Origin of the sequence: Sulfitobacter sp. 1A13368 (assembly GCF_043557275.1) — a bacterium.
In the GTDB taxonomy this organism is placed as follows: domain Bacteria; phylum Pseudomonadota; class Alphaproteobacteria; order Rhodobacterales; family Rhodobacteraceae; genus Sulfitobacter; species Sulfitobacter faviae.
This window is the reverse complement of the sequence record NZ_JBIFFR010000005.1, coordinates 223,051-277,054: the sequence shown is the minus strand read 5'-3', so window position 1 is coordinate 277,054 and position 54,004 is coordinate 223,051. Positions and strand designations below refer to the sequence as shown.

General features: G+C 63.5%; 57 protein-coding genes, 1 tRNA gene and 1 other RNA gene (2 of these 59 running past the window's edge). 27 read left to right on the top strand and 32 right to left on the bottom strand.

Annotated elements, in window-relative coordinates; all coding sequences use genetic code 11:
- The 4 genes from trmD to rpmE form a co-directional block, all read left to right on the top strand.
- Window positions 1-569, top strand: partial view of a tRNA (guanosine(37)-N1)-methyltransferase TrmD gene (trmD, locus tag ACGYK4_RS12545; RefSeq protein ID WP_394429375.1) — the 3' portion only. It extends 220 nt beyond the left edge of the window; 569 of the gene's 789 nt are visible here — the last part of the coding sequence; its start codon lies off the left edge, out of view; the stop codon is at window positions 567-569.
- Between the two features lie 69 nt (window positions 570-638).
- A complete protein-coding gene (locus ACGYK4_RS12540) occupies window positions 639-800 on the top strand; it encodes a DUF1328 family protein (protein ID WP_394386066.1) in 162 nt (53 codons plus the stop codon).
- Window positions 801-1,072: 272 nt separating this feature from the next.
- Window positions 1,073-1,456 carry a 50S ribosomal protein L19 gene (gene rplS / locus ACGYK4_RS12535; protein ID WP_067262249.1) on the top strand — a complete coding sequence of 128 codons (384 nt, stop codon included), beginning with the start codon at window positions 1,073-1,075 and terminating at the stop codon, window positions 1,454-1,456.
- Window positions 1,457-1,467: 11 nt separating this feature from the next.
- The gene (gene rpmE, locus ACGYK4_RS12530) at window positions 1,468-1,689 is read left to right on the top strand and encodes a 50S ribosomal protein L31 (protein WP_067262252.1); all 222 of its coding nucleotides are present in this window, start codon (window positions 1,468-1,470) and stop codon (window positions 1,687-1,689) included.
- Between the two features lie 185 nt (window positions 1,690-1,874).
- On the opposite strand, the gene ACGYK4_RS12525 is transcribed toward rpmE, so the two are convergent.
- On the bottom strand, window positions 1,875-2,549 hold the full coding sequence (locus tag ACGYK4_RS12525) for a hypothetical protein (RefSeq protein ID WP_394386068.1): 675 nt from the start codon (window positions 2,547-2,549) through the stop codon (window positions 1,875-1,877).
- A gap of 233 nt (window positions 2,550-2,782) precedes the next feature.
- On the opposite strand from ACGYK4_RS12525, the gene ACGYK4_RS12520 reads away from it, so the two are divergent.
- Complete coding sequence (locus ACGYK4_RS12520) at window positions 2,783-3,592, top strand: division plane positioning ATPase MipZ (RefSeq protein ID WP_394386070.1); 810 nt, start codon at window positions 2,783-2,785, stop codon at window positions 3,590-3,592.
- 2 nt (window positions 3,593-3,594) lie between these two features.
- On the opposite strand, the gene ACGYK4_RS12515 is transcribed toward ACGYK4_RS12520, so the two are convergent.
- Both ACGYK4_RS12515 and ACGYK4_RS12510 read right to left on the bottom strand, forming a co-directional pair.
- Window positions 3,595-4,479 carry a DMT family transporter gene (locus tag ACGYK4_RS12515; RefSeq protein WP_394456802.1) on the bottom strand — a complete coding sequence of 295 codons (885 nt, stop codon included), beginning with the start codon at window positions 4,477-4,479 and terminating at the stop codon, window positions 3,595-3,597.
- Window positions 4,480-4,505: 26 nt separating this feature from the next.
- A complete protein-coding gene (locus ACGYK4_RS12510; protein WP_394412303.1) occupies window positions 4,506-4,955 on the bottom strand; it encodes a MarR family winged helix-turn-helix transcriptional regulator in 450 nt (149 codons plus the stop codon).
- A 66-nt stretch (window positions 4,956-5,021) separates the two neighbouring features.
- Here ACGYK4_RS12510 and hmgA point away from each other — a divergent pair, with 66 nt between their 5' ends.
- From hmgA to ACGYK4_RS12475, 7 genes are all read left to right on the top strand, one after another.
- A complete protein-coding gene (gene hmgA / locus ACGYK4_RS12505) occupies window positions 5,022-6,383 on the top strand; it encodes a homogentisate 1,2-dioxygenase (protein ID WP_394456800.1) in 1,362 nt (453 codons plus the stop codon).
- Window positions 6,384-6,406: 23 nt separating this feature from the next.
- On the top strand, window positions 6,407-7,660 hold the full coding sequence (gene fahA / locus ACGYK4_RS12500) for a fumarylacetoacetase (protein ID WP_394456798.1): 1,254 nt from the start codon (window positions 6,407-6,409) through the stop codon (window positions 7,658-7,660).
- 46 nt (window positions 7,661-7,706) lie between these two features.
- A complete protein-coding gene (locus tag ACGYK4_RS12495) occupies window positions 7,707-8,657 on the top strand; it encodes an MBL fold metallo-hydrolase (RefSeq protein ID WP_394456796.1) in 951 nt (316 codons plus the stop codon).
- The gene (locus ACGYK4_RS12490) at window positions 8,657-8,911 is read left to right on the top strand and encodes a hypothetical protein (protein WP_394456794.1); all 255 of its coding nucleotides are present in this window, start codon (window positions 8,657-8,659) and stop codon (window positions 8,909-8,911) included. The genes ACGYK4_RS12495 and ACGYK4_RS12490 overlap by 1 nt, the downstream gene beginning before the upstream one ends.
- Window positions 8,912-8,921: 10 nt before the next feature.
- Entirely contained in the window at window positions 8,922-10,529 is a 1,608-nt protein-coding gene (locus ACGYK4_RS12485) for an FAD-dependent oxidoreductase (protein ID WP_394456792.1), read from the top strand.
- Window positions 10,526-10,714: a DUF2783 domain-containing protein gene (locus tag ACGYK4_RS12480; RefSeq protein WP_322328893.1), complete on the top strand. Its 189-nt coding sequence runs from the start codon at window positions 10,526-10,528 to the stop codon at window positions 10,712-10,714. The genes ACGYK4_RS12485 and ACGYK4_RS12480 overlap by 4 nt, the downstream gene beginning before the upstream one ends.
- A gap of 235 nt (window positions 10,715-10,949) precedes the next feature.
- Entirely contained in the window at window positions 10,950-12,629 is a 1,680-nt protein-coding gene (locus tag ACGYK4_RS12475; RefSeq protein WP_394429393.1) for an ABC transporter substrate-binding protein, read from the top strand.
- A gap of 68 nt (window positions 12,630-12,697) precedes the next feature.
- On the opposite strand, the gene ACGYK4_RS12470 is transcribed toward ACGYK4_RS12475, so the two are convergent.
- The 7 genes from ACGYK4_RS12470 to clpS form a co-directional block, all read right to left on the bottom strand.
- Window positions 12,698-13,633, bottom strand: a complete 936-nt coding sequence (locus tag ACGYK4_RS12470) for an acetamidase/formamidase family protein (RefSeq protein ID WP_394429395.1) — start codon at window positions 13,631-13,633, stop codon at window positions 12,698-12,700.
- Window positions 13,630-14,598: a Gfo/Idh/MocA family protein gene (locus tag ACGYK4_RS12465; protein ID WP_394429397.1), complete on the bottom strand. Its 969-nt coding sequence runs from the start codon at window positions 14,596-14,598 to the stop codon at window positions 13,630-13,632. The genes ACGYK4_RS12470 and ACGYK4_RS12465 overlap by 4 nt, the downstream gene beginning before the upstream one ends.
- Window positions 14,599-14,673: 75 nt before the next feature.
- Complete coding sequence (locus ACGYK4_RS12460; RefSeq protein ID WP_067268618.1) at window positions 14,674-15,105, bottom strand: thioesterase family protein; 432 nt, start codon at window positions 15,103-15,105, stop codon at window positions 14,674-14,676.
- A 139-nt stretch (window positions 15,106-15,244) separates the two neighbouring features.
- Window positions 15,245-15,321 (bottom strand) — tRNA-Met (locus ACGYK4_RS12455).
- 90 nt (window positions 15,322-15,411) lie between these two features.
- The gene (locus ACGYK4_RS12450) at window positions 15,412-16,212 is read right to left on the bottom strand and encodes an SDR family NAD(P)-dependent oxidoreductase (RefSeq protein ID WP_394429399.1); all 801 of its coding nucleotides are present in this window, start codon (window positions 16,210-16,212) and stop codon (window positions 15,412-15,414) included.
- 19 nt (window positions 16,213-16,231) lie between these two features.
- Complete coding sequence (locus tag ACGYK4_RS12445) at window positions 16,232-17,224, bottom strand: class I SAM-dependent methyltransferase (protein ID WP_394429401.1); 993 nt, start codon at window positions 17,222-17,224, stop codon at window positions 16,232-16,234.
- Window positions 17,225-17,227: 3 nt separating this feature from the next.
- Window positions 17,228-17,551 (bottom strand): ATP-dependent Clp protease adapter ClpS, encoded by a 324-nt coding sequence (gene clpS / locus ACGYK4_RS12440; protein WP_067268646.1) that lies wholly within the window; start codon window positions 17,549-17,551, stop codon window positions 17,228-17,230.
- A 156-nt stretch (window positions 17,552-17,707) separates the two neighbouring features.
- Between clpS and ACGYK4_RS12435 the strand changes: the two genes are divergently transcribed.
- Both ACGYK4_RS12435 and ACGYK4_RS12430 read left to right on the top strand, forming a co-directional pair.
- Window positions 17,708-18,415 carry an HAD family hydrolase gene (locus ACGYK4_RS12435; protein ID WP_394429403.1) on the top strand — a complete coding sequence of 236 codons (708 nt, stop codon included), beginning with the start codon at window positions 17,708-17,710 and terminating at the stop codon, window positions 18,413-18,415.
- A 263-nt stretch (window positions 18,416-18,678) separates the two neighbouring features.
- Window positions 18,679-20,142 carry a D-alanyl-D-alanine carboxypeptidase family protein gene (locus ACGYK4_RS12430; protein ID WP_271692424.1) on the top strand — a complete coding sequence of 488 codons (1,464 nt, stop codon included), beginning with the start codon at window positions 18,679-18,681 and terminating at the stop codon, window positions 20,140-20,142.
- A gap of 126 nt (window positions 20,143-20,268) precedes the next feature.
- Here ACGYK4_RS12430 and ACGYK4_RS12425 read toward each other — a convergent pair whose 3' ends face one another.
- The 4 genes from ACGYK4_RS12425 to ACGYK4_RS12410 are packed head-to-tail and all read right to left on the bottom strand — an operon-like array spanning window position 20,269 to window position 25,981.
- Entirely contained in the window at window positions 20,269-21,849 is a 1,581-nt protein-coding gene (locus ACGYK4_RS12425) for an ABC transporter ATP-binding protein (RefSeq protein WP_394456789.1), read from the bottom strand.
- A complete protein-coding gene (locus ACGYK4_RS12420) occupies window positions 21,846-22,952 on the bottom strand; it encodes an ABC transporter permease (RefSeq protein WP_394456787.1) in 1,107 nt (368 codons plus the stop codon). The genes ACGYK4_RS12425 and ACGYK4_RS12420 overlap by 4 nt, the downstream gene beginning before the upstream one ends.
- Complete coding sequence (locus ACGYK4_RS12415) at window positions 22,952-24,043, bottom strand: microcin C ABC transporter permease YejB (RefSeq protein WP_067268603.1); 1,092 nt, start codon at window positions 24,041-24,043, stop codon at window positions 22,952-22,954. Before ACGYK4_RS12415 ends, ACGYK4_RS12420 begins: the two co-directional genes overlap by 1 nt.
- 9 nt (window positions 24,044-24,052) lie before the next feature.
- Complete coding sequence (locus ACGYK4_RS12410; RefSeq protein ID WP_394456785.1) at window positions 24,053-25,981, bottom strand: extracellular solute-binding protein; 1,929 nt, start codon at window positions 25,979-25,981, stop codon at window positions 24,053-24,055.
- Between the two features lie 265 nt (window positions 25,982-26,246).
- Here ACGYK4_RS12410 and ACGYK4_RS12405 point away from each other — a divergent pair, with 265 nt between their 5' ends.
- Window positions 26,247-27,497 (top strand): GAF domain-containing protein, encoded by a 1,251-nt coding sequence (locus tag ACGYK4_RS12405; RefSeq protein WP_394429413.1) that lies wholly within the window; start codon window positions 26,247-26,249, stop codon window positions 27,495-27,497.
- A gap of 44 nt (window positions 27,498-27,541) precedes the next feature.
- Here ACGYK4_RS12405 and ACGYK4_RS12400 read toward each other — a convergent pair whose 3' ends face one another.
- A complete protein-coding gene (locus ACGYK4_RS12400; protein WP_394429415.1) occupies window positions 27,542-28,363 on the bottom strand; it encodes an alpha/beta fold hydrolase in 822 nt (273 codons plus the stop codon).
- 124 nt (window positions 28,364-28,487) lie between these two features.
- Entirely contained in the window at window positions 28,488-28,988 is a 501-nt protein-coding gene (locus ACGYK4_RS12395) for a cytochrome c family protein (protein ID WP_271688362.1), read from the bottom strand.
- 154 nt (window positions 28,989-29,142) lie between these two features.
- Between ACGYK4_RS12395 and ACGYK4_RS12390 the strand changes: the two genes are divergently transcribed.
- Window positions 29,143-30,000 carry a prephenate dehydratase gene (locus ACGYK4_RS12390; RefSeq protein WP_209216552.1) on the top strand — a complete coding sequence of 286 codons (858 nt, stop codon included), beginning with the start codon at window positions 29,143-29,145 and terminating at the stop codon, window positions 29,998-30,000.
- 16 nt (window positions 30,001-30,016) lie between these two features.
- Here the strand turns inward: ACGYK4_RS12390 and ACGYK4_RS12385 are convergent, their stop codons facing one another.
- Window positions 30,017-30,490, bottom strand: coding sequence for an SRPBCC family protein (locus ACGYK4_RS12385; protein ID WP_271688363.1), 474 nt, complete (start codon window positions 30,488-30,490; stop codon window positions 30,017-30,019).
- Window positions 30,491-30,562: 72 nt separating this feature from the next.
- Complete coding sequence (gene nudC, locus ACGYK4_RS12380; RefSeq protein WP_394429417.1) at window positions 30,563-31,531, bottom strand: NAD(+) diphosphatase; 969 nt, start codon at window positions 31,529-31,531, stop codon at window positions 30,563-30,565.
- Between the two features lie 165 nt (window positions 31,532-31,696).
- Between nudC and ACGYK4_RS12375 the strand changes: the two genes are divergently transcribed.
- Together ACGYK4_RS12375 and ffs are read left to right on the top strand one after the other, a co-directional pair.
- Window positions 31,697-33,541 carry a 5'-nucleotidase C-terminal domain-containing protein gene (locus ACGYK4_RS12375; protein WP_394456783.1) on the top strand — a complete coding sequence of 615 codons (1,845 nt, stop codon included), beginning with the start codon at window positions 31,697-31,699 and terminating at the stop codon, window positions 33,539-33,541.
- 37 nt (window positions 33,542-33,578) lie between these two features.
- An RNA gene (gene ffs / locus ACGYK4_RS12370) (signal recognition particle sRNA small type) lies at window positions 33,579-33,676 on the top strand.
- Between the two features lie 130 nt (window positions 33,677-33,806).
- Here ffs and ACGYK4_RS12365 read toward each other — a convergent pair.
- On the bottom strand, window positions 33,807-34,640 hold the full coding sequence (locus tag ACGYK4_RS12365) for a neutral zinc metallopeptidase (protein ID WP_394429421.1): 834 nt from the start codon (window positions 34,638-34,640) through the stop codon (window positions 33,807-33,809).
- Window positions 34,641-34,703: 63 nt separating this feature from the next.
- Between ACGYK4_RS12365 and ACGYK4_RS12360 the strand changes: the two genes are divergently transcribed.
- From ACGYK4_RS12360 to recR, 4 genes are all read left to right on the top strand, one after another.
- Entirely contained in the window at window positions 34,704-35,066 is a 363-nt protein-coding gene (locus ACGYK4_RS12360) for a YidH family protein (protein WP_394456781.1), read from the top strand.
- Between the two features lie 77 nt (window positions 35,067-35,143).
- Window positions 35,144-36,904, top strand: coding sequence for a DNA polymerase III subunit gamma/tau (locus ACGYK4_RS12355; RefSeq protein ID WP_394456779.1), 1,761 nt, complete (start codon window positions 35,144-35,146; stop codon window positions 36,902-36,904).
- Between the two features lie 51 nt (window positions 36,905-36,955).
- On the top strand, window positions 36,956-37,300 hold the full coding sequence (locus ACGYK4_RS12350; RefSeq protein WP_007118099.1) for a YbaB/EbfC family nucleoid-associated protein: 345 nt from the start codon (window positions 36,956-36,958) through the stop codon (window positions 37,298-37,300).
- A 54-nt stretch (window positions 37,301-37,354) separates the two neighbouring features.
- A complete protein-coding gene (gene recR / locus ACGYK4_RS12345; protein ID WP_394456777.1) occupies window positions 37,355-37,948 on the top strand; it encodes a recombination mediator RecR in 594 nt (197 codons plus the stop codon).
- 75 nt (window positions 37,949-38,023) lie between these two features.
- Here the strand turns inward: recR and ACGYK4_RS12340 are convergent, their stop codons facing one another.
- The 3 genes from ACGYK4_RS12340 to ACGYK4_RS12330 all read right to left on the bottom strand — a co-directional run bounded on the left by ACGYK4_RS12340 (window position 38,024) and on the right by ACGYK4_RS12330 (window position 41,409).
- Window positions 38,024-39,202, bottom strand: coding sequence for a type III PLP-dependent enzyme (locus ACGYK4_RS12340; RefSeq protein ID WP_394456775.1), 1,179 nt, complete (start codon window positions 39,200-39,202; stop codon window positions 38,024-38,026).
- Window positions 39,203-39,388: 186 nt separating this feature from the next.
- Window positions 39,389-40,510, bottom strand: coding sequence for an endonuclease/exonuclease/phosphatase family protein (locus tag ACGYK4_RS12335; RefSeq protein ID WP_394456773.1), 1,122 nt, complete (start codon window positions 40,508-40,510; stop codon window positions 39,389-39,391).
- A 119-nt stretch (window positions 40,511-40,629) separates the two neighbouring features.
- Window positions 40,630-41,409 carry a DUF1013 domain-containing protein gene (locus ACGYK4_RS12330; protein WP_067268570.1) on the bottom strand — a complete coding sequence of 260 codons (780 nt, stop codon included), beginning with the start codon at window positions 41,407-41,409 and terminating at the stop codon, window positions 40,630-40,632.
- Window positions 41,410-41,532: 123 nt separating this feature from the next.
- Here ACGYK4_RS12330 and ACGYK4_RS12325 point away from each other — a divergent pair, with 123 nt between their 5' ends.
- Window positions 41,533-42,177 carry a ribonuclease T gene (locus ACGYK4_RS12325; RefSeq protein WP_394411218.1) on the top strand — a complete coding sequence of 215 codons (645 nt, stop codon included), beginning with the start codon at window positions 41,533-41,535 and terminating at the stop codon, window positions 42,175-42,177.
- Window positions 42,178-42,339: 162 nt separating this feature from the next.
- Here ACGYK4_RS12325 and ACGYK4_RS12320 read toward each other — a convergent pair whose 3' ends face one another.
- Complete coding sequence (locus ACGYK4_RS12320; protein ID WP_394456771.1) at window positions 42,340-43,350, bottom strand: NAD(P)H-quinone oxidoreductase; 1,011 nt, start codon at window positions 43,348-43,350, stop codon at window positions 42,340-42,342.
- 97 nt (window positions 43,351-43,447) lie between these two features.
- Between ACGYK4_RS12320 and ACGYK4_RS12315 the strand changes: the two genes are divergently transcribed.
- Both ACGYK4_RS12315 and ACGYK4_RS12310 read left to right on the top strand, forming a co-directional pair.
- A complete protein-coding gene (locus tag ACGYK4_RS12315) occupies window positions 43,448-44,677 on the top strand; it encodes a fatty acid--CoA ligase family protein (RefSeq protein WP_394456770.1) in 1,230 nt (409 codons plus the stop codon).
- On the top strand, window positions 44,674-45,780 hold the full coding sequence (locus tag ACGYK4_RS12310; protein ID WP_394456768.1) for an acetyl-CoA C-acyltransferase: 1,107 nt from the start codon (window positions 44,674-44,676) through the stop codon (window positions 45,778-45,780). The genes ACGYK4_RS12315 and ACGYK4_RS12310 overlap by 4 nt, the downstream gene beginning before the upstream one ends.
- Window positions 45,781-45,810: 30 nt before the next feature.
- Here the strand turns inward: ACGYK4_RS12310 and ACGYK4_RS12305 are convergent, their stop codons facing one another.
- The 4 genes from ACGYK4_RS12305 to ACGYK4_RS12290 all read right to left on the bottom strand — a co-directional run bounded on the left by ACGYK4_RS12305 (window position 45,811) and on the right by ACGYK4_RS12290 (window position 48,488).
- Entirely contained in the window at window positions 45,811-46,356 is a 546-nt protein-coding gene (locus tag ACGYK4_RS12305) for a biotin transporter BioY (RefSeq protein WP_209216564.1), read from the bottom strand.
- 61 nt (window positions 46,357-46,417) lie between these two features.
- Complete coding sequence (locus ACGYK4_RS12300; RefSeq protein ID WP_394456767.1) at window positions 46,418-47,014, bottom strand: energy-coupling factor transporter transmembrane protein EcfT; 597 nt, start codon at window positions 47,012-47,014, stop codon at window positions 46,418-46,420.
- On the bottom strand, window positions 46,989-47,723 hold the full coding sequence (locus ACGYK4_RS12295) for an energy-coupling factor ABC transporter ATP-binding protein (protein WP_394456765.1): 735 nt from the start codon (window positions 47,721-47,723) through the stop codon (window positions 46,989-46,991). Before ACGYK4_RS12295 ends, ACGYK4_RS12300 begins: the two co-directional genes overlap by 26 nt.
- 72 nt (window positions 47,724-47,795) lie before the next feature.
- Entirely contained in the window at window positions 47,796-48,488 is a 693-nt protein-coding gene (locus tag ACGYK4_RS12290; RefSeq protein WP_394456763.1) for a COQ9 family protein, read from the bottom strand.
- A 110-nt stretch (window positions 48,489-48,598) separates the two neighbouring features.
- Between ACGYK4_RS12290 and rpsU the strand changes: the two genes are divergently transcribed.
- Complete coding sequence (gene rpsU, locus ACGYK4_RS12285) at window positions 48,599-48,805, top strand: 30S ribosomal protein S21 (RefSeq protein ID WP_007118112.1); 207 nt, start codon at window positions 48,599-48,601, stop codon at window positions 48,803-48,805.
- Between the two features lie 256 nt (window positions 48,806-49,061).
- Here rpsU and ACGYK4_RS12280 read toward each other — a convergent pair whose 3' ends face one another.
- Window positions 49,062-49,520, bottom strand: a complete 459-nt coding sequence (locus ACGYK4_RS12280; protein WP_120351940.1) for an Lrp/AsnC family transcriptional regulator — start codon at window positions 49,518-49,520, stop codon at window positions 49,062-49,064.
- Between the two features lie 138 nt (window positions 49,521-49,658).
- Between ACGYK4_RS12280 and ald the strand changes: the two genes are divergently transcribed.
- On the top strand, window positions 49,659-50,777 hold the full coding sequence (gene ald / locus ACGYK4_RS12275) for an alanine dehydrogenase (RefSeq protein WP_067268554.1): 1,119 nt from the start codon (window positions 49,659-49,661) through the stop codon (window positions 50,775-50,777).
- A 62-nt stretch (window positions 50,778-50,839) separates the two neighbouring features.
- Here ald and mscL read toward each other — a convergent pair whose 3' ends face one another.
- The 4 genes from mscL to pheT form a co-directional block, all read right to left on the bottom strand.
- The gene (gene mscL / locus ACGYK4_RS12270) at window positions 50,840-51,271 is read right to left on the bottom strand and encodes a large conductance mechanosensitive channel protein MscL (RefSeq protein WP_209216569.1); all 432 of its coding nucleotides are present in this window, start codon (window positions 51,269-51,271) and stop codon (window positions 50,840-50,842) included.
- A gap of 122 nt (window positions 51,272-51,393) precedes the next feature.
- Complete coding sequence (locus tag ACGYK4_RS12265) at window positions 51,394-52,389, bottom strand: histidine kinase dimerization/phosphoacceptor domain -containing protein (protein ID WP_394456832.1); 996 nt, start codon at window positions 52,387-52,389, stop codon at window positions 51,394-51,396.
- 313 nt (window positions 52,390-52,702) lie between these two features.
- The gene (locus ACGYK4_RS12260) at window positions 52,703-53,146 is read right to left on the bottom strand and encodes a YtoQ family protein (RefSeq protein WP_209216571.1); all 444 of its coding nucleotides are present in this window, start codon (window positions 53,144-53,146) and stop codon (window positions 52,703-52,705) included.
- 20 nt (window positions 53,147-53,166) lie between these two features.
- On the bottom strand, window positions 53,167-54,004 hold the final stretch of the coding sequence (pheT, locus tag ACGYK4_RS12255) for a phenylalanine--tRNA ligase subunit beta (protein WP_394456760.1). Its footprint extends 1,559 nt past the window's final position; 838 of the gene's 2,397 nt are visible here — the last part of the coding sequence; its start codon lies beyond the right edge, outside the window — the gene reads right to left on this strand; the stop codon is at window positions 53,167-53,169.

The following is a 54,004-nucleotide window of genomic DNA, read 5'->3' as shown; positions in this document are numbered from 1 at the left end:
TCGGCAAGCACCGCAATGTCGATGACACCCCCGCAGGCGGCGGGGCGGGCATGGTCATGCGCGCCGATGTGGTCGGCCCGGCGCTGGCGCGCGCGCAAAGCCACGCCCATGGGCGCTGGCCGATCCTCTACATGTCACCGCGCGGGCGGCGGTTCGATCAGGCCATGGCGCGCGATCTGGCAAGCTGCGCGGGCGTGACAATGCTCTGCGGGCGATTCGAGGGGGTCGACGAGCGGGTGATCGAGCATTTCGGCATCACCGAGGTTAGTCTGGGCGATTTTGTCATGACGGGGGGCGAGTTGGCCGCCCAAGCGATGATCGACGCCACCGTGCGCCTCTTGCCTGGCGTGCTGGGCAATGCCGAGAGCATCGAAGAGGAAAGCCACGCCTCGGGCCTGCTGGAACATCCGCAATATACCCGCCCCGCCGAATGGGAAGGGCGCGAGATTCCGCCCGTTTTGATGTCGGGCAACCACCGCGAGATTGCGAAATGGCGGCAGGCGCAGGCCGAAGAGCTGACCCGCAAACGCCGCCCCGACATGTGGGCCGCGTTCGAGAGTAAGGACTAAGCCGGCGCCCCGATACGGAACCCGCCCCTGCGCGGCGCGTTGATCTCCCATATCGGAGGGAGAATCCAAATGCTTGAATTTATTCTTATTCTGTTGATCGTCGCCGCCGTTGCAGCGCTCTTGGGCTTTGGCCGCGTATCGGGTGCCGCGATGACCGGGGCGAAAGTGCTGATCGGCATCGTTCTGGTGCTGTTTCTGCTCGTTGTCTTGGGCGTGATCGCGCTGGCCTGACGCGACAGCGCGCAGAGGTCTGAAACACAGAGGATCAAGGTGGCCACAGCCCCCTTGATCCTATCGCTTTTGCCCCCTATACCCCGCGCATCCGGAATCGCTTTGGCGGCTCCGGTACTTTGCGTTTTACGCAGAAAACTAAGTAATGACGACGATACCTCCGGCGGGGGGCCTTGATCAGAAACGATCGCGGCGCTGCCCGATAGAACCCGAAGCTCTGGGTCGCGACATAATTTCGTGGAATACCGCGAACATCATAGGAGAATGGTCAGATGAACCTGATCGCAGAGATCGAGGCGGAACAAGTCGCCGAACTGGGGAAAGAGATCCCCGACTTCCGTGCCGGTGATACCGTTCGTGTTGGCTTTAAAGTCACCGAAGGCACCCGCACCCGTGTGCAGAACTACGAAGGCGTCTGCATTTCGCGCAAGAACGGTCACGGCATCGCCGGGTCCTTCACCGTGCGCAAGATTTCCTTTGGCGAAGGCGTGGAGCGTGTGTTCCCGCTGCATTCGACCAACATCGACAGCATCACCGTCGTGCGCCGTGGTCGCGTGCGTCGTGCCAAGCTGTACTACCTGCGCAGCCGTCGCGGCAAATCCGCACGGATCGCCGAAAACGTCCACTACAAGCCGCTTTCCGGCGCGAACGCATAAAGGACTGGTCGATGAAAACCGATACACATCCCGAATACCACATCATCAACGTCAAGATGACCGACGGCACCGTTGTGGAAATGAAATCAACATGGGGCAAAGAAGGCGACCAGCTGTCGCTCGACATCGACCCCTCCGTGCACCCTGCCTGGACCGGCGGCACTGGCCGCATCATGGACACCGGCGGCCGCGTGTCGAAGTTCAAGAACAAATACGCAGGTCTGGGCTTCTAAGCCTTACCGACAGTGCGAAACAAAGGCGCGGCCCCTCGGGGGTCGCGCCTTTTGCGTTTGGGGGATGGGCAGTGGATGGAGCCGGGGCCGGGTGTGTGCGGCAAGCGGTGTGGAGGTATTTTTGAAAGGATGAAGTTAAGGGGCATGCGTGCCGGTGGGTGCCGGCGCGCATGGGGGAAGCCGGGTTAGAGGCGGCGCTCTTGTAGGGCGGCTTGGGCGCCGTAGCCGTGCAGGTGAGAAAGCACCGCGCCATAGGCGATCAGCAGATAGGCGAGCAGTTCTGTGCCCTCTTGGACGGTGGTTTTGATTTGCGGGTCATAGGCGGCACCCATGACGGCCTCCCACAGGGCACCGGTGCCGAAAACCCGCGAAAAGAAGAGCAGCAGCACCACGCCGATATAAACGAAGGTGGCGGAGCGGGTTTGTAGGTGGTGCAGCATGGGCAGCAGCGTGGTGCCGCGATTGCGCCATGCGATGAAGCTGCCCACCGCCAGTGTGACGAGGGCGGGGTAGATCCAGAACCCGTGTTGGATACGGTCGAGCGCGGCGTCATATTCGCGCAGGAACATGCAGGCGAAGAGCGTGGCCGCCAGTGTCAGATATCCCCGCATGCCCACATGTTGATAAGCGCCCATCATGAAAATCCCAGCCGCGATGGCCAGCAGCGTGTTGTGCATATGTTCGGTCAGCGAATCTTCGGTGACGCCATCGCCCAGAACGGCCGTATCGAGGTAGACCGTCACCGGCACCAGCGCCACCAGCAGGCAAACCAGCGCGAATTCCGCGATCACCATGCCCAGAGACGGCAACACGCCGCGGGCTGTTGTCTGTTTCGATGTGGTGGGGTGGTGATCTGGCATGGGGAGGCCTTGCTTGAGCGGTTCGTTGGGGTGCGCGGCGCGCGGTAAGGCGCGGTGTTACACGGCGCCTTAACCGGTGAAAATAGCGCAAATGTGCGCGATGTCCAAACGCGGCAGGGCTGCCACGGTCGGGCTGAACAAGCGGCCTCGCCACTTTCCAAAGGCGTGAACCCTACATATAGTGCGGCTCAACAATATCCTGTCTTGAAGGGCAGGCGCGAAGGGACAGCAGTATGGCGCATATTATCGTCGTCGGTAACGAAAAAGGCGGCGCGGGCAAATCGACCGTTTCCATGCATGTGGCGACGGCCTTGGCGCGGCTTGGCCATAAGGTCAGCGGGCTGGACCTCGACCTGCGGCAACGGACCTTTGGGCGCTATATCGAGAACCGCCGTGAATTCATGCGCGAGTCCGGCCTTACGCTGGCCAGTCCGACGCTTTGCGAATTGCCGGATGTAGAGGCCAGCAGCCTGCGCCCCGGCGAGAACATGTATGACCATCGTCTGAGCGCGGCGGTGGCGGCGCTGGAGCCAGACAATGATTTCATTCTGATCGACTGCCCCGGCTCGCACACGCGCCTCAGTCAGGTGGCCCATTCGCTGGCGGACACATTGATCACGCCGCTGAACGACAGTTTCATCGACTTTGATCTTTTGGCCCATATCGACGCCAATGGCGAAAAGATCACCGGCCCCTCCGTCTATTCCGAGATGGTTTGGAACGCGCGGCAGCTCAGGGCGCAGGCCGGGTTGTCGGCGATCGACTGGATCGTGGTCCGCAACCGTTTGGGGGCGCAGCGCATGGTCAACAAGGAGAAGATGGAGCGCGCGATCAACAACCTCAGCAAGCGGATCGGCTTTCGCACCGCGCCGGGGTTCAATGAGCGGGTGATCTTTCGGGAGCTTTTCCCGCGCGGTCTGACCTTGCTGGACCTCAAGGATATCGGGGTGAAACAGCTCAATATCTCGAACATCGCCGCGCGGCAGGAGTTGCGTGAGCTGATCAAGGCGTTGGAGTTGCCGGGCGTCAGCCCCGACTTTTGATCCTAGTGGCGCGGCAGCGGGGGCACGACCCGGCGGCGGCGCGACAGGGCGATGACGTTCGACAGGAACAGCGCGCCCACCACGATCCCCCCGCCGATCAACGCATAGATCCCGGGGTCTTCGCCCAGCACCGCCCAGACCAGCAGCGGCGCCAACACGGATTCCAACAAAACGAGCAGGCCCACTTCGGCGCTTGAGATATAGCGCGGGCCAAGCGCGATGAGCCCGGCGCTGGCGGCCATGAACGCCGCGTAGAGCAGCATTTGCGGCAGTTCTGCGGTGGGCATGTGCAGCGGCTGCGCCACGGGCAGCAGCACCGCCCCGGCCAGCAGATAGGCAAGTGCCACCGCCGGCACCATCGACACCGCGCGCGCGTGGCGCGCCGCTGTCAGCGCTCCGGCGAAGATGGCCGAGATCGACAAGGCCAGCAGATCGCCCGCGCGCGAGGCATTCTCGGTCTCGCCCGAGCCGAAGGCGATCACGGCCAGCCCGGCAAGCACCGCCGCGATGGTAAAGAACATGCGTCGGCTGATCGGCTCGCCCAGAAAGACCCGGCTATAGATCGCGGCAAAGACCGGCAGCGAGGCGAGGATGAAGACCACATTCGCGACCGAGGTCAGGCGCACGGCCAGCACGAAGCCGACCCCGGCGCAGGCCACGCCGCCGATGTAGATCGCGCTCGCCCATCCGGCGCGGCTGAGGGCGCGGAAGGGGGCGGTGCCTTGGGCCAGCAGCAGGCCCGCGCCGATCGCCATGCCCACGAGGGTCACCTTCCAAAAGGCAAGCGTCAGCATCGGCGCGTCGATGACGCGCACGAAAAGCGCTTCGGGAACGATGCACATCACCCCAAGAAAGGTGAGCAGGAGGCCTTTGGTCTGATCGGTCATGCGCCATCGGTGGCGGTTTCCACGGGTTAAGTAAAGCCCCCCTGTCCCACATCCGACAGCTTGAGCAGCGCCCGCCGCAGCACCGCCGCCTCGGCAGGGTCGAGCGCATCCATCAGCGCGGCATTGTAGCGCTGCGCCACGGCGCGCAGATCGTCATAGGCCGCTTGGCCCTGCCGGGTCAGCGACAGATGCTCTACCCGCCGATCCTCTGGGTCGCGGCTGCGGGTGACGAAGCGGCGCTCGGTCAGGCGGTGCACGGCGCGGCTGATCTTGGTCTTATGCATCCGCGCGCGCTGGCCGATTTCGCTTGCCGTGAGTTGCCCATAGAGGCCAAGGTGGAACAAGACCCGCCATTCGGTGCGCAGCATGCCATAGCGGCTTTTGTAGATCTGCTGAAACTCAAGCGATGACGCCTCCGCCGCTTGGTTCAGCAGGTAGGGCAGGAAATGCTGAAGCTGAAAGTCACCGTCCGCCATGCTGCGCCGCTTGTTAGTTACAAATCCAACTATTACGCTTGTAACAGATTCTGCAAGGGGGCACAGATGACCAGCCAGTCCAAGCCATCGACGATGACAACCGCGGCCACCACATCGGGCACGCATCCGGGCTATATGCCGGGATTCGGCAATGATTTCGAAACCGAAGCCCTGCCCGGTGCCCTGCCGCAGGGCATGAACTCCCCGCAGAAATGCAACTACGGGCTTTATGGCGAGCAGCTTTCCGGCACCGCCTTTACCGCGCCCTCTCATCAGAACGAGCGAACGTGGTGCTACCGCATCCGGCCCTCGGTCAAACATTCGTCGCGCTACACGCGGATCGACCTGCCCTATTGGAAGTCCGCGCCGCATCAGCCGCAGGATGTAACCAGCCTTGGCCAATACCGCTGGGATCCGGTGCCGCATTCCGACACGCCGCTGACTTGGCTGACCGGCATGCGCACGATGACCACGGCAGGCGACGTGAACACCCAAGTCGGCATGGCGAGCCATATCTATCTGGTGACCGAAAGCATGGTGGACAGCTATTTCTACTCTGCCGACAGCGAGCTTTTGATCGTCCCGCAGGAGGGCAGCTTGCGCTTTTGCACCGAGTTGGGTGTCATGGACGTCGCCCCGCAGGAGATCGCCATCATTCCGCGCGGGCTGGTCTACCGGGTGGAGGTGCTGGACGGCCCCGCGCGCGGCTTTGTCTGCGAGAACTACGGCCAGAAGTTCCACCTGCCCGCGCGCGGCCCGATCGGCGCCAACTGCATGGCGAACCCGCGTGATTTCAAAACCCCCGTGGCGGCTTTCGAGGACCGCGAGGTGCCCTCCACCGTCACCATCAAATGGTGCGGCCAGTTCCATGAGACCAAGATCGGGCATTCGCCGCTCGACGTGGTGGCATGGCACGGCAACTACGCACCGGTGAAATACGACCTGAACACCTATTGCCCGGTGGGCGCGGTCTTGTTCGACCACCCCGACCCGTCAATCTTCACCGTGCTGACCGCGCCCTCGGGCGTGGAGGGCACCGCCAATATCGACTTCGTGCTGTTCCGCGACCGCTGGATGGTGGCCGAGGATACATTCCGCCCGCCGTGGTATCACAAGAACATCATGTCCGAGCTGATGGGCAATATCCACGGTCAGTACGACGCCAAGCCCAAGGGCTTCGTTCCCGGCGGCATGAGCCTGCACAATATGATGCTGCCGCATGGGCCGGACCGGAACGCTTTCGAGGGCGCGTCGAATGCCGAGTTAGCACCCCATAAGCTCGACAACACGATGTCCTTCATGTTCGAGACCCGCTTCCCGCAGCATCTGACCGAATTTGCCGCCCGCGAGGCGCCGTTGCAGGACGATTACATCGACTGCTGGGAGAGCCTTGAGAAGAAATTCGACGGCACCCCGGGCAAGAAGTGACCGCTGTCCGCGAAAGGACCAATATGACCCTGATGACCTCTTGGGTGGAGAGCGCCAATTCGGCCACCACCGATTTCCCGCTGAACAACCTGCCCTACGGCGTCTTTTCGACCAATCAGCTTGAGGCGCGCTGCGGCGTGGCCATCGGCGATCAGATCGTGGACATGGCCGCGCTGGAGGAAGAGGGGCTGATCACCCTCGCCGAAGAGCCGGTGTTCGATGTGCCCTATTGGAACGATGTAATGGACCTTGGCCCCACGGCTTGGGCTTCCTTGCGCTCCCGGCTGATCGAACTGCTCAGCGCCGATGCGCCCGATCAGGCGGTTGTGGCGCCCCATCTGGTGCCGATGGAGGCCGCGCAGTTGCACATGCCGATGATGGTTTCCGAATATACGGATTTCTACGCGGGCAAGCATCACGCCACGAATGTCGGCACTATGTTTCGCGGGGCCGAGAACGCGCTGCCGCCGAATTGGCTGCACATCCCCATCGGCTACAATGGCCGCGCCTCCACCGTCGTCGTCTCGGGGACCGAGATCACGCGGCCCAACGGCCAGTTGAAAGCCCCCGAGGCCGAAGCGCCGCATTTCGGCCCCTGCCAGAAACTCGATATCGAGTTGGAGATGGGCGCGATCGTCGGCACCTCGACCGAGATGGGCCAGCCGATCCACATAGACGCGGCGGATGAGATGATCTTTGGCTATGTCCTGCTGAACGACTGGTCGGCGCGGGACATTCAGGCGTGGGAATACCAGCCGCTCGGCCCCTTTCAGGCCAAGGCATTCGCCACGTCGATCTCTCCGTGGATCGTGACCCGTGACGCGTTGGAGCCCTTCCGCACCTCGACGCCGGAGCGTGAGAAAGACCTGCTGCCCTACCTGCGCGAAAGCAAACCCGGCCTTTATGATATCGACCTGTCGGTGATGCTCCAGCCCGAGGGCGGCGAGGCCGAAGAAATCGCCCGCACCAACTACCGCGAGATGTATTACTCCGCCGCCCAGCAGTTGACGCATCACGCCTCCTCCGGCTGTGCGATGAACGCGGGCGATCTGCTCGGTTCCGGCACGATCTCCGGCCCCGAGAAATCGCAGCGCGGGTCGCTGCTGGAACTGTCATGGGGCGGCAAGGAGCCGATCACCCTCGCAGACGGCAGCACCCGCAGCTTTGTCGAAGACGGCGACACGCTGACCCTCACCGGCCACGCACAGGGCGATGGCTTTCGCGTGGGTTTCGGCGCCTGCACCGGCAAGGTCCGCCCGGCAATCGACTTTTCCTGAACAGGCCGCGCATCCGCGCTGGCGAAGCAAGACAGAAGGACAACACATGGCCAAGCAATTCGCATCACAAGGCGACATGACCGAAAAGGAAATCTCCTTTACCCAGGTGGGCGAGGGGCTCTACGCCTTCACCGCCGAGGGTGATCCGAACTCCGGCGTGATCATCGGCGACGACAGCGTGATGATCATCGAAGCGCAGGCGACACCGCGACTGGCGAATAAGGTCATCGAATGCGTCCGCTCGGTCACCGACAAGCCGATCAGCCATCTGGTGCTGACCCATTACCACGCCGTGCGCGTGCTCGGGGCCTCTGCCTTCGGTGCGCCGCAGATCATCATGTCCGAGAAGGCCCGCGCCATGGTCGCCGAACGCGGGCAAGAGGATTGGGACAGTGAATTCGAGCGTTTCCCCCGTCTCTTCGAAGGCCATGAGAGCATCCCCGGGCTGACGTGGCCCACCACCACCTTCAACGGGCGGATGAGCGTCTATCTCGGCAAGCGCCGGGTCGACATCATGCAGTTGGGTCGCGCCCATACGGCGGGCGACGCGGTGATCTATGTGCCGGACCAGAACGTCATGTTCACCGGCGATATCGTGGAATACCATTCCGCCTGCTACTGCGGCGATGGGCATTTCCACGACTGGCCCGCCACGCTGGAACGCATCCGCGCCTTCGACCTCGACGCCATCGCGCCGGGCCGGGGCGACGCGCTGGTGGGGCGCGAGATGGTCAATGCCGCGATTGACAGCACCGCCGACTTCGTCCGCTCCACCTACCGCCCGGCGGCCCGCGTGGCCCTGCGTGGCGGCACCTTGAAAGAGGCATGGGACGCCGTGCGCGCCGAATGCGACCCCAAGTTCGGCGACTATGCGATCTATGAGCACTGCCTGCCCTTTAACGTCGCCCGCGCCTATGACGAGGCGCTGGACATCGACACGCCGCGCATCTGGACGGCGGCGCGCGACAAAGAGATGTGGGAGGCGCTGTCGGACTGATGTCCCTGCCCGCGCTTCTTCCCGCCCTGATCGTCTTGGCGCTGGCGCTCTGGTTCTATCTGGTCTTCGCGCTAGTGATGGAGCACCGCCGCCATGCGGCACGCCGAAGCGGGCAGCCCTACGCCGGGCTGCGCGACACGGCGCAGGTTTGGTCAAAGATGCTGCGGGCGCCCGAATACCGCGGTGCGCGCCGCCGGGTGGCGCTGGTGACACTGGCCTTGCTGGCCCTGCTGCTCTTGCGCGCCTTTCTCTGAGGATACCGCCATGGCCTATGCCTACACCCCCTTCCCCTACAGCCCCCCACCCGGCCTGACCGCGCCCGAGCCGCGGCATCCGGTGGTGATCGTAGGTGCTGGCCCTATCGGCCTGTCGATGGCCGTGGACTTGGCCCTGCGCGGGGTCAGATCGGTCGTGTTGGATGACAACAACGTCGTCTCCCTCGGCTCGCGCGCGATCTGCTGGGCGAAACGGACGCTGGAGATTTTCGACAGGCTCGGCATCGGCGAGCGCATGTTGGAAAAGGGCGTGACATGGAAAGTGGGCCGCCAGTTTCACGGGGAACAGGAAGTCTATAACTTCGACCTGCTGCCTGAGCCGGGGCATAAATACCCGGCCTTCGTGAACCTTCAGCAATATTACGTCGAAGAGTATCTCATTGAACGCGCGCAGGAGTTCCCCGATCTGATCGACCTGCGTTTTCTCAACAAGGTCACCGATCACAAGGGCCACGCCGACCATGTTGAACTGACGGTCGAGACGCCGGATGGCCCCTACCGGCTTGAGACCGACTGGTACATCGCCTGCGATGGCGCAGGCTCGGCCACGCGCAAACGGATGAACCTGCCCTTCGAGGGGCAAACCTTTGACGAACATTTCCTCATCGCCGATGTGGAGATGGAGACCTCCCCCTTCGGCGACCATGACACGCCCGAGCGGTGGTTCTGGTTCGCCCCGCCCTTTCACAACGGCCAGTCCGCGCTGCTGCACAAACAGCCCGACAACATCTACCGCATCGACTTGCAACTGGGGCCAGAGACCGACCCGAAGGCCGAGGCGACCGAAGAGAAGGTCGTCCCCCGCCTGAAACAGATGCTGGGCGATGCGCCGTTCCGGCTGGATTGGATGAGCGTCTATAAGTTCCGCTGCGCACGACTGGAGAGGTTCGTGCATGACCGCGTCATCTTTGTCGGCGACAGCGCCCATGTGGTCAGCCCCTTCGGGGCGCGGGGGGGCAATGGCGGGGTGCAGGATGTCGACAACCTTGGCTGGAAACTGGCAGCTGTGGTGCAGGGCGAAGCGCCGCCAAGCCTGATTGAGAGCTATGACTTCGAACGCGGCCATGGCGCGGATGAGAACATGCGCAACTCCGCCCGTGCGACCAATTTCATGACGCCGAAATCCCCTATCAAGACCCTGTTTCGCAACGAAGTACTGACCCTTGCAGCAAAGCACCCTTTCGCGCGCAAACTGATTAACTCAGGCCGGTTGTCGCAGCCCTGCACGCTGGCCCATAGCCCGCTACAAACCGCAGGCGACGCGCCCCTGCGCCCCGGCAGCGCATTGATCGACGCGCCATTGGTCGGGCCTGCGGGGGATTGCTGGCTGTTGGGCGCGGTTCAGGGCCAGTTCACCCTCCTCGCCGCAGGCGAGATCACCGCCCCCGCCCTCCCCGGCCTTGCCCGGATCGGTATCGATCAAACCCATGATGCTTACCCCTGCTTCCAAGGCAAGGACGGCCACGCGCAGCGGCGCTATGGAAGCGGGTTCCTCTATCTGCTGCGCCCCGATGGACATGTCTGCGCCGTCTTCGACCGGCCCGACAGCGCCGCGATTGCCCGCGCCATTGACCGTGCGAAAGGAGCCACCGCATGATCCTCGAAGACAACCTCGGCGCCGAGGGCGACAGCGTCTATGCCGCCCTCATGGCCGCCCACGAAGGGCTGACCGAGGCGGAAAGCCACGCCCTCAACGCCCGATTGGTTCTGATGCTGGCCAATGAACTCGGCGACCCGGCGCGGCTTGCGGCGCTTTTCAAAGCCGCGCGCGATCTGGCCTAACCCGCCAGTCTTACAGCACTTTTCCGCCATGCCCGCGCTTGCCGGGCCGCTTTCCTGCGCTAGCTTGCTGCTCAACTTCCCGCGACAGGCTTGACGCAACGCGCCTGATCGGCAGACTAAACACCCCGCGCCCACCTCAAGAGGCGACAAAAGCAGGTCAACTGCATCACCTGCCCCACCGTGAAAAGTGGGGACCCGCGATGGCCCGCCCAACGCACCAACAGAGAGGAAAATCATGGAATTTTTGACACGCACCGGAAAACCGCTGCCGCAATCCGTGCTGACATCAGCCGAGAACGCCAAGAAAGACCCCGTCAGCAGACGCGAGTTTCTGGCGATTGCGAGCGCCTTCGGGGCCACGTCCGCCACAGCCTACGGGATGCTCGGCATGGCCGCACCCGCGCGTGCGGCGGCCCATGCCAACCTCAAGGAAGGCGGCACCGTGCGGATGCAGATGGAGGTGCGTGCCCTGAAAGACCCGCGCACCTATGACTGGTCGCAGATCGCCAATTTCAGCCGCGGCTGGCTGGAATACCTCGCCATCTGGGAGAATGACGGCACCTTCACCCCCGGCCTGCTGGAAAGTTGGGAGATTAACGACGACGCCACCGAATACACGCTGAACGTCCGCAAGGGCGTGACATGGAACGACGGCACCGCCTTCACCGCGCAGGACGTGGCGCGCAACATCGAAGGCTGGTGCGACAAGTCGCTCGAAGGCAACTCCATGGCGGGCCGTTTCGCCACGCTGGTGGATGAGGAAACCGGCAAGGCCATCGAGGGCGCAATCGAGGTGGTGGATGACCACACCGTCAAGCTCACGCTGCCCAAATCCGACATCACGCTGATCCCCGGCATGGCCGACTACCCCGCCGCCATCACGCCCGAAGGGTTCGACCCCGACACGATGCTGGAAAACCCGAAAGGCACCGGCCCCTACCTGCCCGAGTCGCTCGAAGTTGGCGTGAAAAGCGTGCTGGTGAAGAACCCCGATCACACATGGTGGGGCACTGAAGTCTTTGGCGGGCCCTATATCGATCGTTTGGAATATATCGACTACGGCACTGATCCTTCCGCATGGATCGCCGCGGCCGAGGCCGAAGAGGTCGACGCTTTCTACTCCATGGAAGGCGAATATATCGACGTGATGAGCACGCTTGACGGCTGGGTCGAGAATGAGATCGCCACGGCGGCGACCATCGTGATCCGCCCCAACCAATTGGCCGAAGTCGATGGCATGAAACCCTATGAGGACAAGCGCGTGCGCAACGCGCTGCAACTCGCGGTCGACAATGCCGTGCTGCTGGAACTGGGCTATGCCGGGCGCGGGATCGTTGCCGAGAACCACCATGTCGGCCCGATGCATCCCGAATACGCTGAAGTCGAGCCGCCCAAGACCGACCCCGAAGCCGCCCGCGCGCTGATGGAAGAGGCGGGCATGGCGGATTACGAGCATGAGCTCTTCTCGATCGACGATGCATGGCGCAAAGACACCACCGATGCCGTGGCAGCCCAACTGCGCGACGCAGGCATCAAGGTCAAACGCACCATCCTGCCCGGCTCCACCTTCTGGAACGACTGGGTGAAATATCCCTTCTCCTCCACCAACTGGAACGCGCGGCCTCTGGGCGTGCAAATCTGGGCGCTGGCCTACCGCTCGGGCGAGGCGTGGAACGAGTTCGGCTATGCCAACCCCGAATTCGACGCCTTGCTCTCTGAGGCGCTGGCCACGGCGGATGTCGAAGCACGGCGCGAGATCATGGCGAAGGGTGAGAAGATGCTGCAAGACGATGGCGTCACGATCCAGCCTTACTGGCGTTCGCTTTACAACCACACCCGCGAGGGGCTGGTGGGTGCCGCGCATCACATCGGGTTCGAATACCACCCGGCGCGGATGGCTTGGGCGGAAGAGTGATCTGCCGCTAGCTAGACACGCGAAAGGGCCGCAGCGATGCGGCCCTTTTTCTTGGCGCGGCGGCGCAGTTAAACGCCGATCAACTCTTTCGCCATCATCATATGCACGCCCTTTTCACGGTTCACCGTCTGGGTGATGCGCAGATCCCCCGCCAGCGAACAGAGCACATAGGCATCCTCGCGGCTGATCCCCGCGCGTGCAGAGACCAATGCGATCATTTCGCGCAGGGCCATCTCAGCACAGCGGTCGAGGTCGGGGGCCATGCCCATGGTAATCACATGGCTCGGCGTTTCGGCCTGCGGATAGCTAAGCGCGCGGTCCTTCAACACGGTCAGACGGAAACGCCCCTGTAGCGCGGTCTCAATCGCCGTGACGCAGACTTCGCCATCGCCCTGCGCGCCATGCCCATCCCCGCAGGAAAACAGCGCCCCTTCGTTGAAGACCGGCAGGTAAAGCGTGCTGCCCGCCCCCAGTTCCTTGTTGTCAAGATTGCCCCCATGTTTGCGCGGCTCAATGGTGGCGATCCGGCCCCATTCGGGCGGCGGCGCCACGGCCATCACGCCAAAGAACGGGGCCAAGGGCAGCTCCAGCCCCCAAGGCAGCCGGGCGACGCCCCGCTCTGCATCCAGCGGGATATTGCTGTGATAGGTCTCGGGGAAATCCTGCGGCAGCGTGCCTGCCAAGGGGCGGATGAAGTTATACCCCCAGTCCTGCCGCAGCGCGACATCAAGGATTTCGACCTTCAGCACATCGCCGGGCATCGCGCCTTCGACGGCGACCGGCCCGGTCAGGATATGGCCCGGCATCGGCGGCGGGCCTGCTTTGTGGATGTCGTAGAGTTCGGGCGGGACGTGGAAGCCCTCGGGCGGCAGGCAATTGGGCGCGCCTGAGACGGTGTTGATGATCACCTCTTCCCCGCTTTGGATGGTCAGCGCGGGCGGGCGGCTGGCCTCGAAATAGCCCCAATGGCAGGTCTCGGGCGAAGATTGCAGCGTGGCGGTCATGACTGCACCCCCCGGTTGGCCAAGATGCCTTCGATCAGTTCTTGCACCCGCAGCGCTTCCTCTGGCGTGGCCAGACGGCTGGCCTTGCCCGCCATCAGCAGCGCCATGTCGTCAAGCTGCGCCTTGAGGCTGGTGGCGCGGGTGTCGGCGAGGGCGTCGCTGGTCGGCGCGAAATCCTCACCGGTCGAGACGGTATCGATGGAAAATTCCGAGATGCGGCGGCTGGCCTTCGCGCCTTTCACCGTCACCTCCTGCCGGTCCGGCTGCGCGCCGCCGACAGAGCCGAGGATCGAAACCGGTAAGCCCTCGGCATTGACCAAGCGCGCTGCCACATGGGTCTCGCAGAGCTTGTCATCGGGGTATTCCGCATGGGCCCACTGCAGGGTCAGCGGCCCCAACACCCGCTCGCTCAGGAACAGGAAATGCGAGATCACCTCGCGCGTCATGCCCCCCTCAGCGGCAAAGCGCAGCCAATCGGCATCGACCTGCCACGCGCGGGGCCAAGCCGGATAGGTCACGATGATGTCGATGCCGCAAAGATCACCGAGCGCGCCCTCACGGATCGACCGCGTCAGATCGGTCAGCGCCGCCCCCGCCGCTTGTGTGAAATTCACCGCCGCCGGAACGCCTGCGGCCTGCAACGCGGCCACCAAGGCGCGGCTCTCGGCGATGTCCACGCCTAGCGGCTTTTCGAGGAAGATCGCCTTGCCCGCCGCTGCGGCCTCAAGCGCATAGGCTTTGCGCGGCACGGGTGGGCAGGCAAGGTAAACGAGATCGACATCGGCCATCGCCTCGGACGCCGTGGCGGAGACAACCGCCTCCGGCGCGACCTCTTGCGCGGCGGCGCAGGCCGCGGGGTCGGGATCCCACATGGTGGTGACCGTGAAGTCAGGGTGCAGCACCATGTTCTCGGCCATGCGCCGCCCCATGATCCCCAATCCGATTACCGCAGTCCTGATCGTCATCTTCGTCTCCCTCGATGTGCAGCGCGATAAGACGCTGCAATCGGGAGAACTTCAACTGCTCGCGGCGCAATTGCCTCAGGCAAGGTCGGCGCGGACCAAAGGTTTGATCACACGAGCCAGTTCTTCGGGCGCAGATTGGCTTTTGAACACATCCGCGATGGTAAAGACGCAGGTGAAAGACCCTTCGAAACACAGCACCCCATTCTGCCGCGCCTTCATGCCGAAGGTGATGGATTTATTGCCGAGCCGTGTTGGGTAGGTTTCGCACATCAGCTTGTGCCGCGGGGTGACCGGGCTGCGGAAATCCATCGACAGGTTGACGAAAGGCGTGCCGATATTGCGGTCGATCTGAAGCTGAAACCAGCCATCACCGTCGAAATGCGCCTCCCACCATGCGTTGATCGCGTCCAGCGCGAAATAGGGCAGCCGCGCGGTATAGGCGATCTGCGCCGGGTCACAATCGCCCCAAGTGACATTGATCTCGTGAACGAAGTTTTCCGTGGTCATAAGGCTGCTTTCATCTGCTCAAACCCGCGCGGGGCATGGGCTATCTTCTATCCCTTCCAGCCCCATGCGCAACCCAAGCGCGGCGCGCACGCAGCAGCGCTGACGCCGGATGTTCATCTGAAACAAAGGGGGGGGGGGATGGTGGCGTTACCTGGATTTGAACCAGGGACCTAACGATTATGAGTCGTTCGCTCTAACCAACTGAGCTATAACGCCGTGGCGCGTCGGATAAGGCAGCTTGGCATTGGGGTCAAGGGCGAAATCTGGATGATTTCACTTTTGCCGCAGAAAACTGCTGCCTCCGCTTTAATGCGCGGGGGCCGAGACCACATCGAGCAGGGTGCGCCCGCCGTCGATGGTCATGATCTCACCCGTCATGAAGCCCGAACTTTCAGCGGCGAGGAATTGCACCGCCTCGCAAAGCTCATTCGGCCCGGCGATCCGGCCAAGCGGCGTATGCGCGCGGATGTCGTCGCGCCAATCGCGGTTTTCGGCCACGGCAGCGCGGAGGGACGCGCTCATCACCGAACCGAAAGAGATCGCATTCACCCGTATCCGACGCGGCGCCAACACCAGCGCTAGAGAGCGGGTCATCTGCTGCACCGCCGCCGAGGCGATGGCATAGCCCATCATATCCGGCTGGTGGCGCTGTGCCGCGATAGAACTGAGGTTGATGATCGACCCCACCTGCCCCTCGGTCTGGCTCTCGGCCTGTTTGATCATCCGCCGCGCCACCTGCTGTGACAGTTGCAGCGCCGTCATCAGGTTCTGCTGCATTAGTGTCTCGACCGAGCCATCCTCCACATCCAGCGGATCGGTCGGCATCACCTGCCGCGAGGCATTCACGAGGATATCGACCTGATCATAGGCGTCGATCGTGGCCGAGACGAGGTTGGCGATGGTCAGCCGCTGGCGCAGATCACCGGCAAAGACGCGGATATTGCCGTCGTCCGGCGTGTCGCCCAACTCTTCCATCAGCTTTTTCTCGTTGGAATCGGCGCACATCACATTGGCGCCCCGGTCGGCCAGATGCCGCGCGATAGCAAGGCCGATCCCGTCCGCCGCGCCGGTGATGATGGCTGTTTTACCAGAGATCGAGAATGACATCGGGATACCCCCTTAAGGCTCAGCGGCGCCGGGTCAGCGGGCGTGTGGCGTGGAACAGTTTGAACCGCGCATCGCCTCCAAGCTCGGCCACCTGAGCAAAGCGTTTCTTCAGTTCCGCCTCATAGGGCAGATGCCGGTTGGCCACCATCCACAGATCGCCCTGCCCCGAAAGGATCCGCGCGGCCGCGGCGACAAAGGCCTGACCGATCTGCGGCTCGGCAGCGCGGCCTGTGTGGAAAGGCGGGTTCATCACCACGGTATCCATCCGGTGCGGCGGCTGCCATTCGGTGGCATCCTCCCAATGGAACACGGCGCGGTCATCGGTCACGTTATGGCGCGCACATTCCAACGCCATATGCCCGGCCTCGACCAAATGCACCGTCTTCACCTTGGGCCGCGTCAGAACATGCGCTGAAAGGAACCCCCAGCCCGCCCCCAGATCGGCCACTTCGGCCCCGAGGTTATCGGGCAGCACATCCACCAAAAGCGCCGAGGCCAGATCGACCCCATCGGCAGAGAACACCCCCGGCGCGGTCCAAAAGCCGCCTTCGGTCTGGGCCGGGCCAGCCTCCCAATCGGTGAAAAAATCGCTCGCGCCCGCGTCGATCCAGTAAAGCTTGCCATGCGCCTTGGAGATCGGCCCCTGCACCGTCACCCGCGCCCGCATCTCGCGCAGGATGGAATCCGCGCCATCGGTCTTTTGCCCATCGACCACCACCGGCCCATCGCTCACAGCACAAGCTTGAGCGACCAAAGCGCGGGCCTCATGTTTGGCGCGCGGCAGACAGACGATGGCCGCAGCATAGCGCCCCTCGATCGAATGCGCCGCCTGATAGCCCCGCGCCGTCCATGCGTCATAGGCAGGTTTGAAGTCGTGAATGATCTTGCAACGCTCGGGCGGAAGACCGGCCAAATCCGCATCCACAGGGGGCTGAAAAACAGCGATCACCCCAGTTTCGGGCAGGTCTAGCCCACCGCCGTTCAGGGCCAGTTCCAGTCGCGGATCAATCACGTGTTATTCTTCTTTTTCCATGGTGCATTGCAGCGGATGCTGGTGACGCCGGGCGAAATCCATCACCTGCGCGACTTTCGTCTCCGCGATCTCGTGGCTAAAGACGCCAACCACGGCCAGCCCCTTCTTGTGAACCGTCAACATGATCTCGAACGCCTGCGCGTGGTTCAGGCCAAAGAAACGTTCCAAGACATGCACCACGAATTCCATCGGGGTGAAATCGTCGTTCAGCAACATCACCTTGTAGAGCGGCGGGCGTTTGGTCTTGGGGCGGGTCTTGGTCAGCAACTCGCTGTCGTCGTCATCCTTGGGGCCGTCGGCCATCATCCACGCGCCCGGCGCGGACCGGCCTGCGGGCTGGATCGTCCAATCTGCTTTCACGTCGTCACGGTGCATTGCTGCTCCTGCGGCTGGGGGTAGAGCTTGTTCGTCGTGCAGCCGTCTATATAACCCCTGAACCAATTTAGGAAAGAGGCAGCACATATGGGCGGGGCACTCACCACTATCGGTTTCGATGCGGATGACACATTGTGGCATAATGAACGCTACTTTGCACTCTCTCACGACCGTTTTGCAGCCCTTCTCGCCGAACATAGTGAACGCGACCACCTGATGGCCCGGCTGCTGGAGGCCGAACGGCGCAATCTGCCGCATTACGGCTATGGAATCAAAGGCTTCACCCTGTCGATGATCGAGACCGCGATCGAGGTGACAGAGGGCAAGGTCCCCGCCGAGGTGATCAGCGATCTGCTTGCCGCCGGGCGCGAGATGCTGGACCATCCCATCGAATTGCTGCCCCATGTCGAGGACGTGCTGGAAAACCTGCGCGGCAACTACCGGCTCATCGTGGTGACCAAAGGCGACCTGTTGGACCAAGAGCGAAAACTGGCCCAATCGGGCCTGCGCGACAGGTTCGACGCGGTCGAAATCGTCTCTCACAAGACCGAAACCGCCTATCGCCACATTTTTGAGCAGCATGGCCAAGGTGCCGAACGGGGGCTGATGGTTGGCAACTCGATGGCCTCCGACGTGCGCCCGATGATCGCGGCAGGCGGCTGGGGCGTCTATGTGCCTCACAACCTCACATGGGCAATGGAACATGCCGAAGCGCCAACCAATTCCCCCCGTTTCGCCGAGATCAGCGACCTCTCAGGCCTCCCAGAAACGATCGAAAAGATCGTGTCAGGGTGACTCGCCCCCGCGCCTGAGTCGCCCTGACACATCGCCGCAAATGCCGCACTGCAGGCCAATTTATGACCAATTCTTGCCTTATTCGCGCTTATAGTGGGTTGATGTGTGCAAGCCTCTACATATTGGAGGAGAGATCCGCCCCTTTTTCCCCTATTCACTGGATTCGACGGCTTCCGCGATGCGGCGTCCTATGCTAGCCTTGAACCAATTAATAAATGGTCAGCCAGAAATCGGCGGCCTGAGGCAGTAAAAGGCAGGCAAATATGAAGGCTCGGCGCATTCAGCCGGCCCGTTACGGGCTATTTCTATTCGCAGCACTCTGGGTTCTGGTTCTCCTGCCCCTCAGCGCGATCGCTGCCCCCTACGCCGCCTATGTCATCGACGCTCGCACCGGCAAAGAAATCCACGCCGAGAATGCCGATACCCGCCTGCACCCGGCTTCCCTGACCAAGATGATGACCCTCTACATCGCCTTCCAAGCGGTCGAACGGGGGGAAATCTCTCTCGATACCCAAGTGACGATCTCGAAAAACGCGGCCTCCGAGCCGCCCAGCAAATTGGGCATGCGCCCGGGCCAAAAGATCGCCCTACGCTATCTCATCCGCGCCGCCGCCGTAAAATCCGCCAATGACGCCGCCACCGCGATCGGCGAGGCCATCGGTGGTTCTGAGGCCGCCTTCGCCCGCCGGATGAACCGCACTGCCAAACAGCTTGGCATGACGCGCACCACGTTCAAAAACATGCACGGGCTGACCGAGAGCGGCCACCTCTCCACCGCCCGCGACATGACCCGCATGGGCCGCCACCTGCTCTATGATTACCCGCAATACTACAACCTCTTCTCGCGCATCACCGCCGACGCAGGCGTGCGCAAGGTCTCCCATACAAACCGCCGGTTTCTGGGGTCCTACAAAGGGGCGGACGGCATCAAGACCGGCTACACCCGCGCCGCCGGCTTCAACCTCACCGCCTCGGCCGAACGGGGCAATGAGCGCATCATCGTGACCGTCTTCGGCGGCAAATCCACCGCCTCGCGCAACGCCAAAGTGGCCGAGCTTATGGACCTCGGCTTCCGCCGCGCGCCCTCCTCCGCGCCGCTGCGCAAACCGGTCCCGCCCGTCTACGCCGATGTGGAAACCGCCCCCGGCGCCGCAGGCAAAACGATCCGCCTCGTCGGCGCCGTCACCACCTCCAAACGCCCGCAACTGCGCCCCCGCAGCGACGTCGTGGTCGTGGCCACCGCCGCCGCGCCCGAGGCAACCAGCGTGGTCTCCAACAGCGATATCACAGCAGCGCTGCGCGAAGCGGTTGAGACGGCACCAACCCCGCCCGCCGCCGCGCCCACCCCAGAGGCCAATGAGGCCGAGGTCGTCATCGCCGCCGCCAAAGCCTCTCCCCGCCCCGAACCGCGCCCCAAGGACGTGACGCTGGCGGTACAACAGGCGGTAGAGCAAGAGATCGTGACCCGCGTCTCCACCTCCGGCGGGCGCCACTGGGGCGTGAACGTGGGCCGTTTCCCCAGCCGCTACGCCGCCGAGAAGGTCCTGCTGAAAACCGCCCTGGCCGAAATGTCGACCCTCGATGGCACGCTGCGCAAAGTCGTGCGCCGCCCACAAGGCTTTGACGCGAACTTCCTCGGCATGTCCCGCGAAAGCGCCGACCTCGCCTGCCGCCGTCTGGCCGCGCGCAACGTCAGCTGCTTCATGATCGGCCCCAGCGAAGGCTAAACCACCACCGGGCGGCCAAAGCCCCGCCCAAACCAACTTCATCCTTTTAAAAATACCGCGGGGGAATCGCGCCCCCGGCGCGATGGGGCAGCGCCCCCCTACCCTCTCCGCAAATGCAACGCCCGCTTACCCTGCCGCCTGCAACAGGTTCCGCGTGTATTCCGTCTGCGGATTGTCATAAAGCGCGTCGACGTCCCCATATTCCACCACGTCACCGCGTTTCATCACCATCACTTTGTGCGACATCGCCCGCACCACCTTCAGATCGTGACTGATGAAGAGATAGGCCAGCCCGTATTTCGCCTGCAAATCCCGCAGAAGATCAACGATCTGCACCTGCACGGTCATGTCCAGTGCCGAGGTCGGCTCGTCCAGAACCAGCAGTTTCGGGCGCAGCACCATGGCGCGGGCGATAGCGATGCGCTGGCGTTGACCGCCGGAAAACTCATGCGGGTAGCGGTCCATCGTGGCGGGATCGAGCCCGACCTCGGCCATCACCTCGGCCACCAATTCGCGCTTGTCCCGCCCCTTGTCGATCTTGTGGATCGCCAGCCCCTCACTGATGATCTGAAAACAGGTCATCCGCGGGCTGAGCGAGCCGAAGGGGTCCTGAAAGACGATCTGCATGTCGGCGCGCAGCCGGCGCAGCTTCTTGGTGGACCATTTGCGCAGGTCCTCTCCGCGAAAGGTCACCTCCCCTTCGGAGCCGATGAGCCGCATGATCGCCAGCGCCGCCGTGGTCTTGCCCGAGCCGCTTTCACCGACGATGCCCAGGGTCTCGCCCGCGCGGATCGACAGGCTGGTGTCGTTGACGGCCTTCACATAGCCCACGGTGCGGCGCAGCAGGCCCTTCTGGATCGGGAACCAGACCTTGAGGTTGTTGGTGCGCAGCACTTCGGGCGCATCTTCGGCCACGGGCGCGGGCGCACCAGTGGGCTCGGCGCCGAGCAGTTTGCGCGTGTAGGGGTGCTGCGGGTTGTCGAAAATCTCCGCCGTCGGGCCTTCCTCGACCACCAGCCCCTTCTGCATCACGAAAACCCGGTCGGCGATGCGCCGCACGATGCCGAGGTCATGGGTGATGAACAACAGCCCCATGCCCATCTCGTCTTTCAGATCCTTCAACAGGTCGAGGATTTGGGCCTGAATGGTCACGTCGAGCGCCGTCGTCGGCTCGTCCGCGATCAGGATGTCGGGCTTGTTGGCCAGTGCCATGGCGATCATCACGCGCTGCCGCTGTCCGCCCGAAAGCTGGTGCGGATAGGCGCCCATGCGGCTTTCCGCGTCGTTGATGCCGACCTGCTGGAGCAGTTCCAGCACCCGCGCCCGCGCCTCGGCCCCTTGCAGCCCCTGATGCAACGCCAGCGATTCCGCCAGCTGCTTCTCGATCGTGTGCAGCGGGTTGAGCGAGGTCATCGGCTCTTGGAAAATGAAGGAGATGTCGTTGCCGCGCACGTCGCGCAACAGCTTGTCGTCGGCGCCGATCATCTGCTGGCCGTTGTAGGTGACCGATCCGCTCACCTCCGCACTCTCGCCCAACAGCGACACGGTCGACAGCGCCGAGACCGACTTGCCCGAGCCGCTCTCGCCTACCAGCGCCACGGTCTCGCCCCGGTTCACGGCAAAGCTCACCCCGCGCACCGCCGGGATCAGCTGACCGTCCTGCCGGAAGGAGACTTGCAGGTCTTTGACGTCCAAAAGCGCGGTCACGAGAAGGTCTTTCTAGGGTCGAACGCGTCGCGGATGCCTTCGAAGATGAAGACCAGCAACGACAGCATGATGGCAAAGGTGAAGAAGGCCGAGAAGGCGAGCCACGGCGCCTGAAGGTTCTGCTTGGCCTGCAGCGTCAACTCACCCAGCGAGGGGGCCGAGGACGGCAGGCCGAAGCCCAGGAAGTCGAGCGTCGCCAGCGTGGAGATCGTGCCGGTGATGATGAAGGGCAGCATGGTCAGCGTAGCCACCATCGCGTTGGGCAGCATGTGGCGCAGCATGATGGTGCCGTTGCCGACGCCGAGCGCCCGGGCCGCGCGGACATATTCGAGGTTACGTGCGCGCAGGAACTCGGCCCGCACCACGCCCACCAATGCAGTCCATGAGAACAGTACCAGCAGCACGACCAGAAGCCAGAAACTTCGGCCCAGAATGGCGAACATGATGATGATGACGTAGAGCGACGGGGTCGAAGACCAGATCTCGATGATGCGCTGGAAAATGAGGTCGAGCCAGCCGCCGAAGAACCCCTGCACCGCGCCCGCGAGGATGCCGATGAGCGAGGCCGCCCCGGTCACGATCAGGGTGAAGACCACCGACAAGCGGAAACCATGGATCACGCGGGCCATGACGTCGCGTTTGGTGCCGTCGGTCCCGAGCCAGTTCTGCCCGTTGGGCGGAAGGGGTGCGGCCCCGGGGCGGTCGACGGCCGTGTTGTAGGAATAGGGAATGACGGGCCAGAGCGCCCAGCCTATCTCGATTGTCTCGCCCTCGATCTCGCCATCCTCGGCGTCGAGGATGTAACCCTCCGGATCGTCGAAACAGAGGTCCAGCCCGCCGGTGGCAATGAGGCATTGCACCTCGGGATCGCGGTAGGCGGCCTCGGTCTGGAAATCGCCGCCGAAGGCGGTCTCGGGGTAGAAGTTGAAGATCGGCGTGTAATATTCGCCGCGGTAGCTGACGAGGATCGGCTTGTCGTTCGCCACGAACTCGGCCAGCAGCGAAATGCCGAACAGGATCGCGAAGATCCACAGCGACCAATAGGCGCGCCGGTTCGCGGTGAAATTGCGCCAACGGCGCTGGTTCAGCGGAGACAGCGCCATCAGCCTTCCCTCTTCTCGAAGTCGATGCGCGGGTCGACGAGCACATACATCAGATCAGACAGGATGCCGACCACGAGGCCAATGAGGCCGAAGATGAAGAGCGTGCCGAAGACGATCGGATAGTCCCGCGCCACCGCGGCCTCGAAACCGAGGCGCCCCAACCCGTCGAGGCTGAAGATCGTCTCGATGATGATCGACCCGCCAAAGAAGACCGAGATGAAGACCGCCGGGAAACTCGCGATCACGATCAGCATCGCGTTGCGGAAGACATGGCCGTAGAGGACCTTGCTCTCGGACAGGCCCTTGGCGCGAGCGGTGATGACATACTGCTTCTTGATCTCGTCCAGAAAGCTGTTCTTGGTCAGCAGCGTCAGCGTGGCGAAGGCCGAGATCGTCGAGGCCAGCACCGGCAGGGTGATGTGCCAGAAGTAATCGGCGACCTTGCCCAAGGGGCTGAGACTGTCGAAATTATCCGAAGTCAGGCCGCGCAGCGGGAATATCTGCCAATAGGAGCCGCCGGCAAAGAGTACCAGCAACAGAATGGCGAAGAGAAAGCCGGGGATCGCATAGGCCGCGATGATCGCGCCCGAGGTCCACGTGTCGAACCGCGACCCGTCGCGCACCGCCTTGCGGATGCCCAAGGGGATCGAGACCAAGTGTGCGATCAGCGTCGACCAGAGACCTAGCGTGATCGAGACCGGCAGCTTTTCCTTGATCAGGTCGATCACGCTGATGGCGCGGAAATAGCTCTCGCCAAAATCGAGCCGCATGTAGTTCCATAGCATGTGAAAGAACCGCTCCACCGGGGGTTTGTCGAAGCCGAATTCCTTCTCCAATTCCTCGATCAACTCGGGCGGCAAGCCGCGTGCGCCGACATAGGTGCTGTCGGACCCGCGGGCCATGGTATCGACCCCGGCATCGTTGTTGCCCCCGGCAAAGCCGCCAAAGACGTCGCCACCGCCCTGAATACGAGCGATGGCCTGTTCAACCGGGCCGCCGGGCACGAATTGCACCAGCGCGAAGTTGACCAGCATGATGCCGAACAAGGTCGGGATCACCAGCAAAAGCCGTCTGAGGATATAGGCACCCATGTGGTCGCCTTACCGCAACGCGCCCGAGGCGCGCAACTGCTGGGCGGCCTCTTCGTCGTACCACCAGAAATCGAGATAGCCCAAGGCATAGGGCGGGATCTCGGGGTGGTCGTATTGGTCGTAATAGGCGACCCAATAGCTGTCGTTATACCACGTGGGCACCATGAAGAACTCGTGCCGCAACGCGCGGTCGAGCGCCATCAGAGCTGCGTCTTCTTCCTCGGCTGTCTCCGCATTCAAGGAGGCGTCGATGATCGCGTCCACCAGCGGGCTGGCGAGGCCTGCCGGGTTGAAGAGCGAGAACTCCGCCGCCTCGGAGCCGTAGCGCTGTGCCAGACCGGTGCCGGTGCCGAGGAAGGCGGCATAGGCGTCGTAGATCATGTCGTAGTCGCGGTCGCGCTCACGGGCGGTGTATTGCGAACTGTCGACCTTCTCGAGCCGGGCGTCGATGCCAATGGAGGTCAGGTTGTTCACGAAATTCTCGATCACCGCTGAGATCGTCGGCGAGCCTGCAGAATTCATCAGGAAATTCAGCCGCAGCGGCTCACCTGCCTCATTGACGCGCATCCCGTTCTGCACGGTCCAGTCTGCCTCTTCCAGCAGCTTGGACGCCCGCCGCGCGTTGCGGCGATCCAACAGGCGGCTGGGGTCGGAGGTATGCGGCACCACGGCAGGCTCAGACAGCAATTCGGCTGGCACCAGATCGTCGAGGCTCTCCAATAGCGCCCGCTCCGCCCCCTCGGGCGCGCCCTGCGCCATCAGCGGCGTGTCCTGCGTGAAGGAAGCGCGGTGACTAAACAGCCCGTATTGCAGCGACTCGTTAGTCCACTCGAAATTAAACATCAGCGCCACGGCCTCTCGCACGCGGCGGTCCTGCAGCGTCTCGCGGCCCAAGTTGAAGATGATCCCCGAGGGCGTGGGGGGCGAGCCGTCAGGCAATTCGGCCTTCACGATGGCCGCATCGCTCACCTTGGAGAAGTCGTAGCCGGTGGCCCACTTCTTGGAGTCCCCCTCGGCGCGGAAGGTGTATTCGCCGGCCTTGAAGGCCTCGAAAGCCGAGGTGTCGTCGCTGAAGATTTCCAACCGGATGCGGTCAAAGTTCATGCGGCCGCGGTTGATCGGGAGGTCCTTACCCCAGTAGTCCGGGTTGCGTTTCAGCACGATGCGCTTGGTCAGATCGACGCTTTCGACCATGTAGGCGCCGGATCCGGGGGGCGGGTCCATCCAGCTGTCCTTGAGGGTATTGCCGGTTTCCTCGAACCAATGTTTCGGCCATGCGGGCACGCCGCCCACCGTCTCGATCAAGCTGCGGCGCGAGATGCCGTCGGCGAAGTGGAATTTGACCGTGTGATCATCCAGCGCCTCGACCTTCGGGATGCGCTTGCGCACCGCGTCGGCGTAGGACTTCAATCCCTCGTCCAGCAGCAGGTTGTGCGAAAACACGATGTCATGCGCCGTCACCGGCGTGCCGTCCGAGAACGTCGCCTCGGGGCGCATGTGGAAGGTGACCCAGGACTTGTCCTCGGGGTATTCGAGGCTTTCGCAGAGCAGGCAGTAGCTCTCGCCATAGACATCCGCCGGCAGCGGCTCGCCCGAGGGTGCCTCCCCCAACAGGCTCTCGAAACCGAAGATCGAGAACAGATGCGCGCGGCCCTTGCCGGAATAGGGGTTCATCGAATCCAGCGTGCCGACGAAGGGGATCGAGATTTCCCCGCCCTTGGGGGCATCCGGGTTCACATAGGCGAAATGCTCGAAATCCGCCGGATAGGTCAGATCGCCGTAAAAGGAATAACCGTGGCTTTTGATGATCTTCTGCTCCTGTGCCGCGGCGGCACCGGCCAGCAGGGCCGCCACCATCAGCGTCAGCGTCGCGAGCCAGAGCGGCAGGTCATCAATGACCGAAGGACGGGTCGCGGCGCGGGTCTGGGCACGGGGCATAGGTCACTCCTTGGCGTGGCGTAGTCCGGATAGGCGTCATCTAGGCTAACGCTGTGCGACGCCAAGATACAAGTTGCGAATATGTAAGGTTGCCCCGCACGGGCGGTCCACCGCAAAGCATGCCCCGCGGATTGGCGGTTTCCCCCGCCCCCACTCGCGACAATGTGTAGCCGCCGCCCCTGTATCTTCGCGGCCCGGCCCGTTTCTCGCCCTAAAGTTAACAGATTCTTCACTCAGGTTAACGATGCGTAAACTGGAGCCGAACATGAGAACCTACCCGATTCCCTTTAACGAAGAAGCCCGTCTGCGCGCCGTTTTCGATGTGCCCGGCCTCACCGCCGAGAACGAAGCTCTGTTCGACACCATTTGCGAGGCCACGCGCCGCCTGCTTGACTGTCCGATCGCGCATATCAGCGTCGTAGAGGCAGATACCCAATGGTACAAATCCGTGGTCGGCTACCCGCTGGGGCCGATGCCGAAAGATACCGGGTTTTGCAGCCATACAATCATGTCGGACGCGCCGCTGGTGGTACCAGACCTCAGCAGAGACCCCCGGTTCGCGCGTCACCCCATGGTCGCCGAGGGCGGCCCCGAGGCGCGCTATTACTGCGGTGTGCCGCTGATCCTGTCGTCGGGCCACCGCTTCGGCAGCCTGTGCGCGCTGGACCTGCAACCGCATGAGGCGCCCTCTGAGAAGCAGATCGCCCTGTTGGAAGATATGGGCCGCATGGTGGTCGCGGCCCTTGAACGCTGCCAGCCGGACGCGTCCGAGCAAAAGGCCGACAACAGCGCAGAAGCCACTTTCCTGACGCTGGTGGGCCACGAACTCCGCACCCCGCTGACGGTTCTTTTCGGCAGTCTGCGCATGTTGGAGGCCAAGGCCGAACAGGGGGTCAATCCGCTGCTGATCCGCTCGGCCCGCCGGTCTGTCGACCATCTGAGCGCCCTGATCGAGACGATCATTTCCTACAGCAATGTCAGCACCGGCGAGCTGCGCCTGAATGAGCGGAAATGCAACCTGAGCGACCTTCTGCAATCGGTCTCCGCCCTGCACTTCGCCACCACGGATGCGACGGCCAAGACCATCACGCTGCGCGACAGTCTTCCGCTTGAGGAAATGCATATCGACGGCGACCAGATCGAATTGGCGGTGACGGCACTTGTGTTGAACTCCGTCTTGCATGGCGGCAGTGAGATCGCCTTGGAGACGTTCAAGGACGCCGAGGGCAATATCGAGATTTCGATCATCGACAACGGCTCATTCGATGAGCACGTCGATCTGGCCGAGCTTTACAAACCCTTCGTCGTCGGCGGCATGATGGAGCATCGGAGCACGAAGGGCGGGCTCGGCCTTGGCCTGCCGCTGACCCGCAAACTGATCGAAATGCACGGTGGGGATTTCGAGGTGCATGTGGAAGCGGGCCAAAGCCGCGCCGTCATCCGCCTGCCCGCTTGGCGCTGCGACATCGGCGGGATTGCCGCCGCGAATGCCACCGCCCCGGTGATCGCCGCTTAGTAAAGTCGAAACGGGGCGCGCCCGATGTCGCGCCCCGCGTCCAATCACTGCCCGTCGACCATGCGGATCAGCGCGTTGATCTCATCCGCCAGCACCTCGGGGTGATCCTCGGGCGTGAAATGCTTGCCCCCTTCGATCCGGCGCAGGGGCGCATTCAGGTCTTTCGCCAACCGCTCGCCATATTCGATCTTTTGGAAGTCATCCGCAGCACCCCAAACGATCCGCGCGGGGATGTTGAGGGTGGGCAGCTTGTCCGCGATGGCTTTCGTGTCTTCCACGTCCAGCGACTGCGCCTGCCGGACAAAGGCTTCGGCCTCTCCGTGCTGCGCGTAATGCGGGGCGTGGGCGTCAAAGGCCGCCTCGGCGGCGGCGTCGGTCTCATGCCCTTTCGAAAACATCATCTTCAGCAACTGGTGGAATGAGCCATCGGGCGCATGTTTCGCCACGCCGCCGGTCTTGGCCACCGCGCTGACCAGCGGGACGGGCCACGAATCATAACTGATCGCATTGGTCAAAAGCAGCCCGCTGACCATCTCAGGGTGACGCACCGCCGCAATCTGCGCGACCCCGCCACCGAGGTCATGCGCCGCGAGGATCGCGCGCGTGATGCCCAGATCGCGCATCCAAGCGACCAGATAGTCCGCCTGTTTGGCGACCGAGATATCGCGGCCCTCGCCCTGCGGGATTGAGGCCCCATAGCCCGGCATCTCCCAAGCAAGCACCCGACGGCCCGTGATCTTGGGCGCGACATCCCGCCAAAGCGCGGGACAGGTGGGAATGCCGTGAAGCAGGATCACGGGTTCCCCCGCCCCCATCTCTTCCCACCGCATTTCGATTCCATCGACCGTGGTTTTGTGGCTTTGCATGGCGCGTCTCCTTTCGGTGTGGACGTTTCATGGCCCAACACCTCCGGGGATAAGACGTTCCGCCCCGCCCAAACGCAAAAGCCGCCCCGGAGGGCGGCTTTCTCTCACGCGATGGCGCGGGATATCAGTTGGAAACGCTTTGCAGGTAAGCGATCACGTCGGCGCGGTCTTCGACCTTACGCAGACCGGCGAAGCCCATGGTGGTGCCGGGCGCGTAGCCTTTGGGGCTTTCCAAGAAAGCGCTCAGCTCTTCCGGGGTCCAATCCCCTTCGAGCGAGGTCAGCGCGCCGGAATAGCCAAAACCGTCAACCGAGGCGATATCGCGACCGACGACACCGTCGAGGTGCGGACCAACAGCGTTGGACCCGTCGACCTTGTGGCAGGCGGCGCATTTGCGGAACACTTTCGACCCGCTGTCGGCATCGGCTTCGGCCATCACGGCTGCAAAATCGATCTCTTCGCCGCCATCGTCACCACCGGCGTCGGCCACTTCGATGACATAGGACGCTTCCCCATGTGCGTCGGCGTGGTAAATCTCTTCACCCGCCCATTTGCCCAGCAGAAGTACCAACCAGGCGCCGAATACGCCGGCTGCGATTTTGGTCAGGGTCATTGTATCGAACATGCGTCAGGGTCCATCACTTGGTATTGGCACCATGGGCGGGCCATGGTTCTTGGCATCGTTGCCCGCGTATCTATTGCTTTCCCTTGGCGCAGGCAAGGTGTAGTTACCGCGACCAATTGCCCTTCTCCGCGCCTTTTGCAGCAGGATACGATCCATGACCGCCCAGACCACGCCGCGCATCGCCTTCCAAGGGGCCCTTGGCGCCTATAGTCACGAGGCCTGCCTTCAGGCCTGCCCCGACATGGAACCGGTGCCCTGCCAATCGTTCGAAGGCGTGATCCGGGCCGTAAACGAGGGCCGCGCGGAACTGGCCATGCTACCGGTCGAGAACACGACCTATGGCCGGGTGGCCGACATTCACCGCCTGTTGCCGGAAAGCGGGCTGCATATCATCGGCGAAGCCTTCGTGCGGGTGCGCATCGCCCTGATGGCCCGCCCCGGCGTGGCATTGGAAGACATCAAACATGTCCGCGCGCATCTGGTGCTTTTGCCGCAGGCGCGCAGCTTTTTGCAGCAGCATGGCATCACCTCTGAGCCCGCCGCCGATTCCGCCGGGGCCGCCGCCGAACTGGCCGCGACCGAGGGCAGCACCGATGGCGTGCTGGCAGGCGAGGTCGCGGCAGAGATCAACGGCCTCACCGTGCTGGCCCGCGATATTGAGGATATGGACCATAACACCACCCGCTTTCTGCTGATGGCGCCCAAGATCGACCTTTCGCGCCGGGCCGAGCGGATGCTGACCACCTTTGTCTTTGAGGTGCGCAACATCCCCGCCGCGCTTTACAAAGCGATGGGGGGCTTTGCGACCAATGGCGTCAACATGACCAAACTGGAAAGCTATATGGTCGGCGGGTCGTTCACCGCGACGCAGTTCTACGCCGATATCGAAGGTCATCCCGAAGACCCGGCGGTGAAACGCGCGCTGGATGAACTGGGGTATTTCACCAACAAGCTGGAAATTCTCGGCGCCTACCCCGCCCATCCCGGCCGGGGCGCGCCGACCGGGATGTGAGGCGGGGCGCGCAGGCTCAGACCTTGACGCCGCCGGCGTAGCGCTCTTCCATTCCACGGGCATATTCCGCCACGCGGTCTTTGTATTTCTTGGTCAATGTCGTCTTGGCCAGTTTCAGCGATTGCACCCAAAGCCGCGCCGAAAGGGTCAGCGGTTTGACCTCAAGCGCCACCAGAACCCGCGTGCTGTTGCGCGACAGGGGCATCAGTTCAAAGGACATCTGCCCCGCCAACCCCTGCGACATGCTGTCGATCACCATCTCGTTGGGCCGGTCAAAGGTCACCATCTCAAGCGTCAACTCGCGCCGCTTTCCGCGCAGGGGGAAGACCGCCTTCCATGTCATCCCGACGCCGGGCTGATGCAGGGCATCGGCGCGCTGCACCTCGGCCCCGCGCCGCATCGCCGCCCGCTCAAAGCTTTCAAAATCGCACAACATGTCAAAGACCGCCTCGATCGGCGCTTCGACGTCTTCTTTGGTGGAGAATTTCATTCGGTCCGTTCCAATTCTTCTGCTCGCATTTGCCACCCCCGCCGCTTTGACCGGGCCCGTAAGGACGGTGTATTAGGTCAGTGTATCCGCAAGCCAGTTTTCCAGCAAGAAATGCGCGATGGCACCGCGACGGGCGGGCAAGAGGCGCGGGTGGCTTCCGGCGAAAACATCCATCATCTCTTCGCGGGTGACCCAAAGCGCGTCTTCAATCTCAACCGGATCGATGGTCAACTCCCGGCTCAGCGCCTCGCCTGCGCAGCCCAGCATCAGAGACGCCGGAAAGGGCCATGGCTGGCTGGAGAGGTAACTCACCGCGCCGACCGGCACGCCCGCTTCTTCAAAAACCTCCCGCCGCACGGCGGCCTCTACCGTTTCGCCCGGCTCGACAAAGCCAGCCAGCAGCGAATATATCCCCTCGGGCCAACCGGGGGAACGGCCCATGAGCACGGAGTTGCCGTGGGTGATCAACATGATAACAACCGGATCGGTGCGCGGAAAATGCGCGCCGCCGCAGTCGGGGCAGACCCGCTGCCAGCCGCCCTGCGCCAGATCGGTGGCACTGCCACAGCGCGCGCAATAGCGGTGGGTCTCGTGCCAGCCGAGGATCGCCTTGCCGCTGGCGGCCAGTTCGGCATCGCGCGGATCGAGCCATGTCATCACCCTGCGCAACTCGGCAAAGGCCATGTCATCGCCCAACAGTGGATGGCGCTGTTCGCTGGGGTCAAGGAACGCGCCCAGTTGCGATTGATCCAGATCGGGGGGTTCCCAGCCCGAGATATCCACCGCAAAGCGCGGCGCCCCATCCTCGCGCCCCAGCAAGATCGCCGTGCCTTCGGCCTCTTGCAAGACGGGGTGATCCATCGCCAATCGCGCCAAAGCGGCGGGGCGTTCGGGCGCGATCAGCGGCTTGCCGCGCCAAAAGACCACCGCCCGGGCCGCCGGGTCGGCGCGCAGCTGCGCCAAGGCTTCCGGATTGCCACGTATCTCCCCCGCCCGATCAAGGGCCGAGCCTCCAAAGGTTACCGTCTCCGCGTGACGCATGGCGCTCTCCCGATACAGGCCCGATACAGGCTTTTGGCGTTTTGCCCAGCCATGCCACGGCGCATGCGAGAATGGCAATCCCAAGCCCCCTTGCCAGATCGGTTGAAATCTGGTCATATCAAAACATCTTTAAGTTGCAAAATTTAACGAGTACTTACCTTTTCGGTGAACAGGCGCAGCACATATGCCTCGACCGGTGTCGTTCCCCCTGAGGGTGGCATCCCGGCCGAGGCACGTCTGCGCATACTGGCCACGACGGACCTGCATATGCAGATCGTGGGGCATGACTATGTGGGCGACCGTTCGGTGGGCCATCACGGGCTGGCCGGAATCGCCACCTTGATCCGCACCGCCCGGGCAGAGGCGGCGGAACAGGGGGCCGCCTGTATCCTGCTCGACAATGGCGATCTGTTGCAGGGCAATGCCTTGGGCGATCAACTGGCGCAGATGCCGGTCACCCATACGCATCCGCTCGTCGCCTGTGTGAACCATCTGCATTATGACGGTCTGGGCTTGGGCAATCACGACCTTGACCATGGGCTGCCCTATCTGCGCGCTGTGGCCGGGGCGCTGGACATGCCGTTGATCTCGACCAATCTGCATCTGACCGACCCCGGCCCGCTGCGCCGTTGGGCCGTCGTCTCGTGTCTGCTGCCTGCCGTTGCGGGGCATCCCTCTTCTCGGCTGCGGGTGGGCCTGCTTTCGGTCCTGCCGGGCCGAACCGCGATCTGGAACCGCGAGGTTTTGGAGAATGAGGCCGAGATCACCTGTCCGCTCGAAAGCCTGCGTGCTGCCGCCCAAACGCTGCGGGCGGAGGGGGCCGACCTGACCGTGTTGCTGGCCCATATGGGCATTGCCCAGAAAGAAGAGATCACCGCCGAGGAAGACATTTGCGCGCTCGCCCAGATCGAAGGCATCAATGCGGTGATCACCGGCCACACCCACCTTCGTTTTCCCGGAGAGGATCATGGCCCGCGTGACGGGGTCGACACGCAGACGGGCACGCTATCCGACCGCCCTGCTGCGATGCCGGGGTTTGGCGGGTCTGACTTGGCGGTGCTGGATCTGGCCCTTCAACGGGACGCGCGAGGGGCCTGGACGGTTTCGGGTCATGAAAGCCACCTGCGCGACAACAGCGCGCAAACTCTGGCCGACCCAATGGTGCTAAGGGCCGCGCGGGTCAGCCACATCGGCGTGCGCAGGCATCTGAAGGAGGTGGTCGGCCATACCGACACCGCGCTGCACAACTACTTTGCCCTCGCCATGCCCACCCCCATCGATGCACTCAGCGCCCGCGCGCAGGCCGAGGTGATCCGCCAAGGCGTCGCGGGCACGGCGGACAGCGAACTCCCAATCCTCGCGGCCACGGCAGCACATACGGCAGGCGGGCGCGGTGGACCGGGGCATTTCCTGCATATTCCGCCGGGCGCGGTGCAACGCCGACATATCGCCGGGCTGGTCCCCTATCAAAATGCGATCTGGGCGCTGCGCCTCACCGGTGCCGACTTGCGGCGGCGGCTGGAGAAAGCGGCGGAGGTGTTTGCGCCGCTCGGCAGTGCCGATGGTCCGTTACTCGATCCCTGCCGCCCGCCATTCCACTGTGACACGATCTTTGGCGTCAGCTATGCAATAGACCCACGTCGCCCCCGCGGCAGGCGGATCACTGCGCTGTCATGGCAAGGGGCACCGGTGAGACCAGACCAGAAGTTTCTACTCGCGACCAGCCAGTTCCGCGCGGCGGGGGGCGGCGGGTTTGACCGCACGGCGAAGGATGACGTCGCCCTGCGCAGCCCGCTCCCGCTGGCAGACGCGCTGATTGCCGCTCTCGCTACGCCGCAGGCGTGCCCATGGTCCGACGCGCCGCCATGGCGCTTCGATGCGGCGGGGGCGCAGGCGGTTCTCTATACCTCGCCCGAGGCCCTGCCCTTCTTACAAGACATCGCCCATCTGTCGCCCACCCCGCGCGGCATGACCGCCTCGGGCTTCGCCCAAATCGCGATCCGCTTGTGAGGCTTGCACTTCGCTCCATGCCCTCCTATATGGGCCTTGAGAGGTTGGTGCGGGCAAGCGCCTCGCCAACCCGGTCAGATCCGGAAGGAAGCAGCCGTAACGAGCCCCGCTTGGGTCGTTATCAGCCTCTCACCACCGTCGCATTGCGCAGCAATGCGACGCCCCGGCAGTCGCTTCGCAGAAGCGATGAGAGGGGTAGCTTCTCTTAATAAATGATGCATTCGAGAGGCGAGATGCCCCGCCCGTGGGGACCACGGGCACCGCCTCACAACCGATCCGCCTCAAACGTATCGCAGGCCGCAATCTGGCCACTCTCAAACCCGCGCTCAAACCAACGCGCGCGCTGCTCTGACGTCCCATGGGTGAAAGTATGCGGCTGCGGCACCTGACCGGCCTGCCGCTGCAGATGATCGTCCCCGATCATCCGCGCAGCATTCAGCGCCTCTTCAAGGTCACCCTTCTCCATCAGTCCTTCGACGTTCGAGGCCCAGATGCCCGAGAAACAATCGGCCATCAGTTCAAGCCGCACGGTCAGGGCATTCGCCTCAACCTCGGAAGACTGCTGCCGCATCCGGGCCACCTGCGGCAGAACGCCGATCTCGTTCTGGACATGGTGCGCGACCTCATGGGCAATCACATAGGCCGCCGCGAAATCGCCCCCGGCACCAAGGCGCTGGTCCAACGTGCGGAAAAACGCGGTGTCGAGATAGGCCATATTGTCCGCCGGACAGTAAAACGGCCCCGTCGCGCCCGAGGCCCCGCCGCAGGCGCTTTGCGTCACATTCTCAAAGACCACAAGCTTGGGCGGCGTATAGGTTTCACCCAGCTGTTCTTGGAAAATACGGCTCCAGACCTGCTCGGTCGTGGTGAGCACACGGGCGGCGAAATCGACCTGCGGGTCTTCGCTGTCGCTCAACGGGCGGGACTGTTGGACCTGACCGCCGCCTTGGCCGGTCAACAGCGGCGTCACGTCGATGCCGGTGAAATAGCCGATGGCCATTACTGCCAAGACGCCGACCAACCCAAGCCCCCCCGCCTTGCCGGCCTTTCCACTGCGTCGGATGACATTCTTGCTCCGCCCAATTCCACCCAACCGCATGAACCGTCCCTCGTTTTGTCAAAGCCTATTGCCACATGAACGCGCAAGGCGCAGTTTGGTTCAATGAGTGATAAGAATGACCTAGCCGAAGACCGCACCGACTGGGCCGAGGACCGCACGATTCTCGCCAATGAACGCACCTTTGCGGGCTGGATGCGCACCGGCATGGCCGCCGTCGCCGTGGCCATCGGTCTGCGCGCCGTTTTCGGTGAGTTCGAGCCGACATGGGTGGCGAAAGCCGTGGCCTCGGTCTTCATCTTAGCCGCGCTCTACGTCTATTGGGCCGCGCAGGCGTCGGCGGCGAAAACCCAAAGGCGGCTGAGCGACCATCACGCCAATGCCCAGCCCCACAGCCGCATGAAGGTTCTGGCGGCGATCCTCGCCTTTGCCTCAGCCGGGGTCGGCGCGATCCTCTGGATGCTCTGAGCTTTCCGCAAGCACGGTAGACGCCACGGCGCGGAGCGCATAGTTTACGGCCTTGACCGAATCCGATCTGGGGCACCATGACAGATACATCCGCCTACCGCGTTCTGGCCCGCAAATACCGGCCCGAAACCTTTGCCGATCTCGTTGGCCAAGACGCCATGGTGCGCACGCTGAAAAACGCCTTCGCCGCCGACCGGATCGCGCAGGCCTTTGTGATGACCGGCATTCGCGGCACCGGCAAGACGACGACGGCGCGGATCATCGCCAAGGGGATGAACTGCATCGGGCCGGACGGCAACGGCGGGCCGACGACTGACCCCTGCGGCGTTTGCGAACATTGCACCGCCATCATGGAAGGCCGCCATGTCGACGTGATGGAGATGGACGCGGCATCGAACACCGGCGTCGCCAACATCCGCGAGATCATCGATTCGGTGCATTATCGCGCCGCCTCGGCCCGGTACAAAGTCTATATCATCGACGAAGTGCACATGCTCTCGACCGGGGCGTTCAACGCGCTGCTTAAGACGCTGGAAGAGCCGCCGGAACACGTCAAATTCATCTTCGCAACCACCGAGATCCGCAAGGTGCCGGTGACGGTGCTGTCGCGCTGCCAGCGGTTCGACCTGCGCCGGATTGAGCCCGAGGTGATGATCGCGCTCCTGCGCAAGATCGCCACCGCCGAGAGTGCCGAGATCACCGATGACGCGCTGGCGCTGATCACCCGCGCCGCCGAAGGCTCGGCCCGCGACGCCACCTCGCTGCTGGACCAAGCGATCAGCCACGGCGCGGGCGAGACCGGGGCCGAACAGGTGCGCGCCATGCTGGGGCTGGCCGACCGTGGCCGGGTGCTGGACCTCTTTGACATGGTGCTACGCGGCGATGCAGGGGCCGCGTTGACCGAACTTTCGGCGCAATATGCCGATGGGGCCGACCCGATGGCGGTGCTGCGCGATTTGGCCGAGATCACCCATTGGGTCTCGGTCGTGAAGATCACGCCCGATGCCGCCGAAGATCCCACCATCGCCCCTGAGGAACGTGCCCGCGGCCAGCAGATGGCCGAGACCCTACCGATGCGCGTGTTGACGCGGCTCTGGCAGATGCTGCTCAAGGCATTGGACGAGGTCGCAGCCGCGCCCAACGCGATGATGGCCGCCGAAATGGCCGTGATCCGTCTGACCCATGTGGCCGACCTGCCCTCGCCCGAGGAACTGGTGCGCAAGCTGCAAAACAGCAGCCCGCCCCCTGCCCCTGTCGGTGGTGGTGGCGGCGGCGGTGGCAATGGTGCCACGCAAGGCAGCACCGGCGCGCAGGCCGTGCAACAGGCGCAGCAGCGCATGGCCTCCAACCCCGGCCCGCAGGGGCAGACCACGGCACTGGCGCAAGACCTCAACGCTGCGCTGGCCCGCTTTCCGACATTCGAACATGTCGTCGAGTTGATCCGCGTGAACCGCGACGTGAAACTGCTGGTTGAGGTGGAAACCTGCGTGCAACTGGCTGCCTATCAGCCCGGTCGCATAGAATTTGTCCCCACCGACGACGCGCCGCGCGATCTGGCGCAGCGGCTGGGGCAGAAACTGCAACTCTGGACCGGTAACCGCTGGGCCGTCTCACTGGTGAACGAGGGCGGGGCCGAGACCATCGCGCAGGTCCGCGATGCGCGTGAACTGGCGCTGAAGAAACAGGCCGAGGACCACCCGATGATGCAGGCAGTGCTGGCGCAGTTTCCCAAGGCCCGGATCACCGCGATCCGCACCCCCGAAGACATCGCCGCTGCTGCCACGGCAGAGGCGCTGCCCGAAGTCGAAGACGAATGGGATCCGTTCGAGGACGGTTGATCCCCCGGCCCCCGCGCCACATATAAACGACAACGCAACAAGGAGACCCAGATGCTCAAGGGATTAGGCGGCCTCGGCGATATGGCCGGGATGATGAAAAAAGCGCAGGAAATGCAGGGCAAGATGGCCGAACTGCAAGAGGAGATGCACAACATCACCGTCGAAGGTGAGTCCGGTGCGGGCCTCGTCAAAGCGACCTGTAGCGCCAAGGGTGAGTTGAAGGGGCTGGATATCGACCCGTCGATCTTCAACAAAGACGAGAAAGAAGTGGTCGAAGACCTGATCCTCGCCGCCATCAAAGACGCGCAGAGCAAAGCCTCGGAACGCGCACAGGCCGAGATGAGCAAGCTGACCGAAGGCATGGGCCTTCCCGCGGGCATGAAACTGCCCTTCTGATCCCGGTGGGGCGGGCCGGTCCCGCCCCTCTTTCAACGCCCATAGGTGCCATTCTTGAGCTCTACCCGCGATATTGACGCCCTGATCGAGCTGATGGCGAAACTGCCCGGCCTTGGCCCCCGCTCGGCCCGGCGGGCGGTGCTGCACCTGATCCGCAAACGCGCGCTTTTGCTGACGCCCCTGTCCGACCTGATGCAGACCGTCGCCGCCACGGCACGCGAATGTCTGAACTGCGGCAACGTCGGCACCGCCGACATATGCGACATCTGCACCAGCGAGAAACGCGCGAACGGAGAGCTTTGCGTGGTCGAAGACGTGGCCGACCTCTGGGCGATGGAACGCTCCGGCGTGTTCAAAGGGCGCTATCATGTGCTGGGCGGCACGCTCTCGGCGCTTGACGCCATTGGCCCGCAGGAATTGCGCATCCCGCGCCTCGTGGACAGGATTGATACCGAAGGGGTGTCCGAGGTGATCCTCGCGCTCAACGCCACGATCGACGGGCAGACCACGGCACATTACATCGCGGATCAATTGGAAGACCGCGTGCGGCTGACGTCGCTCGCCCAAGGTGTGCCGATCGGCGGGGAGTTGGATTACCTCGACGACGGGACGATCACCGCCGCGATGCAGGCGCGCAAGTCGCTTTAACCCCCAGAATCAAAGCGGGCCGCCCGCTCCTCCCAAAGCAGACGGCCCTTTTCCGGGGCGACGCAGATCGTGCTGTCAGAGCACGATCACATCAAGCGGCGGAAATCCGTTGAACCCAACCGAACTGTAAGAGCTTGTGTAGGCTCCGCAAGCACGAATCATCACTTTATCGCCATCGCGCAGGGCCAAAGGCAGGTGAATAGGGCGCTTTTCGTAAAGAATATCCGCCGAATCGCAGGACGGGCCGGCCAAAACGCAGGGTCCGGTCTCTTCCCCGTCATGCGGGGTGACGATCTGATAGCGAATCGCTTCGCCCTCGGTTTCGGCCAGACCCGAGAAACGACCGATATCCAGATAGACCCAGCGGTGCAAATCATCCGCGGATTTGCGGCTGACCAGCATGACTTCGGCAGCGATATGCCCGGCTTCGGCCACCAGACCACGGCCCGGCTCTGCCATCACCTGCGGCTCATCGCCAAAGCGGGCTTTGACGGCGCGCATCACGGCCGCGGCATAGGCGCGCGGCGCTTCGATGTTTTCGCCGTAGAACGCGGGGAAACCGCCGCCGAGGTTCAGCAGTTGCAGGTCATGGCCATCCGCGCGGGCGGCGTGCCACAACGGGGCCACCTGATCCAGCACCGGGTTCCAAAACTCCGCCTTGCGGGTTTGAGAGCCGACGTGAAAGGACAGGCCGAAGGGCACGAGGCCCACGGCAACCGCGTGGTTCAGCAGCGCGGGCAGCGCCGAACCGGCACAGCCAAATTTCCGGCTGAGCGGCCAGTCGGCCATGGAGTTTTCGACGATCAGCCGCAGATAGACCCGCGCGCCCGGCGCATGGGCGGCGATCTTGTCCAACTCGGCTTCACTATCCGCCGCAAAGAGCGTCACCCCCGCCGAATGGGCGAAAGCGATGTCCGAAGCGCGTTTGATGGTGTTGCCGAAAGAGATGTTTTCGGGCTTCGCCCCTTGGCTCAGGCACAGTTCGATCTCGGCCCGCGAAGCCGCGTCGAAGCCGGAGCCTTTCTTGACCAGCAGACGGATGATCTCGGGCGCCGGGTTCGCCTTCACCGCGTAATGGATATGCGCCTCGCCCAGACCTTTGTGCAGCGCGTCATATTGCGCGGCCACGCGGTCACGGCTGATCACAAGCGTCGGCTTGTCAAAGCTGTTGGCGGCGATATAGGCCGCAGCCGGGTCGGCGTGAAAGAACGGTGCGGCGCGCAGGGCGCCGGGGACTGTAGCATTCATGGTCATCTCCAAAGAGCAGGTGGGGCTGGTTCCCCGCGTGTCGTTTCAAGAGACGTTACCGTCGCTACATAAACGCGGGTCAGTCAGAGTGGGAACTGACCGGCCAGAGGCGCGTGCGTTGGCGTCTGTAACGCGCCACATACGCCGTTTTTGGATTCGTACAAGGGGTAAAATTGCCCCTACGGCAAATTGTTAGTTTTCCTCGTCTTCCCAATCGCTGCCGATGGGGTCGCGGTCTCTTTTCCGTTCTTCTTTGATCATATTCTTGGCTTCCCGCTCTTCTTCGGGGTCGGTTTCTTCGGGGTCGCTCTCGGCGGCTTCGGTCTCGGCCATGGCGAGGACGAACCACATCGGGAAGTGGTCCGACCCGATCTTGTCCAAGCGGTCCATCTCTAGCAGACGGAACTGCGGATCGTGGAAAAGGTGGTCTAAAGGCCAGCGCATCCAAGGCATCGTCGCGCTGAATGTGTTGTACATGCCGCGCCCCACCCGCGGGTCCAAAAGGCCCGAAAGCCGCTGAAAGCGCCGGGTCGTGGTCGACCAAGCCACATCGTTCAGATCACCCGAGACCACGGCGGGCAGCGGGTCCTTCTCAGCCTCGATACCGACCAAGGCGATCTCACTATCGCGCCCTTTGGTGTCATGTTCGATCACGGGCGGTTCGGGGTGGACGACGTAGAGGCGGAAATCCTCCCCCACCGGCAGGTGTACACGGGCGCGGATGGAGGGCACCTCTTCGGTGACCAACTCGCGCACCTCGACCTCTGACAATGGCAGTTTCGACATGAGGCAAAGCCCATAGCCATTGTCGAGCGGCACGTCGACGCGGTGTTCGTAGTTCTTACCCAGACCGTCATCCAGCGCGTTGATCCACGCCTGATCCACCTCGATCGCCATGAAGATATCTGGCACCCGCGCCTCGGCCAATGCGATCAGCTTGCCATAGTCGCGGTTGGACATTTTGACATTGGCGGCCAGCAGGCTGAAATGCCGGTCCGTCGCGCGGCGCAACTCGGGCGAGGCCGCCAAAGATTGCTTGCGCCACAGCGGGGTGAACTTGGTGATGTAAAGTGCGTGAAGCGCGGCGACCCCCAGCATCAACGCGATCCCGGCCATGCCCGAGGGTGTCGTCACCCCCTGCGACAGGGCGAACCCGATTGCCAGCAATAGTGCCAAGCCGAGGAATTGTTCCCGAGGAAAGGCCAGCCCGCGGATCGCCCCGAAGGGCAATTTGCTCAGCGGCAGCAGGCTGCCCAGTATAAGCAAGCCCGCCAGCCCCCAGATCATCCAGTCCAATGCCGTTTCCAAATCCATCCCCCGGCGCGTCGCGCCTTTTCTACAAAGCAAAACAGGGCGCCGGAATACCCGACGCCCTGTCATTCTAACACATCTTTACGGCGAAAGTTCCTTTCGCCACACCGCCTTGAAGGTGCTTAGCCCTTGGCTTTGTCTTCGTCCTCATCGTCTTCATCGGTGCTGTCGGGCAGCGAGAAGAAGCTGTCGGCGTCAGAGTAATCGCCCTTGGTGTGGCTCTCTTCTTCCTCGTCATCCGTGCTGTTGCCGGAGAGGGTGAAGGTTTCCAGCCCTTCGATGGCCGTGGGGATTTTCGGCTCGCTCTCCATGCCGAGGCTCTGCTCGGTCGAGACGAGTTTGCGGCGCTCGTCGTCGTTCATCACCTCGCCCGCGGCGGCCTTTTTCGCGGCAGCCTTTTGCACAGCGGCATCAAGCTCGGACTGTTTGCACAGGCCCAGCGCGACCGGGTCGATCGGTTGGATGTTGGCGATGTTCCAATGCGTGCGCTCGCGAATCGCTTGGATCGTCGGCTTGGTGGTGCCCACCAGTTTGCTGACCTGACCGTCGGACAGTTCGGGGTGGAATTTGACCAGCCACAGGATCGACGCCGGACGGTCCTGACGTTTGCTGAGCGGGGTGTAGCGCGGGCCGCGGCGTTTCTCTTCGCCCTCGGCGGCGGCGTTGAACTTGAGCTTCAGCTTGTGCAGCGGATTGTCCTGCGCCGCGTCGATCTCTTCCTGCGTCAGCTGGTTGTTGGCAACCGGATCAAACCCCTTCACCCCCTGCGCCACGTCGCCATCGGCGATGCCCTGCACTTCGAGTTCGTGCATGCCGACGAAATCGGCGATCTGCTTGAAGCTGATGGTGGTGTTGTCCACGAGCCAGACGGCGGTGGCTTTGGCCATAATCGGTTTTGCCATTTCACTCTCCTAAAAACGCAATTTTCCCGTCGCCTGAAAGGCTGTCCTGCTTGGCAGAACGGTCTCCATTGTCGGGGAAGTTGGCGGCTGTATACTGGCTCAAACGTCATAAGGGAAGACCCAATGCGGCCACTGCGCGCCTGTCTGCTGATCCTCGGGCTGATCGCCCCCACCGCCACGCTGGCCGAAGGGGAGCGTTCGGGCGAGTTCGACTACTACGTCATGTCCCTGTCATGGTCGCCCAATTGGTGCGAATTGACCGGCGACGCGCGGCAATCTCCGCAATGCGACGCCGCGAAAGACCACGGTTGGACCCTACATGGCCTCTGGCCCCAGTTCACACGAGGATACCCGTCCTATTGCCAAAGCGGCCGCCGCCCGCCCAGCCGCGCCCAGACCGGGGCGATGGCCGATATCATGGGCACCGGTGGCTTGGCATGGCACCAGTGGAAGAAACACGGGTCTTGCAGCGGGTTGGACCCGGCGGATTACTTCGCCCTCTCGCGGGAGGCCTACGCCCGGATCAAGCGCCCCGAGGTCTTTCGGAAGCTCGACCGTACCGTGTCCCTCCCCGCAGCGGTGGTGGAAGAGGCCTTCCTAAAAGCGAACCCGGACCTGACCGCGCGGGGGATCACCATCACCTGCAAGCAAGGGCACATCCAAGAGGCGCGCATCTGCCTGTCCCGCGAGCTTGAGTTCATCCCCTGCGGGCCGGACGTTCGGCGAGACTGTACGCTTGATAACGCGCTGTTCACCCCTCTGCGCTAGACCCAACCGGGCCGATAGTCTGGCGAAAGCGGGAGAGGCGTAATTTCCTCCCCCGCATTCAATGCCTTTCGGCTCTCTCTCCAACACGGGTGGTCAGCGTCCCGGCCACCCGTGCCTTCAGTAAACGAATTACTGGTTAACAATTCGTTACTGTCTCAAGTTTTACTGATCTTCTCCGTCTTGCAGTTCACCGCCCACCTTCAGGACGATTTTGCCGATATGGCCGCTGGCTTCCATCCGGCGGTGGGCGTCATTCGCTTCGGACAGGTCATAAGTGCTGTCCATCACCGGCGCGACGCGGCCCTGCTCCAACAGGGGCCAGACATTCTGCAAAAGCTCCTCTGCAATCCGGGCCTTGGCCAGATCGCTCTGCGGGCGCAGGGTCGATCCGGTCATGGTCAGGCGGCGGGTCATCAGCGTGACGAAGTTCACCTCCTGCTTGGCCCCTTGCAGAAACGCGATTTGCACCAGCCTGCCGTCCTCGGCCAAAGCCTTGAGGTTGCGGTTGATATAGCTGCCGCCCACCATGTCGAGGATCACATCCGCGCCGCCCTCGGCCTGCACGACATCGACGAAATCCGTGTCCCGATAGTTGATCGCCACCTCGGCCCCAAGCTTCATACAGGCCGCGCATTTGCTATCGGTGCCCGCGGTCACGAAAACCCTCGCGCCCAAGATGCGCGCCAGTTGGATCGCCGTGGTGCCGATCCCGGAAGAGCCGCCGTGGATCAGCACTTTCTCCCCGGCCTTCAGCCCACCGCGCATGAAAAGGTTCGACCAGACGGTGAAGAAGGTCTCAGGCAGGCAGGCGGCTTCTTTCAGCCCCATGCCTTCGGGAATGGGCAGGCAATGCGCCGCGGGGGTGGCGACATATTCGGCATAGCCGCCGCCGGGCAGCAGGGCGCAGACCAGATCGCCCGGGGCCAGCGTCGTCACCCCCGGCCCGACTTCGACCACCTCTCCTGATGCCTCCAACCCCGGCAGATCGCTGGCGGTGGCGGGCGGCGCGTAGCGGCCCGCGCGTTGCAGCGCATCGGGGCGGTTCACCCCCGCATAGGCGACCTTGATGATGACCTGACCGTGTTTCGGCTGGGGCCGCGGGCGGGTGGTGCCTTGCAGAACGTCCGGACCGCCGGGTTCGGTGATTTCGATTGCACGCATGGTCTCTGTCATGTCTGAAGTATCCTCGGGTCTGGTTTCGCCGCAGCCTAACGGGCGGCCCCGGGGCGTGCACCCGGAATTTGAGACCCGACGGAGGAGGGAGAGGCGGATGCGCGGGCAAGACAGGTTCAAATGGCATGAGGCCGCACGGCTTTATGCAGGGGAACAGGAACTGCCCCGCGCACCCGAAGGCCAGCACGACAGCTTCCGCGCCCTGCCCGCCACTCCGGCCTTTGATGCGCTGGCCGCCCTAACCACAGCGATCACCCAGCAGGCCCCCTTTTGCCTCAGCGACTGCCCCCTGCCCGATGACATCTCCTGCCCGCCCGCGGCCTTTCTCACCCTGACCGGCGGCGCGTCGGGGCGGCCCAAGGCGGTCCGCCGCAGCCAAGCCTCTTGGATCGCCAGTTTTGAGGTCAATGCTGACCGTTTCGCCCTTACCCCCCGCGACAGCGTCGCCGTGTTGGGTCAGCTCAGCCATTCGCTATCGCTCTATGCGGTGCTGGAAGCGCTGCATCTTGGCCTCGACGCGCATGTGCTGGCGGATCACGCTCCCCGGCGACAGGCAGAGCGGATCGCCGAGGCCGGGGCGACGATCCTCTACGCCACGCCGACCCAGCTGCGCCTGCTTGCCCGCGCTGCCGTAGCCCCGCTGCCATCGCTGCGCTTGGTCATTTGCGGCGGTGGCGCGCTCGATCCGGCGACCCGGGCGGCGGTGGGGCGGCTCTGCCCCCAAGCGGCGGTGCATGTTTTCTACGGCGCGGCAGAGACGAGTTTTATCACGCTGGCCGATGCCAATACGCCCGAAGGCGCGGTGGGCCGCCCCTACCCCGGTGTCGAGCTGCGTCTGATGAATGAGGAAGGCCAGCCCGCAACTGGCGTGGGCGAGATCTGGGTGCGCAGCCCCTACCTCTTCGATGGCTACGCCCTGGGCCACAGCGATGAGACCCGCTGGCGGGAGGGCTTCGTGACCGTGGGTGAGATGGGCGCGCTGGATGCCAAGGGCAACCTCTGGATCAAGGGGCGGCGGCAGCGCATGGTGCAGATCGCCGACCAGATGGTTTTCCCCGAAACGGTGGAGGCCGTGATCAGCGCCCAAACTGGCCTGCCCTGCGCGGTTCTGCCCCGAGACGATGCGCTGCGAGGGCAGCATCTGGTCGCGGTGGTCGAAGCCCCGGCAGGAGAGCCGCCCGTCGAAGAGATCATTGCCCATTGCCGCGCGACGCTCGGGCCCCTGACCTCCCCCCGGCGCGTCTACTTCTGCCCCGACCTGCCCCTGCTGCCCTCGGGCAAGCCCGACCTGCGTGCCCTCTCGGACTGGGTGGAGGGCCAAAGGTGACCCGCGCCTATATCGTCTCGGCCTGCCGCAGCCCGGTCGCCCCGCGCGGCGGGGCGCTGGCGCATCTTTCCCTGCCCGAGCTTGCAGCGCCGGTCCTTTCTACTGCCCTTAGCCGCGCGGGGCTGGACCCTGCGCAGGTCGACGAGGTGATTTGCAGCACCGCCCTCGGCCCCGGCGGCAACCCCGCGCGCAGCATCGCTTTGGCCGCGGGGCTGCCCGAACAGGTGGCGGGCTTGAGCTTCGACCGGCAATGCGCGGGGGGATTGGACGCGCTGGCACTGGCGCGGCAGATGGTCCTCAGCGGCGCGGCGGATACTGTCGTGGCGGGCGGGGCCGAAAGCTACTCCCGCCAGCCGCTGCGCTACCGCACCTTCGCCGATGGCCGCCCGGCTGAGGCCTATACCCAAGCGCCCTTTACCCCATGGCCCGAACGCGACCCGGACATGGCGGAGGCCGCCGCGGCGCTTGGCCGGTCCCAAGGCATTTCCCGCGCAGCACAGGATGACTGGGCCGTGGAAAGCCATGCGAAGGCCCGCGCACAGCCCCCAACCGAAGCGGAACTGGTGCCGCTCGCAGGCGTCTCAACCGATGCCTTCACCCGCCGCCTCACCCCCGCGCTTTGCAGCCGGGCCAAGGCGCTTTCCGGCGACATCACCGCCGCCAATGCCGCCGTCGCCGCCGATGCCGCGGCCTTTTGCGTCGTCGTGTCAGAGCGGGTGGCAGCAGACCTCGCCCTGCCGACAGTCGAACTCATCGCAGCGGCGACGAAGGGCAGCCGCCCCGAAGAGCCGGGACTGGCCCCATTGGTGGCCATCGGAAGCGTCTTTCGTCAAAGCGGATTGAAAGCCAACGACCTGCACCGCGCCGAGATCATGGAGGCCTATGCCGTGCAGGCCATCGCCTGCGTCACCGGCGCGGGGATCGCGCCGCGGATCGTCAACAGAGGTGGCGGCGCTTTGGCGCGCGGGCATCCGATTGGCGCATCAGGCGCGATCAATGCGGTGCGGCTTTGGCATGAGTTGGTGGCGCGGGGATCGGGCATCGGCTTGGCGGCGATTGCCGCCGCCGGGGGGATCGGCTCTGCCGCGCTGATGCGGCTGTAGCGGCCCGCCCTTGGGGAGCGGGCCAATCGTTTAGCTGCGGGACAGCAGGCTTGCCGGGCGCGCTTTGGCCAGACCGGAGGTGATGAACCCCGCCAGCACGGCTTTGATCAGGTCACCGGGAATGAAGGCTTGGACCAGCAAGGTCGCCTCGACCAGCGTTTTGTTCAGCGTCATCATCATGCCGAAGATGCCGAAGGCATAGACCACGAGGATGCCGCCCAAGACCGCCGAAACCCCAGCCGCGAGACCCACCGGCGCGCTGCGCCACTGGTCCATGATAAAGCCGGTCACGAAAGCCCCGATCGGGAAGCCGACGAGGAAACCCACAGTCGGCGAAGCAAAGACGCCCAGACCGCCACGGCCCCCGGCCAGAAGCGGCAGACCCAGCGCCACCAGCGCCACGAACAAAAGCGCCGCAAGGCCACCGCGCCATGCGCCCAGCACCGTGCCGCAGAGCATGACCCCCAGCGACTGCGCCGTAATTGGCACGCCGAAGCCAAGCGTGAATTTCGGAATCAGGCCCAGCGCCGCGATCAACGCGGCAAAGAGGGCGATCATGGTCAGATTGCGTTCCATTGGAAGGATCCTTGGGTTGAATTTTCCATTGCCTAGGCCACCCCCCTTCCCCGGTCAAGCACTACAGACCGCCCCGCGCACGCAGCGCCTCGGCCACATGTTCGGCGTCGTCGATGGCCAGAACCGTGAAGGGCATCACCACGCGCCAGCCCGCCCGCCTGCGCGACCGCGCCCGCCACGCCAGCGACAGCATCTGCCCCTTGGCCGCCAGCACCGGGGTGAAACGCACCACCAGCGCCACGGCCAACTCAAGGCTCCGCGTGCGCAGCCCGACACGGCGCAGCGGGGCGGCGAGCCAATGCACCACCCCCATCATATCGCTGAGCTTGGTGGTCATGGTGACGAGGTTCGCAAGCCCCACAGCGGTGACCATCCGCAGCGCGATTACAAGCCCCGCCTCCGCATCGTCGGTCAAGACATGCCACAGCAGGATCAGCCCGACGAAAGGCCAAAGCATCCACAGACGCCCCAACCCGGCCCGAAGGAAGGCCCGCCCCGGCAGGGCATAGAGCAGCAGCATCCCGGCATAGAAGAGGATTTGCCAAACCGGCTCCTCCACCCCGAAGAGCAGCAGCGTGGCCAGGCAGAGCGCCCCCAATTTGGCCCCGGCGGGCCAGCCATGGGCGCGGGTCTCAACCGGCGAGGTCAGAGAGATCATCGCTTGCCCCCAATTCCTTCATCCGCGTCTCAAAGGCGCGCAGCACCGGGCGGGCGCTGCCTTGCTGAACGACCTCGCCACGCTCCAGCCAGAGGACGTGATCGTATGCCGCCACCGCCGCCGGATCGTGGGTGATATGGACCAGCGTCAGGTCCAGCCCCGCCAAAACCCGTTCGAGGTGCAACCGCGTGGGGATGTCGAGCCCGGCAAAGGGTTCGTCCAACACCACCACCCGCGGCTGCATCGCCAAAACCGCCAACAGGCAAACCAACTGCCGCTGCCCTTGGGAGAGTTGGTGAATCGATGCCTGCGCCCAATGGCGCTTGTCGAATTGACCAAGGATCGCCGCCACGCCCCGCGCGGCCTCGGCCTTGGATTGGCCCATCTGCCGCAGGCCAAAGGCGATTTCCTCTTCCACGGTGGGAAAGATGATCTGATGGTCCGGGTTCTGAAACAGGATGCCCACCGCCCCGATCGCGCGGCGGCGGTCGCGGGCCACATCGACCCCGGCAATCCGCACCTGCCCCTCATCGGCGGCCACCAGCCCCGACAGAACCCGCGCGAAAGAGGTCTTGCCCGAGCCGTTGCGGCCCACGATGCCGATCCGCGCGGCATCGGAGCTCAGGCTCACGCCCCGCAGCACCGGCGTGCCCCCGGGGGTGTAGCTGATGCTGTCGATATCGATGAGCGGAAGGGTCGCGTTGGTCATCGGGCGCCTGTGGTAAAACCGGGTGCCCCGCCCTACCACCTGCCGCGCGGGCGGGGAAGCCCGCAGCGCGCCTCAGCTTGGCGGCGTCCATCGGCCCGGCAGATCGGGGTCACGTTGCCCGCGCGGGGCCTTGATATGGCTCAACAGCCAGTTCGGCCCGGCCATCAGACGGCTCAGCGTCGGGCTTTCGCGCACATGTGATTTCAGCTTTTCGATCTGCATCACATCGTCGATGCGCCGGTCGAGGAACGACCATGTCGCCTGATGCCCCTCACTGGCATCCCCCAGCCAATAAAGCAGCGTGGCCGAATAGACCCCCGACAGCGTGGCCCGTTTGCTATACCAATTCACATCCTCCGAGGTATCGCCAAGCGCGGTCCAAATCTTATCGCTGGTCTCCCAGATCAGCCCGGCCCCTTCGGGGGCGTGATGCGGCAGGGCGAAAAGCGTGCTGCCCCGGCGGATCGCCTCACGATCCCCGGCTTCGAGCCGCAGGCGCACGGCCTTGGCGATACGGTCCCTGAAGCGCAGCGCCGACAGATCGGCCTGCGCCAAGCCATCGACCATCTTGGCATCGCCGCGCCGGTGATAGGCCACCGCCAGATCGACCGCACCGCGCGGGCAGACCGCACGAGCCAGCGCCGGGTCCAGACCGCTGTCCTTGATCGCGGCGTTGAAGGTCGCGGGCGACCAGCCGTCAAACGGCACATGCATCAATGCGGCATCCAGCAATTGGTCCTTTGGGTCGGCCTTGGGCGGTGTCATGGCGGGCTCCTATCGGGGCGTGATGGGGTGGACAAACGTGATATAGGCTGTTATAGGCCCATTTCCTGCAATTCCTTGCAACTTTATCCTAGAAAGGTGGTGACAACCACATGCAGGTTAGTGTTCGCGACAACAACGTCGATCAGGCCCTCCGGGCTCTGAAGAAAAAGCTCCAGCGCGAAGGCGTTTTCCGTGAAATGAAGCTCAAGCAACATTTCGAGAAACCGTCCGAGAAAAAAGCGCGCGAGAAAGCTGAAGCGATCCGCCGTGCCCGTAAGCTGGCACGCAAAAAAGCGCAACGCGAAGGTATGATGTAAATCATCCCCGCGACACGCGACAGATATAGAACCCCCGGTGCCCATGGCAGCGGGGGTTTTGTTTTGCGGGGGAGCGCAACCGAGCCGGGCAGCGCCAGACCGCGGGAAGGCGCTCGAAATCCCTTCAATTGGGCAGTTTATGGTAGCTGCGCTTGAGAAATACCTCAGGACGGCACGACCTCAGCAAACGCGCCAACCCGTCCGGGCGGTCTGGCGCTGCCCGGCGGCCTTACGGCCTTGATTCCGGGCTTTCCAACTACACCGGCAGCGCCGTGGTCTTGCACACCGTCCTGAGCGCGAAACTCGACTGCATCTGCGCCACCCCCGGCAGCCGCGCCAAATGCTGCCGGTGAATACGGGCGAAATCTTCGGTATTCTCGGCCACGATCTTCAACAGGTAATCCGCCGTGCCAGCCATCAGGTGACACTCCAAGACATCGGGAATGCGCGAGACCGACTTCTCGAAAGCCTCCAACACCTCTTCGGCCTGAGCCTGCAAAGTGATCTCAACAAAGACCGTCGTCGGCATATCCAGCTTGCGCGGGTCCAAAAGGGCCACATAATCGCGGATATACCCTTCCTTCTCCAACCGCTGTACACGGCGATGACAGGCCGAAGGCGACAGATGCACCACCTCTGACAGTTCGGCATTGGACATCCGCCCATTGCGCTGCAAAGCCCGCAGAACACGCCGATCAATCTCATCCAAGGCCATATGCGCAATACTTTCGCGTGAGGAAGCAACCGAGCGCGATTATATTCGAAGGATGCGCCCCTTGGCGACCCCAATTTCGCAGCGATATGCACGGCCGATATGATAATCCTGTCCCACTACGGAGGAGGAGGACCCCCCATGAAAATCGGATGCCCGACAGAAATCAAACCGCAGGAATTCCGCGTCGGCCTGACGCCCAATGCCGCACAAGAAGCCATCGCCCATGGGCATGAGGTTATCGTGCAGGCGGGGGCAGGGGTCGGCGCGGGTTTCGAAGATGCGGATTACACCGCCGCCGGGGCGCGCATCATCGACACGGCCGAGGAAATCTTTGCCACAGCCGACATGATCGTCAAGGTGAAGGAGCCGCAGGCGGGCGAACGCAAGATGCTGCGCGAAGGGCAATTGCTCTTTACCTATCTGCACCTCGCGCCCGACCCGGATCAAACCCACGATCTGCTGGCCTCGGGCTGCACGGCGATTGCCTATGAAACCGTGACCGACCGCAATGGCGGCCTGCCCCTACTGGCCCCAATGTCCGAGGTCGCGGGCCGTTTGGCCCCGCAGGTCGGAGCATGGACGCTGCAAAAGGCCAATGGCGGGCGCGGCGTGCTGATGGGCGGCGTGCCCGGTGTCGGCCCGGCTAAGGTTATGGTCATCGGCGGCGGCGTCGTCGGCACCCATGCGGCCCGCATCGCCGCGGGCATGGGCGCGGATGTGACCGTGCTCGACCGCTCCCTGCCCCGGATGCGCTATCTCGATGACATCTATGGCGGCACCTTCAAAACCGCCTATGCCAGCGCGGGCAACACCATCGAACTGGCGCGTGAGGCCGATATGATCATCGGCGCGGTGCTGATCCCCGGGGCCGCGGCCCCCAAGCTGATCAGCCGCGCGCAACTGTCGGAACTCAAACCCGGCGCGGCGCTGGTCGACGTGGCCATCGACCAAGGCGGCTGCTTCGAGACTTCCAAGGCGACGACTCACCAAGACCCGGTTTATGAGGTCGACGGCATCATGCATTACTGTGTGGCCAATATGCCCGGCGCGGTGGCGCGCACCTCGACCATCGCGCTTGGCAACGCCACCATGCCCTTCATGCTGGCACTGGCCGACAAGGGCTGGAAACAGGCCTGCGCGGATGACCCGCACCTCAAGGCCGGGCTGAACGTCCACGCGGGCAAGCTGACCTATGCCGCCGTGGGCGAAGCGCTTGGGATCGACAGCATCACCGCGGATCAGGCCATCGCGGGCTGAACGTCAGCGGCCAAACAAAAGGCCCGCCAGATTGGCGGGCCTTTCCTTTTCGAAAGCAGCGCTCAGCGCGTCTTCAAAGCGTCCCGAATTTCCAACAATACATCGAGCTGCGATGGGCCGGTCTTGACCTCTGGTGCCACCTCATCCGGCTTTTCCGCAGCCGCCTTCACCCGGTTCACCATCTTCACCAGGATGAAGACCACGAAGGCGATGATGAAAAAGTTGATCACGGCCATCAGGAACGAGCCATAGGCAAAGACCGACGCCCCCGCCTCCCGCGCCTGCTCTAGCGAAGCGGTCGCGGGCACATCGCCCGACAGCACGGCATAGTTATTGGTAAAATCCACCCCGCCGGTGAAAAGCCCGATGATCGGGTTGATCAGGTCCGCCACCAGTGACGACACGATCGCCGTGAAGGCCGCGCCGATGATGATACCAACGGCCATGTCCATGACATTGCCCTTGGCGATGAAATCCTTGAATTCTTGAATCACAGTTCTGTCCCTATTCTAAGGCGCGCCGATAACCCCGCCATCACGGTCGATAGTGCGGACTGGCACATAGAACGGTCAATAAAGTTTTACGGTAAATCGCGCGTTTTATGGCCCGCGCCCGTTCAATCCCGAAAACAGACCCGCAAAAGCGCGCCCTCGGGGCTGAAATCGGTCGTCAGACGCCCGTTCAACTGCTCGGCTGCCGTGGCCATCAACATCCGCCCAAGCCCCGTGCTATCGGCCCCCGAGACGGCACCGGCATGGCCGCAGCCATTGTCGCGGCATTCCAAAAGCCAACCCTCGGCCCCCTCCTGCCGCCGTAGGGAGATTTTGATCTCCCCTGCCCGGTCCCCGACGAAGGCGTGTTTGATCGAATTGGCCACGAATTCGCTCACGATCATGCCGAGGGCTGAGGCCTGCACGGCCTGCAACTCGCCCGGCTCAGCCGCGCAAAAGATGGTAACGTGGTCCGGCGCGCTGGCGGCAAGAAGCTTGTTCAGCTGTTCGAGGTAGGAAGTGGTTTGCACCTTGCTTCGGCCACCCTGCCCCATCAACTCGCTGTGCAACGATGCCACCGCGCCGAAACGCCGTTCGACAAGGGCCAGCACATCCTTGGCGTCGGGGTCTTGCACCTTGCGTGTCGCCATGCGCAGCAATGAGGCGATGGTCTGGAACGAGTTCTTCACCCGGTGGTCCATCTCGGCGCGCAGCGCCGCTTCGATGCGGATTTTCTTGCGCAATTCCAACTGCATCATCACATGGCGCGACAGGGTTTGCAGCGCTTGGCGCTGGAAATCGTTCAAGGTCCGCGGCTTGGTATCCAGCACGCAAAGCGTGCCAATCGGCTGGCCGTTCGGCGCGACAAGATTGGCACCGGCATAGAATTTCACCCGAGGGTCGCCAACGTAAAGCGGATTGTCCGAGGTGCGCGGATCCGCCCCCATATCCGCAATCTCGGTATAGCCTTCGTCAAGAATGGCATGAGAGCAGACCGATTGATCAAGGGCCGTCTCATGCGGCTCGAACCCGACGCGCGCCTTGAACCATTGGCGCTTTTCATCCACCAGACTGATCAGAGAGACGGGCGTTTCGCAGATTTTGGACGCAAGCTCGACGATATCGTCGAAATCCGCTTCGGCTTCGGTATCAAGAACATCATAGGAATAGAGCGTCTCTAGACGCTCGTCCTGCTCTGCGGGCGTGTCGGCTAAAATGGACCTTCTCCTTCCAAAGTTAACCCGCCGCGCGATTATGGCACGACAGCGGGGGTCGGATATGGCCTGCCTTTCGGGGGGCAGATCACGGCTGATGAACCTCCAGCTAGTGAAGGTTTAGTCCGCAAAGCAGCGGCGTCCAGCACGCTGCCGAATCGATTCGCGCTTAAACCCTTGATAGATGTTAAATTTTAACGCGGCTAGCCCCGCTGCCGCGTCACCCCGGCAGCGTACCGGTCAAGACATAGCGCAGAATCTCCACCACCTGCGCAGGCTCGGAGGCCACGGCGAGCGCCGCTGCGTCGACCTCTTTCAGCGCATGGGCGTGGTCGGGGCCGTGCAGGATGATCAGCGATTTGCCAAGTGCTGCGGCATAGCCCGCATCGAAGGCCGCGTTCCACTGCTTGTACTGGTCACCGAAACGCACCACGACGACATCCGCCTCGGCAATCGCCTTGCGGGTGCGGATCGCGTTGATCTGTGCGCCCTTACGGTCATGCCAGAACTTGTCGTCCTCCGCGCCGAGGATCGCCACGCCGCAATCGTCGCTGGCGGCGTGGTCGGTGACGGGTGCGGTAAAGGTCACGTCGAGACCCTTGGCCCCTTCGGTGATCTGTTCGCGCCAATCGGTGTGGATCTCACCGGAGAGGTAGACTTTCATCGCTTCCGTCCTTCCTTGGTTCAGCCGCGCAGCACGCCGCCGGTGGCCTTGGTCACCTTTTCGACCACCTTAGCACCCACGGCTTCAATGTCTGCATCCTTCAGCGTTTTGTCGCTGGGCTGCAGGCGCACGGTGATGGCGAGGGATTTCTTACCTTCGCCGAGGCTGCCGCCGATGAACTCGTCGAAAACGCGCACGTCTTCGATTAGATTTTTGTCGGCACCCTTGGCGGCATTGACCAGCGCCAGCGCCTCGACATCGGCGTCGACGACAAAGGCGAAATCACGCTCGACCGCCTGCAAATCGCTGATCTGCAACGCCGGGCGTGTGGCGCCGGATTTGCGCGGCAGCGGCACCTCGGCGGGGTAGAGGGTGAAGGCCATCGCAGGGCCTTTCACGTCCATCGCCGCCAGAACGCGCGGATGCACCTCGCCGAAGACGCCGAGCACCTTCTTGGGGCCGAGGCAGATCTTGCCGTGACGGCCCGGGTGCCACCATTCATCAGCCCCGCGCATGATCTGCACCTTGGCGGGCGCGCCGATGGCGGCCAGCACCGCCTCGGCATCGGCCTTCACGTCATAGACATCCACCGCACGCGCGGCGCCATGCACGTCGCGTGGGCCGGTGCGGCCAACCAGAAGGCCGGAAACCATGACCTGCTCTTCACCCGGCTCCCCGCCGGAGAAGGCGGGGCCAACCTCGAACAGCGCCATGTCGGCAAAGCCGCGCGCCTGATTGCGCGCCGCGGCCTGCAAGAGGCCCGGCAGCAGGTCGGGCCGCATGTGGCTCATGTCCGATGAAATCGGGTTCTCCAGCCGCGTCGCATCGGTGCCGCCCCCAAAGAGCGCCGCCGAGGCT

Excerpts from the sequence above, each read along its gene's own strand:
- ACGYK4_RS12450 (WP_394429399.1), bottom strand. The coding sequence starts at position 16,212 with ATGTCATTCTCGATCTCTGGTAAAACAGCCATCATCACCGGCGCGGCG.
- rpmE (WP_067262252.1), top strand. The coding sequence starts at position 1,468 with ATGAAAACCGATACACATCCCGAATACCACATCATCAACGTCAAGATG.
- clpS (WP_067268646.1), bottom strand. The coding sequence starts at position 17,551 with ATGATGGCCGACGGCCCCAAGGATGACGACGACAGCGAGTTGCTGACC.
- ACGYK4_RS12280 (WP_120351940.1), bottom strand. The coding sequence starts at position 49,520 with ATGGCCTTGGATGAGATTGATCGGCGTGTTCTGCGGGCTTTGCAGCGC.
- rplS (WP_067262249.1), top strand. The coding sequence starts at position 1,073 with ATGAACCTGATCGCAGAGATCGAGGCGGAACAAGTCGCCGAACTGGGG.
- rpsU (WP_007118112.1), top strand. The coding sequence starts at position 48,599 with ATGCAGGTTAGTGTTCGCGACAACAACGTCGATCAGGCCCTCCGGGCT.
- ACGYK4_RS12360 (WP_394456781.1), top strand. The coding sequence starts at position 34,704 with ATGAGTGATAAGAATGACCTAGCCGAAGACCGCACCGACTGGGCCGAG.
- ACGYK4_RS12420 (WP_394456787.1), bottom strand. The coding sequence starts at position 22,952 with ATGGCGCTGTCTCCGCTGAACCAGCGCCGTTGGCGCAATTTCACCGCG.
- ACGYK4_RS12490 (WP_394456794.1), top strand. The coding sequence starts at position 8,657 with ATGTCCCTGCCCGCGCTTCTTCCCGCCCTGATCGTCTTGGCGCTGGCG.
- ACGYK4_RS12470 (WP_394429395.1), bottom strand. The coding sequence starts at position 13,633 with ATGACCGCCACGCTGCAATCTTCGCCCGAGACCTGCCATTGGGGCTAT.
- ACGYK4_RS12330 (WP_067268570.1), bottom strand. The coding sequence starts at position 41,409 with ATGGCAAAACCGATTATGGCCAAAGCCACCGCCGTCTGGCTCGTGGAC.
- ACGYK4_RS12390 (WP_209216552.1), top strand. The coding sequence starts at position 29,143 with ATGACCGCCCAGACCACGCCGCGCATCGCCTTCCAAGGGGCCCTTGGC.
- ACGYK4_RS12405 (WP_394429413.1), top strand. The coding sequence starts at position 26,247 with ATGAGAACCTACCCGATTCCCTTTAACGAAGAAGCCCGTCTGCGCGCC.
- nudC (WP_394429417.1), bottom strand. The coding sequence starts at position 31,531 with ATGCGTCACGCGGAGACGGTAACCTTTGGAGGCTCGGCCCTTGATCGG.
- ACGYK4_RS12395 (WP_271688362.1), bottom strand. The coding sequence starts at position 28,988 with ATGTTCGATACAATGACCCTGACCAAAATCGCAGCCGGCGTATTCGGC.
- ald (WP_067268554.1), top strand. The coding sequence starts at position 49,659 with ATGAAAATCGGATGCCCGACAGAAATCAAACCGCAGGAATTCCGCGTC.
- ACGYK4_RS12460 (WP_067268618.1), bottom strand. The coding sequence starts at position 15,105 with ATGACCACGGAAAACTTCGTTCACGAGATCAATGTCACTTGGGGCGAT.
- fahA (WP_394456798.1), top strand. The coding sequence starts at position 6,407 with ATGACCCTGATGACCTCTTGGGTGGAGAGCGCCAATTCGGCCACCACC.
- ACGYK4_RS12315 (WP_394456770.1), top strand. The coding sequence starts at position 43,448 with ATGCGCGGGCAAGACAGGTTCAAATGGCATGAGGCCGCACGGCTTTAT.
- ACGYK4_RS12335 (WP_394456773.1), bottom strand. The coding sequence starts at position 40,510 with ATGGATTTGGAAACGGCATTGGACTGGATGATCTGGGGGCTGGCGGGC.
- ACGYK4_RS12475 (WP_394429393.1), top strand. The coding sequence starts at position 10,950 with ATGGAATTTTTGACACGCACCGGAAAACCGCTGCCGCAATCCGTGCTG.
- ACGYK4_RS12295 (WP_394456765.1), bottom strand. The coding sequence starts at position 47,723 with ATGACCAACGCGACCCTTCCGCTCATCGATATCGACAGCATCAGCTAC.
- ACGYK4_RS12385 (WP_271688363.1), bottom strand. The coding sequence starts at position 30,490 with ATGAAATTCTCCACCAAAGAAGACGTCGAAGCGCCGATCGAGGCGGTC.
- ACGYK4_RS12340 (WP_394456775.1), bottom strand. The coding sequence starts at position 39,202 with ATGACCATGAATGCTACAGTCCCCGGCGCCCTGCGCGCCGCACCGTTC.
- ACGYK4_RS12430 (WP_271692424.1), top strand. The coding sequence starts at position 18,679 with ATGAAGGCTCGGCGCATTCAGCCGGCCCGTTACGGGCTATTTCTATTC.
- ACGYK4_RS12410 (WP_394456785.1), bottom strand. The coding sequence starts at position 25,981 with ATGCCCCGTGCCCAGACCCGCGCCGCGACCCGTCCTTCGGTCATTGAT.
- ACGYK4_RS12540 (WP_394386066.1), top strand. The coding sequence starts at position 639 with ATGCTTGAATTTATTCTTATTCTGTTGATCGTCGCCGCCGTTGCAGCG.
- ACGYK4_RS12520 (WP_394386070.1), top strand. The coding sequence starts at position 2,783 with ATGGCGCATATTATCGTCGTCGGTAACGAAAAAGGCGGCGCGGGCAAA.
- ACGYK4_RS12305 (WP_209216564.1), bottom strand. The coding sequence starts at position 46,356 with ATGGAACGCAATCTGACCATGATCGCCCTCTTTGCCGCGTTGATCGCG.
- hmgA (WP_394456800.1), top strand. The coding sequence starts at position 5,022 with ATGACCAGCCAGTCCAAGCCATCGACGATGACAACCGCGGCCACCACA.
- ACGYK4_RS12260 (WP_209216571.1), bottom strand. The coding sequence starts at position 53,146 with ATGAAAGTCTACCTCTCCGGTGAGATCCACACCGATTGGCGCGAACAG.
- ACGYK4_RS12355 (WP_394456779.1), top strand. The coding sequence starts at position 35,144 with ATGACAGATACATCCGCCTACCGCGTTCTGGCCCGCAAATACCGGCCC.
- ACGYK4_RS12415 (WP_067268603.1), bottom strand. The coding sequence starts at position 24,043 with ATGGGTGCCTATATCCTCAGACGGCTTTTGCTGGTGATCCCGACCTTG.
- ACGYK4_RS12290 (WP_394456763.1), bottom strand. The coding sequence starts at position 48,488 with ATGACACCGCCCAAGGCCGACCCAAAGGACCAATTGCTGGATGCCGCA.
- ACGYK4_RS12480 (WP_322328893.1), top strand. The coding sequence starts at position 10,526 with ATGATCCTCGAAGACAACCTCGGCGCCGAGGGCGACAGCGTCTATGCC.
- ACGYK4_RS12495 (WP_394456796.1), top strand. The coding sequence starts at position 7,707 with ATGGCCAAGCAATTCGCATCACAAGGCGACATGACCGAAAAGGAAATC.
- ACGYK4_RS12325 (WP_394411218.1), top strand. The coding sequence starts at position 41,533 with ATGCGGCCACTGCGCGCCTGTCTGCTGATCCTCGGGCTGATCGCCCCC.
- ACGYK4_RS12320 (WP_394456771.1), bottom strand. The coding sequence starts at position 43,350 with ATGACAGAGACCATGCGTGCAATCGAAATCACCGAACCCGGCGGTCCG.
- ACGYK4_RS12365 (WP_394429421.1), bottom strand. The coding sequence starts at position 34,640 with ATGCGGTTGGGTGGAATTGGGCGGAGCAAGAATGTCATCCGACGCAGT.
- ACGYK4_RS12510 (WP_394412303.1), bottom strand. The coding sequence starts at position 4,955 with ATGGCGGACGGTGACTTTCAGCTTCAGCATTTCCTGCCCTACCTGCTG.
- ACGYK4_RS12435 (WP_394429403.1), top strand. The coding sequence starts at position 17,708 with ATGGGCGGGGCACTCACCACTATCGGTTTCGATGCGGATGACACATTG.
- ACGYK4_RS12525 (WP_394386068.1), bottom strand. The coding sequence starts at position 2,549 with ATGCCAGATCACCACCCCACCACATCGAAACAGACAACAGCCCGCGGC.
- ACGYK4_RS12485 (WP_394456792.1), top strand. The coding sequence starts at position 8,922 with ATGGCCTATGCCTACACCCCCTTCCCCTACAGCCCCCCACCCGGCCTG.
- ACGYK4_RS12400 (WP_394429415.1), bottom strand. The coding sequence starts at position 28,363 with ATGCAAAGCCACAAAACCACGGTCGATGGAATCGAAATGCGGTGGGAA.
- ACGYK4_RS12300 (WP_394456767.1), bottom strand. The coding sequence starts at position 47,014 with ATGATCTCTCTGACCTCGCCGGTTGAGACCCGCGCCCATGGCTGGCCC.
- ACGYK4_RS12350 (WP_007118099.1), top strand. The coding sequence starts at position 36,956 with ATGCTCAAGGGATTAGGCGGCCTCGGCGATATGGCCGGGATGATGAAA.
- ACGYK4_RS12465 (WP_394429397.1), bottom strand. The coding sequence starts at position 14,598 with ATGACGATCAGGACTGCGGTAATCGGATTGGGGATCATGGGGCGGCGC.
- ACGYK4_RS12515 (WP_394456802.1), bottom strand. The coding sequence starts at position 4,479 with ATGACCGATCAGACCAAAGGCCTCCTGCTCACCTTTCTTGGGGTGATG.